A 54,605-nucleotide genomic window follows, 5' to 3' on the forward strand; every position below is an offset into this window, starting at 1 on the left:
GTGGCCCGCCGCGCGGGCGCGGGCAAGGCGGCCGTCTACCGCCGCTGGCCCTCCAAACAAGCCATGGCCACCGACCTCATCACCAAGATCGCCGTCGACGCCGCCGACACCGGAACACTCCGAGGCGATCTCCACGCCTTCCTCACCGCGGCCGCCGCCGGCCTCCGCCACCCCCTCGCCTCGAAGATCATCCCCGACCTCCTGGCCGAAGCGGCCCGCGAACCAGCCCTGGCCGCCACCCTCACCACCGGCATCGCCACCACCCGCCGCGACCGCGCCACCGCCCTCCTCCACCGCGCCATCACCCGCGGCGAACTCCCCGACGACCTCGACATCCCCCTCGCCCTGGACTTCCTCGCGGGCCCCCTCTATTGGCGACTCACCATCACCGGCATCCCCCCCGAACCCACCTACCTCGACAACCTCACCACCATGCTCCTGACCGCCTTCCGCGCCAACACCCTTCCGACCTAGCGGCACGGGTGGCGGATCGGGGCCTTGGACTATTGAAATGGGAGTTCGGCGCGGACTCGCCAGCCGTCGGCGCAGGGCCCTGTGTCGAGCCGCCCGTCGCCGAGCGCCTCGACGCGTTGACGCATCCCGCGCAGGCCATTGCCGGAGGCGTCAGGCGTGGGGGTGAAGCTGCCGGTGTTGTGGATCGACAGGGTCGCTCGGGATTCGGAGATGCGCAGGGATGCGGTGACCGTGGAAGCTGGTGCGTGTTTTGCGACGTTGGTGAGGGATTCCTGGGTCAGGCGAAACAGGGTGAGGGCGACGGCTTCCGAGACGGAGTCGAGTGGGCCGGAGGTCTCGTATTTCACCCGTAGGCCCGCAGCTACGAAATCGCTGATCATGTCGTCGATGTCGGCCGGGCCCGGTTTCGGGGCCGGGGTGGGGGCGTCGGAGCCGAGGAGACCGATGGTCCGTCGAATGTCCGCCATCGCTTGGCGGCCGATCCGTTCGGCGTCGTCGAGGGCTTCCATGGCTTCATCGATATCCCGGTCCTGGGCCAGCGTGTGACGGGCACCGGTCAGATGGAGCAGGGTGACGCTGAGGGAATGGCCCGCGATGTCGTGAACCTCGCGGGTGATGCGGCGGCGTTCCTCCGGCACGGCCCGATCCGCGAGCAACTGCTGAGCCTCACGTTCGCTGCGCAGCAACCGTTTCTGGGTTTGCAGCAGCCGCATGTGGGTTTGCAGCATGTGCCCCAGCACCCACCCGCCACCGAGCAACACGAGGTAGATCGGCGCGGCATCCAGCCTGCCCAGCGCCGCGGGGATCCCCAATGCCAGCGCTGATGCCGCGAGCGTGAGCAGACTCTTCCGCAGTGAGGCGGCCATCGCCATCATGGTGGTGAGAATCGCCAGGCAGCCGGGCGCCGCGTCGGGAAAGACCGGGCGCAGCAACAACAATGGCTCGACGGCGGCGATCACCAGGACCACACCGATCAACCGCGCGTTCGGCGTGACCACGGCGATCAGGACCATCGGTGTCACCGTGAACAGGGCCGCCAGCAGCGGCCATTGCGGCGGGATCAGCGCACCCCGCTGTGCGGCCGCGGCTATCGCCGCGCCGAAGACGATCACGTCGGCGAGGGGGACATACCAGGCGGGGTAGTCGTATCCGGCCGCTTCGACGTGTGTCGCCTGCCGATCGGTGATCGCGCCGGCTGCGCGAATGATCCCGCCCCACACCATCATCCGAGGATAGGTGCGCCTCCGAGGCCTGCGCATCCGCGTTCGGGCGGAGTTCATTTACCTACCGTGGTAGGAGATCCCGGGCCGCCGAAGGCGGTGCGGAGGAAGGCAACGAGTTGGGTGCGGACCCGGGGTTGGGTGAGGCCGTCGGCGCCGGCGCGGAGGGCCGAGAGCAGGGCGGAGACGAGGAGGGAGAGGAGGACTTCGCCTGCTATGGCGGGGTCGAGGGTGGGGTCGAGGTAGCCGTGGGCGATGCCCTCGTGGATCCGGGCCACGGATTCGGCGGCGTAGGCGCGGGCGTTGTGGAGGCAGCGGTCGAGGACGGCGTCGTCGATCGAGGAGGCTTCCAGGAGAAAGAAGTTCACCAGGCCGGGTTCGGTGGCGACCAGGTCGTAGCAGCGGTCGATGACCCGGGCGTAGCGGTCGCAGAAGGCGTCCATGGTGGTGGGGGTGACGTCGCCCTCAGGGCCCAGGAGGAGGTCGCGGATGTGGAGGAAGCTGTGGTCGATGACGGCGTCGAGGATGGCGCGTTTGTTGGGGAAGTAGTTGTAGAAGGTGCCGTGGCTGACACCCGTCGCGGCGGTGATGTCGTCGACGGAGATGGTGCGAAAGCCTCGGGTGACGACCAGTTCGTAAGCGGCGGTGACCAGTTCGGCGCGGCGGCGGTCGGCTCGGGACAGGCGGGGTCGGTCGCGGTGGGGGTCCGGGGCCGGGGCGGCGGTCACGGGGGCGGGTTCGGGGGTGATGGCGGGCTCAGGGGGCGCAGGGTTCGGTCGAGGTAGGCGAAGACCGCGGTCATGCTGCGGTCGCGGATGGTCGGATTGCCCGCGCCCAGCAGTTCCCGCATGAGCCACGGGCCGACCAGGGTGGGGATGGTGTGGCCCAGCACTTCCGGATCGATGTCGGGACGGATCCATCCTGCCTCCAGGCCGCGGGTGAGTTCGGCGGCGATCAGGGAGGCGGTGAGGGCCTCCAGGCCGAGCAGGCGGTGCGCCAGTTCGGGATCGATGGCCCCGGCCTCCACCACCAGCAGCCGCAATACGTGCGGCTCGCGTTCGAGCAGGTCGTAGAGGCGGGCCACGGCGGCGCGGACCGCGGCCACCAGGTCGTCCACGGTGTCGGCCGCGCCGAACACGGTGCGCGGTCGCATGGCGTCGGTCACCTTCTCGATGCCGAGATCGATGACGTGGTCCAGGATTTCGCGCTTGCTGCCGAAGTAGCGGTAGACGGTGCCCTGGCCGATGCCGGCGCGGGCGGCCACCTCGGAGATGGCGGTGGCCTCGTAGCCGTGCGCGGTGAACACCTCGTAGGCGGCTTCGATGATCTCCAGGCGGCGGCGCGCGGGGAGTTCGCGCTGCGGCGGGCGGCCGATGCGTGCCGAGGCTATTTCGCGGCCCCACCCTTCACACCGGCGTCTTTGGGGCCGTAATCGGTGACCAGCCACTCGCCGCCGTGCCCGGCCACCGTCACCACCAGCAGGTTCGGGACCGTCGCCGGGTCGGGCTGCTGCACGTTCTGGGTGCGTTGGGTGGCATACACCGTGACCGTGTACTGGTCATTGCCCTTGGCCTCCACCGAGGTGCCCACCACATCACCCGACGCCACCACCTGGGCATCGGTCATGATCTTGGCGAGGGTGTCGTGGAACTGGGTGTACTTGTCGCGCAACGGATCCGAGGCTCCCCACTGGACACCGTCGAAGAAGGCGGGCAGGTTGCGGTAGTCGTAGGTGAGCGAGCGCAGCGTGTAGTCCTTGGCCACCTGCGCGGCGCGATCACGATCGGCGTCGCCGGCCTTCAGCGCGTCGTAGTCACCCGAGGCGTTGTGCCACAGCACCCCCAGCACGACGGCCGCGATCGCGAAGACCGCCGCGGCCGCCGCCACGAACGGATTGAGTCGTTCACCGATCCCCTTCGGGGAATCCGCCTTCGGAGAGTCCTCGACGGTCTCCTCCGCGTCGGGCTTGTCGGTCTCGGTCTGCTCGGTCTCGGTCACGGTCTGCCTTCTCTCTAGCGGGGAATCTCGATGCCCACGTGCGCCGCGCCGTCGCCGGGGAACACCGTGGACAGCAGGTCCACGATCGATCCGGCGTCCACGCGCAGCGGTTTGATCACGCTGGTGGCGGGTTTCAGGACGGTGGCGATCTGCCCGAGGTCGGGCCCGATCAGACGCAGGTATTCGTCGATCTTGGTGACCAGGGGCCCGATCGGATCGTCGAAGATGTGCTCGCCGATGTAGGAGTAGTTCTGGAACGCGGCAATGATGTGCAGCAGTTCGGGCAGCGCGGTGGTGAGATCCCCGGCGGCCGCGCTCAGCGTGGGCGCGCGCCCGTCGAACTTATCGCCGAGGGTCTGCACGTTCGAGTACAGCCGTCCGATGGCTTCCCGCTTGTCCCGCAACAGATTCGCGGTCCCGACCAGCGCCTTGGTGAGGTTGGCGACCTCGGCGTCGCGGCCCTCGAACCCGGCGGCCACCGTGGTGGCCAGATTCCGCAGTTTGGCCGGATCCAGTTGCGCGGTCAGGGCATCCAGTTCGGCGAGCGCGTCCCCGACTGTGGTCGCGACCCGCACCTGGCGGTTGGGCACCACGCTGCCGTCGCGCAGGAACGGCCCGGCCGTCCCGGTCGGCCGGAAGTCGAGGAACTGCTCCCCCGCAGCCGACAGGTTGGCGATCTGCACGACGCTGTCCACCGGAATCCGGTACTTGGCGTCGTATTCGAGGGTGACAGCCAGTCCGTGCGCGGTCGCCCCGATATCGCGCACCTTGCCGATGGGCAGCCCGCGCAGCGTCACCTGGGAGGTCTTCATCAGCCCGCCCGACCCGTCGAGCAGCACGGTGACGGTGTTGTTCTGACGGCGTGGATCCAGATTCAGCACGCCGACAGCCATGTAGCCGCCGCACACGAAGGTCAGCACCAGCAGCATGACCAGCGACACCGGCCCGGACAGTGAGAGCTTCATCAGGGCACCATTCCGATCCCACGCAGCGTGCCGATCAACTGATCGGCCTGCGCGTCGGCGGCGGATACGTTGCGCACCGTCACATCCGGTGCGTTCAGGAAGGGAATGATCTTCTCCTTCAGCAGCGTGTGGAAGGTGTCGAGATTCGCCGCCAGTGTCAGGTCGGCGTATCCGGCCGTCACCGCGGTCGGCGCGAGCACGGACACGATCGACCGGAAATCGCCGATGTGCGGCAGCAGCAGATCCCCGGCGTTCTTGGCGAGCGGACCGCCACTGATGATCAGATTCACCACGGCCAGCAGCACATCCGACAATCCAGCCGCCCGATCCGGCCCGAGCGTGAGGATCCGGTCCACCGCCCCGCGACCGGATTCCAGCTTCGCGGTGATCTGCTGCGCCGAGGTGAGGATGCGATTCAATTCGTCGGTGTGGGTGGCCATATCGTGCAGCGCCGCCCGCCCGGCCCGGTTGACCCGGTCCAATTCGGCCGGGTCCGAAGGGAACGCGGCATTGACCTCGGTCACCAGTTTCTGGATGTCCGACCACCGCCCGCCGGTGATGATGTTCGACAGCGCCCGCAGAATATCCTCGACATTGGTGGCCGGAATCGTCTGCGACACCGGAATCACGTCACCATTGCCGAGCAGTGCGCCGCTGGCGTTCTTGGGCGCTTCCAGCGCGATATGGATATCGCCGAGAATGGTCGACTGCCGCAATTCCGCCGTCGTGGATTTCGACAGTTCGGCGTCGGTGTGCAGTTTCACCGTCGCCACCGCGGTGGTCCCGATCAGCTCGATGTGGTCGAGCATGCCGACCTCGACACCGTCGGAGATCACCTTGGCGCGGTCGGGCAGATTCAGCACCGACCCGAATTCGATACGCACCGAATAGGTGTCGCCGGAGGGATAGGTGCCGGGAATCGGGATATCGGTCGCCTTCACCCCGCAGCCGGTCAGGACCAGCGCGGCCGCGGTGACCACCGGCAGCAGCCGGACGACCGCCCGCCTCATCGCGCACCCGCCTGCGGGAGCTGTGCGGCCAGCGGCGGCAACGCGGTGAGCAGCGAGGTGATGTCGCCCTGATGCTGCTGGACGAAGGTGTGCGCCCGCGGCAGCACCACATCCAGCAGGCTGTAGATCTGCTGATCGTATTTCCCGGCATTGCGCGCGATCACCGGCAGGAATTCGACCGCGATATCGACCGCCCCGGAGAATTCCGCCGAGAACTGCCCGATCAGTTGCAGGCCGTTGCGCAGATTGTTCAGCACCTGCGCCATATCCGGCCAGTTGGTCACGAACATGGTGGTGAGCTGGTCCAGATTGTCGACCAGCCGCCGGAACGCGGCATCCTTCTGCGCGGGGTCACCGACGACCGCGGACAGTCTCTGCAGCAATTGATTCCACTGCTGCCCGGTCCCGTCGATCGCCTTGTCGGCCGCGGTCAGGGAGTCGGCGAGCAGCGAATCCGGTGTGCCGGTGCCGCCGCCGGTCAGGTCACCGGCCAGCGTGCCCATGGCGTCGAGCGCTTCGCTGATCCCGATGGGCGTCTTGGTCCGTTCCAGCGGAATGCATCTCGCGGTGTCGAATCTCGTGCCGCCGGTGTACGGCTTGGTCAGCTCCACGTGCCGGTCGGTCACGATGGAACTCGACATGGTGACGGCCGCGATATCGGCGGGCAGTTTCACCGAGTCCTTGACGCTCATGGTGACCCGCATGCGGTCGCCCAGCGCCTCGATCTTCGACACCGTGCCGACCTCGACCCCGAGCATGGTCACGCTGTTGCCCTCGTACAGTCCGACGGTGTCGGTGAACTCGGCGCACACGTTCTGCTTCGGATCGCGGACGGTCGTCGCCCACGACACCCCCACCGCCCCGGCGGCCACCACCACGACGGCGATACCCGCGGCGAGTGCTGTTCTGCCCCAGTTCATTCAGCACGCCCTGCCTTCGAAGGGGATGCACAGCCGGACGCCGGCGGCCGGGTCCGCGACCTGCACCTGAGTGCCCAGCAGCCCGCTGAGCCGGTTGATCACCTCGCGCATCCCGTTGATCACGGTGTCGAGCCGGTTCGGGTCCTCCATGAGCTTGGAGAACAGCTGCTCGAACTGGGTGACCGACGGCTCGATGCTGTCGTAGGCCATGAGCGGCCGGTGCAGCACCATCAGCAGCCGTTTGAGCAGGGCGAACATGCTCACGATGTCGTTCTTGCGGTTGCCCAGCCGGTCGGCGACCGTGCCGAGCTGTTTCACGAAGTCCGCCAGCAGCGCCTTGTCGTCGGCGATGGCGGCGATGTACTCGTCGGACACGGTGAGCGCGCTGTTGAGCTGATCGGTGCGCTCGGCCAGCAGCCCGGTGAGCTCGTCGGCATTGCCGATCACCCCGCGCAGCGCGTCGGGCTGTTGCGCGAGCGCCGAATTCAGCTGCCCGATGGTGTCGCGCATGGTGGTGGCGTCGACCTTGCCGAACACCGGGGTGCCCTTGTCGAGAATGTCGCTCAGCTCGAACGGGGTGGTGGTGCGCTCGGGCGGGATGTGTTTCGACGCCAGGTCCTTGTCCCCGGCGGGGGCCAGCGCCAGGTAGTGGCCTCCGATCGGGGTCAGCATCTTGACCTCCACCGCCGACCGGTCCCCCACCCGCACATCGCGGTTCACGGTGAAGGCGACCTCCACGTGATCCCCGACCAGGTCCACGGCGCGGATCTTGCCGACATCGATGCCCGCCACCCGCACCTCGTCGCCGGGCCGCGCCCCGCCGGAGATCCGGAAGTCGGCCACGTAGGTGTGCTGCCCGAACGGGATCACGTACACCGCGCCCGCGACGGCCAGCGCGATGACGCACACCACGACCCCGGCGATACCCCAGCGCAATTGCGTGTGCTGGTCCCCGCGACCGGTGAGCACATCCCGGATCAGCTCGCCCATCCGGGCGATCAACGCTCTCATCAGTTGCACACCACCAGGTTCTGGTTGGACAGGATGACCCCGGCCACCGCTGGCAGCGCGGCCTCACCGTGGGAGCAGGTGATGCGCGGCTCGAGCCCCTGCCCGGGAACCGTCTGATTCAGTCCGGTCACCAATTGCGGTGCCAGAGCCAGGATCTGGGTCAGCTCGTCGGTCTGCGGCACCAGTCGCCGGAGCAGGCCGTCGACCGGACCGTAGGCGGTGTCGTAGGCGTCGCGGGTCTCCTCCAGCAGCGGAACCACGGGCGCCAGCAGGGTTTTCGCGGTGTCGACCGCGCTCAGCATGGCCTGGGTCTTGGCGGTGAACTGGTGCAGGATGCCCGAGAGCTGCTGCACCAGGTCGCCGACCGCCTTCGACTTGCCGCCGATGGCGTCCGCGACCACGCCCAGATTGCGGATGAGCAGCACGATCACGGCCTCGCTGTTGCGGGCGTGCTTGGTGAGTGTGTCCACGTCCGCCAGCACCGGCCCGATTCCGGAGCCGTCACCCTGGATGACGCGTAGCAGGTTGGTGCCGAGCTGGTTGAGCTGGGCGGGATCGAGCGTGTCGAACATCGGCTTGAAGCCGTTGAACAGCTTGGACACGTCGAAGCTCGGGATGGTGCTCTCGACCGGGATCGTCGTCCCGGCAGTGATTTTCGTGCGCCCCGGCCCGTCGGTGAGCAGTTCGACGTACCGCTGGCCGATGAGGTTCTGGTATCGCACCGCGGCCTTGGTGTTGTCGTACACCGGCCGCTCCCGATCGACGGTGAAGTGCACCCGCGCCCGGCTGCCGTCCAGCGACACCGTCTCCACCTTCCCGACCGCGACACCGGACATGCGCACCGAGTCCCCGGCGAACAGGCCCGACACATCGGTGAACACGGCGTCGTAGGTGACCTTGTCGCCGGGAATCGGCGTCCGCAGCGCGGTCACGATGAAGGTGGTGCACCCGGCCACGACCAGCAGGAATACGACCAGTTTGAGAGCAGACCTGGTGACTTCGCTCATTTGGCCCCTCCTCCCAGCGAATCCGCCAGGTACGGCATGGTTTTCGCGATCAGCTCCACCTGCAGCCGCACCCGGCCGTCGACCACCGGGAACGCCCCGTCCATGGCCCGCAGCAGGTTCGGCACCCGATTGTCGGCCGCGGCCACCGAGCCCACGGACACACTGATCGGCACCGCCACGTCGAGAATGCCGTCGAGGACCTTCTCCAGCTCCGGATTGTTCTGCTGCAGCAGATTCGAGATCCCCACCAGCACGGCGTCGTTCACGCCATTGGTGGCCCGGTTGGTGCGCGCCCGGTTCTCCGGATCCCCGAAGTAGGCGCTCTGCTCGAGCACCGCCAGGATGGCGTGCCCGGCCGCGGGCGTCACGTCCCGGAACGCGCCGGTCATATCGCCGCCGATGCGCAGGTAGTGGGCGAGGCTGTTCTGCTGTCCGTCGGCCAGGGTGCGCGCGGTCTCGAAGAACGACCGCAGCGCCGGGCCCATGCTGGCGGCATTGTCGAGCATCAGATCGAACAACCGGTGCACGGCCGCCGAATCCAGCACCTGGGTCAACCGCGCCGCCCGCCGGAACACTCCGGCGACGGTGGCGTTGGTGGCGCCCTCCCCGACCTGGAGCACGGCGTGCTCGCGCAGCTTCTTGCCGTCGGCGCCGGGCACCAATTCGATTGCGCTGGAACCGAACACGTTCGACGAGGTGAACCGCGCGGTGACATCGTCGGTCAGCGCGTCGGCCTGTCGCCGGTCGATCCGCAATCCGATGCGCTGATGCCCGTAGCCCACGGTCTCGACCGTCGCGACCGTCCCGATCGCGTACCCACGGAACTTCACCTCCGCGCCCGGCGCCAGCCCCTCGCCGAGGGTCGCCGCGTCCACGGTGACCTCGAACCGATTCGCGAAAGAGCCTCGGGAATAAGAACTCACGACAATCGTCACAGTGACGAGGACGACGGCGACCACCAGACCGCGCAATCGCAACAGCCACGGTCCGGCGCTACGGCCGGAATGATCCTTGAAGACGGCCATGTTTCACCCCGAGATCCGGATGCCGACATCCAGGCCCCAGATCACGATCGTCAGGATCATGTCCAGGATGACCACCAGCACCAGGCTGGCGCGAATGGCGCGACCCGAGGCCCGGCCCACGCCCTCCGGTCCGCCCGAGGCGTAGAAGCCCTGGTAGCCGTGGATGAGAATGATGGTGACCACGAAGATCGTCGCCTTGATCAGCGAGGCGATCACGTCGCCGGGCTGCAGGAAGGCGTCGAAATAGTGGTAGTAGGTGCCCGAGGACTGCCCGTGCAGGACGTTCACCACGGTCGCGCACGACAGGTACGACAGGATCAGGGTCAGCAGGTGCAGCGGCACGATGGTGATCGCGCCCGCGATCACGCGGGTGGTCACCACGAACGGCATCGGCCGGATGCCGATGGCCTCCAACGCGTCGATCTCCTCGGAGATGCGCATGGCCCCGATCTCGGCCGTCATCCGGCAGCCCGCCTGCGCCGCGAAACCGATGGCCGCCACCATGGGCGCCATCTCGCGGGTATTGGCGTAGGCGGAGACGAACCCGGTCAGCGGGCCCATCCCGACCATGTTCAGCGCGGTGAAACCCTCCACGCCGATGGACCCGCCGACCGCGATGCCCAGGAACGCCAGCACCGCCACGGTGCCGCCGCCGACGATGAGCGAGCCGGAGCCCCAGGTGATGTCGGACAGGATGAGCATGGTCTGCCGCCGGTACACCCGCAGCGTGTGCGGGACGGCAGCCAGCACCTCGTAGACGAAAGTCGCTTGGTGGCCCAGCGATTCGATCAGGGACATCGGCGCCTGCGCCGAAGCGCCGATCGCGCGCCCCGCGGTTCCGAGTGGCGTGTACTTCGCCGGTACCTGGGTCATCAGCCCACCTGCGTCGGGATGAACATCGACACCAGCTGCGTGATCACCAGATTCACGCCGAAGGCGGCGATCACGCCGATCACCACCGCCGCGTTCACGGCATTGGCCACGCCTTTGGGGCCGGCGGTGGCCTCCAGCCCGCGCTGGCAGGACACGATGAGCACGATGACGCCGAAGATGATCGATTTCACGATCGCCACCCACAGGTCGGTCATCTTGGCGAAGGCCGCGAACGCCGACAGGTACGAGCCGGGCGTCACGCCCTGGAAGCCGACGGCGATCACGTAGCCGGTGAACACGCCCATGAAGATGATCAGCATGCACAGCGGCGGCGTCAGCGCGATCATGGCCGCCAGCCGCGGGGCGACCAGCCGCCGGACGGGGTCGATTCCCATGACACGCAAGGCGTCCACCTCGTCGCGAATGGTGCGCGCGCCCAGATCCGAGGAGATGGCCGACCCCGCCGCACCGCCCAGCAGCAGCGCGGTCACCATCGGCGCGCCCTGCCGGATGACCCCGAGGCCGCCGGCCGCGCCGGACACCGAGCTCGCGCCGACCTGCTGGGTCAGGCTCCCCACCTGCACCGCCACGATCACGCCGAACGGAACCGACACCAGCACAGCGGGAATCGCCGTCACGCTGACGATGAACCAGCCCTGCTGGAGAGTGTCACGCCAGGGATGGCGAAGTTTGACGATATCGAGGATCAGGAACCGGAACGCCGCGATCGCCAGCTGAATGGTGCGGCCGAACGTGCGCAGCCCCGAGAGTACGAATTCGACTGCCTGCCCTAGTGATTCCGGCCCCCGAACAAATTTCTCGACCAATGTTCACCACCCCACAGCCCCTACTGTTTGGTCGATGCCGACCGGTCCCTCTGCTGACCCGGTTCCGACTGACCGAGACAGTAATACAGATTTCGGACTGACGTGTCAGTCTTCACCGAAATAACCAGGGCCTTGACAGGGGTCGCGAGCGCGGAGAAAGATACGCGCGCCGCGCGAATAGCACGCATTACCAGCACTTTTCAGCAATGGATCGGCAAATGCGAAATGCCACCGGACCATTCGGTTGGTCCAGTGGCATTTCAGATATTGCGAGGTGTTAGCTCAACTGCGGGCGTCTGCCCTCACGACTGTCCGGACAGCGCGAGCGCCTCGGCCAATGGCAAGGATTCGTCGGCGCACGCCCCCGCGTCCAGCGCCACTCCCCGGCCGATCAGGTCCCGCGCGACCCGGAACTCCGCCGGGCGGGCGATCGCCACCACACCGACTGGACGGCCGTCGCGCAGCGCCAGCACCGTAGCGTCACCGGACTCCGCGCTCCCCCGCACGATCAGCTCGTCCTCGGCCTGAATCATGCCCGCGAACTGCACGTTCCGGCCGTACTGCATCGACCAGCCCCACGACACCTCCGCGGTCAGCGCCGGCAGTCCGAGCATCGATCGCGCCGCGGCCGCACCCTGCGCCTGCGCGCTGTTCCAATGCTCTTCGCGGCGGTAGCCACCCGATTTCGGATCCAGTCGACTCACCGCGTCACCCGCGGAGAACACCCCCGGAGCCGACGTGCGATACCGCTCGTCCACCCGGATGCCGTCGTCCACCGCCAGCCCGCCGGTGACAGCGAGCCGAGTGTCCGGGACAGACCCGATCGCGACCAGCACCGCCGCGGCGGTCCAGGTGCGGTCGTCCTCCGCCACGGCGACCACTTCGTTGCCGGTGTAGGCCAGGTGCGAGAGCCGCACCTCGGTCGAGATGGCTACCCCGTTGTCCGCGTGCAGCTTCCGGATGTAGTCACCGACGACGGCGGGCGCGACCCGCTCCAGCGGCGCGGTCCCGGCATCGAGCACCGAGACCTCCGCGCCCAGACCCCGCGCGGTGGCGGCGACCTCGCAGCCGATGAGCCCGGCCCCGATGATCAGCAGCGACGGATCCCGCTCCAGCGTCGCCCGCAGGGCGTCGGCCTCGGCCCGGCCCCGCAGGGTGTGCACCGGCAACGCGGCGTCGGGCGCCACGGACCGGTCCGCGGTCACCGCCAGCTGCCGCGACCGGGCTCCGGTGGTCAGCAGTAGCGAGTCGTAGCCGATGGCGGTCCCGTCGGCCAGCCACACCAGACCCGGTCCGGGATCGATGGATTCGACCGGCACGCCCACCCGCAGGTCGATGTCGTTGCCCGCCCAGAAGTCGGCGGGATGCAAGAGCGACCGCCGGTCCTCGACCGTGCCGGCCAGCAGTTCCTTGGAGACCATCGGCCGCCGGTAGGGCGCCACGGGTTCCGCGCCCAGCAGCACGATCTCCCCGGTGTAGCCCTCGGTGCGCAGGGTGCGCGCGGCGGTGGCTCCGGCCACGCCCGCGCCCACGATGACGATGCGCCCGCTCACGCGCGACTGACCTCGACCATCTCGAAATCGCTCTTGGCCGCACCGCAATCCGGGCAGGACCAGTCGTCGGGGATGTCGTCCCAGCGGGTGCCGGGCTCGATGCCGTCCTCGGGCCAGCCCAGCGCCTCGTCGTATTCGAAGCCGCACTGCAGGCAGCGGAAGAGTTTGAAGTCGGTGCTCATGTCAGTGTCCCTTCTGAGCGGAAGCTGGTTCGAAGTCGATCTTTTCGCGCACCCCGCAGTCGGGGCAGCACCAGTCGTCCGGGACGGCGGACCAGGCGGTACCCGCCGGGAAGCCCTCGCGCGGCGCGCCTTTCGCCTCGTCGTAGACGTAATCGCAGATCGGGCAGCGGTAGGCGGCCATCACGCCACCACCCCGTACTTGGCGAGCACGCGGGCGCGCTTGCGGGGCTGGACATTGGCGCGGGTGATGTCACCCGAATAGTGCTCGAGCACACGGTGATCCATCACCTTGCGCCACAGTGGCGGGAAGTAAGCCAGCGAGATCATGCTCGCGTAACCGCTGGGCAGGTTCGGGGCGCCGTCCATACTACGCAGGATCTGATAGCGGCGGGTGGGGTTCGCGTGATGGTCGCTGTGCCGCTGCAGGTGGTACAGGAAGATATTGGTGACGATGTGGTCGGAGTTCCAGCTGTGCTCCGGGGTGCAGCGCTCGTAGCGCCCGCTGGCGGTCTTCTGCCGCATCAGGCCGTAGTGCTCGAGGTAGTTCACAGTCTCCAGCAGGGCGAAGCCGTAGATCGCCTGGATCACCAGCCACGGCAGCACTCCCGGTCCGAACGCCGCGGTCAGCGCGCCGAACAGCACCACCGACATCAGCCACGCGTTGAGCACGTCGTTGCGCAGCGTCCACGGACGCTTGCCGAGGCGCTCCAGGCGCTTGGCCTCCAGCTCCCACGACGACCGCAGGCTGCCCCACACACTGCGCGGCAGGAAGCCCCAGAAGGTCTCCGCGAAGCGGGCGCTGGCCGGGTCCTCCGGAGTGGCGACGCGGACGTGGTGGCCGCGGTTGTGCTCGATGTAGAAGTGGCCGTAGAACGTCTGGGCCAGCGTGATCTTCGACAGCCAGCGCTCGAGCTCGTCCTTCTTGTGGCCCAGTTCGTGCGCGGTGTTGATGCCGACGCCACCCATCACGCCCATGCTCAACGCCAGGCCCAGCTTGGAGATCAGGCCCAGGCCGCCGTCGACGCCCAGCCAGGACAGGTCGCTCGCGGTCCACAGGTAGCAGGCCACGGTCAGGCTCAGCAGCTGGAACGGAATGTAGGCGTAGGTGCAGTACCGGTAGTACTTGTCGTTCTCGAGGTACTCCATCACCTCGTCGGGCGGGTTCTGACCGTCCGGGCCGAAGAAGCGGTCCAGGATCGGCAGCAGCACGTACACGATCAGCGGGCCGATCCACCACCACACCGGCGAGACCGCGGTCCAGCCGAACTCGTTGAACGCCCAGACCAGCGCCATCGCCAGGAACAGGGCGGTCGGGGGAACAAGGCCGAGCAGCCACAGATAGCGCTTGCGGTCCCGCCACTGCGGGCGCGCCGTGGCCTCTTCCGCGCTGAAATGAGACGTCGTCATTGCCGTACTCCTAGCGTTTACACTTTCTCAAGAACTGTATTCATTAGATACACTGTGATCCAGTCTGTCAACGACGAGACGAAAGTTGAGCCCATGTACGATCGGGACGTGGTTGAAGCACCGAACTTCCAGAGCGAGATGCGGCTACTGCTGCGCGAGCGGATCATCGAAGCCGGCCGGCGCATCGTCATCACCGAGGGCTGGGGCGCGGTGAACATGTCGCGGCTGGCCAAGGAAGTGGGCGTGAGCCGCCCGGTGCTCTACAAGGAGTTCGCCAACAAACACCAGCTGGCCGAAGTGGTGGTGGAGCAGGAAGTCGACACCTTCCTGGTCGGCATCGCCGAATGCCTGGCCGCGCATCCGGCCGACGTCGCGGCCGGCATGACCGAGGCGGTCGAGTTCACGCTGCGCACCGGTGCGGACAACACCTTGATCAAGGCGGTCCTGGCCGGCCGGTCGGAGACCGACACCTCCCTGCTGCCGGTGCTGATGACCGAGACCGAACCGGTCCTGGGCCGCGCGGTCACCGCACTGTCGGCGGCCATCCGCGCGCAGTACGGGCTGCCGGAAATGGACGACGCCGAACTGACCTCGATGACGGAGGTGCTGGTCCGGCTGGCCCTGAGTCATCTGTTCCAGCCGACCGGGCCGATCGACCGGGCCGTGGGGCAGATCGACAAGGTGATCGTCGGCGCTTACGGCTCGGTGCTGTAGCGACGCGCGGCACGCGAAACCGCCTGCCGCGCCGCCGAATCGGGCTACGCGAGCCGCGCCGCCAGGCGGGTCGCGTTCATGTAGGCGATAGCCTCGATGCTGACCATCGGGTTCACCCCCGACGAGGTCGGGAAGCAGGAGGCGTCGGCCACCACGATATTCGGCACGTCCCAGGTGACACCGTCGGGATTCGTCGCCGAATCCGCGGCGGAACCGCCCATTCGGGCCGAGCCCATGATGTGCAGCGCGCCCATCGAGCAGCGGCCCGGCGCGTACCCGGCGGCTGCCGCCCGTGCGGCGAAGTCCTCGTGGCTGCCCTCGACGCCCGGCGCGTAGCCGACGCCCGCCTGGTGTCCGGAGAAGATCCGCTGCGCGCCCGCCGCCTCCAGAATGCTTGCGGCATTGACGATTCCGGTGTGCATGTGGGCGGCATCGCGGGCCGAGAGCCGGTAGCGCACCACGGCCTCGCCCTGCTTGTCGGTCTCGACCGAGCCGTGGTCGCGGTCGCGGGTGATGACGCCGACGGCCACCGTATTGGCCAGCTTCAGCATGCGGTCGCGATGCGCGGCGGCGCCCGTCCACGCCTGAAAGCCCACCGACATGCCCGGGGTCATGGGCCCGGTCTCGTAGATGACGCCGTAGCCCTTGCCGTCCAGGTCGCGGTCCTGTTTGGAATAACGGGTCTGTAGGCCGCCCTCCCACGGGCGGATCTCCTCGTCGAAGACGCCGAACACCGCGGTGGCCGGATGCAGTCGGAGATAGTCGCCGATGGCACGATTCGTCAGGCCGGAGCGGCGCAACAGGGCGGGGGTCTGGATCGCCCCGGCCGCGACCACCACCGCACGGGCGCGCACCCACACCGAATGCCCGTCCGCCGTCACGGCTTCCACGCCGGTGGCGGTGCCGTTGCTGATCTCGATGCGCCGCACGTCGGTGCCGACGAACAGGCGTGCGCCCGCCGCGGCCGCGTCCGCCAGCCAGGTCTTGACCGCCGACTGCTTGGCTCCGATGCGGCAGCCGAAACCGCAACGCCCGCATTCGATCCCGGCATCGCAGTCACGGACGTTGCGGGGCAGCGGCTCGACGTGCCAGTCCAGTTTGCGCAGGCCGCGTTCGAGGATCTCGTCGCGGCGAGAGGCAGGCGAATGGTCGAGGTTCACCCCGAGCCGCGACACCACCGCGTCGAGGGCGTCGGTGTACTCCTGCTCGGTGAACTGGCTCGCACCCAGCCGCGCCCATTCCGCGCGCACATCGTCGGGCGTGCGGAAGGAGGTGGTCCAATTGACCACCGTGCCGCCGCCCAGCGCGCTGCCCGCCACCAGACTCAGCTGGCCTTCGGCGGTGGCGGCCGGGCCCGGCGCGTACAGCTTCAGGAACCCTTCCTTCTCACCGATGCCGAAGTCCGGGTCGTCGAGGTAGTCGCCGCGTTCCAGCACAACGACATCCAGGCCCGCCTGGGCCAGGACCGCCGCGGCCGTCCCGCCGCCCGCGCCCGACCCGATCACGACCACATCGCACACGACGGTGGTGTCGGAGTCCGGCCGCTCCGGGCTGAGCCCGCGTTTCGCGCCCTCGACGGGACCGAACGCGGGCGGGAAGCCCATCTTCTCCCACACCGGATTCACCCCGGTCGGCCCGGGCGTCAGGTAGTAGGAGGTGACCGCCGCGCCCTTCAACGCCTGGAACAGCGCCCGCTTCTGCTCGATGCGGGAATTGGCCATCCCGAGCAGCATTCGCTCCCGCTCCTCGGCGCTGAGCCGGGAGAACTTGCGCCACCCCGCGCCATTGAGCGCTCCGAAGATCCGCGAATCCCACACGCGCATGAGCAGTTCGAACTGCCGCCGCTCCGCCTCCCGGGGATTGCGTCCGAGCAACTCGGTGACCGTGTCGACGACCCCCAACGCGGAAGCCGCCGCCACCTCACCCCCGTCCCCCGGCGCGAAAGTGTCACACACCATCTCGAGTACGGCCCGCCGCGCCGCATCTGAACCCATGCCGCCATCATGCGCTACCCGCCCGCCCCTGTCCCGGCAATTGCGGCACACCGCCCTCACATGCCGCCCGCCCGCATCCACCTACCCTCGAATCGTTCAGTCAGCCCCTATCGAACAGGACCGGTCGTGACCCTCGAACAGAACTGGGATCGCATCCGCGAGACCGTATCTCGCGCCGCCCACTGCGCCCTCGCCTCCACCGATCCGGACGGCACGCCGACCATCGCACCGATCGGCACGGTGTTCCTGCGCGACGACACGACCGGCTTCTACTTCGACCAGTACGCCGAGGCGCTGGGCCGCAACCTGGACCGCGATCCGCGGGTCTGCCTGCTGGCAGTGGACGGCCGTGGACTGTTCTGGTTCCGTTCGCTGCTGACCGCCCGCTTCCCGTCGCCGCCCGGAGTCCGGCTCTACGGCACCGCCGGGCCCCGCCGCGCCGCGACCGAGGACGAACTGCGGCAGGTACGGGCGCGAGTGCGACTTCCAGCGCGGCTCCCGGGCGGGAAATTGCTGTGGTCGGACTTCTCCCACGTCCGCGACATCAACTTCACCGACTACCGACCGGTTCGGTACCCGCACATGATGTCCCACCTCTGGCAATAACGCGCCGTCCGCTGCGCAGAGTTGGCACGAATCGACACTTCTCCGGCGCACGCCGGCGTGCGACAGTTGCTCGGCCAATGCTGTCGGTGCCGACCGAATGTGGGTTGAAGGCATGCTTATCGCGATCTGGGTGGTACTGCCGTATGCCGCTGTCGTGTCGTGCGCGGTCGGGCACCTATGGCGGTACCGGCGCGACGGGTTCCGCGGTTATCTGTACGGGCCGCACATCGACAAGGCACAGCGGATCGGGATCGCGGCCGTACGTATCGGATTCCCGGTGGTGTTCGCGGTACGGGTGGCGGAGATGCTGGCGTCGGGACCGCATACGCGGCCCGAGCACGACATTCACGTACTGCTGTCGGCGGTCCAGATCGTGGCCGCGCCCGTCACCGTCGCCGGAGTTGCACTGATCCTCATCCCGCCACTGATCTCCGCCGACGTCCGACACCGAGTCACCCCCCTCGACCGACTCACACTGCCCCTGCTCAGCGCCGCACTCCTCTCGGCCGTCCTGGTCACCTTCGACGGCAGCGCCACCGACGGCCGCTACCGCGCCGCCGAAACCCTGTTCCCCTGGGCACGTTCCCTACTGGCCCTGCACCCCGACCCCTCCGGCATGGACCACGCACCGCTCCTGTACCAGGCGCGCGCCCTGATCGTGGTGGCGATCATCGCGATCTGGCCGTACACACGCCTGGCCGGGATCCTGTCGGTGCCCGCGCTGCGGGTGCTGCGGCAGGCGGTTCCCGCGTCGTATCGGTCCGCGCCGACGGTCTGAGCATTCCCGGGCGGGCGGCCCGCGGCCGCTAGAGTCGGGCGGGAGACGGTTCGCCGGTCACGCCCGATGGGAGCCACCGTTATGCACGATGACCGCCGGTTGATCGAGTGCAGGCTCGGGCGGGTGCTCGATCGCATCAAGCCCGCCGTGTATCCGGAGTCCACGCCGATGCGGGTGTCGATCTGGGAAGCGCCGGGCGAACCGGTGCCGGTGGCCGAGGGTTTGGCCGCAGCGCGAACACCGACGTCACCGGGTACTCCGTGGGGTGCGCCCTGGGGCACCAGCTGGCTGACCGTCGAGGGCACGGTTCCGCCGGAGTGGGCGGGACGCACCGTCGAGGCCATCATCGATCTCGGTTTCGACGCGAACCAGACCGGATTCCAGTGCGAGGGTCTGGTGTATCGCCCGGACGGGACACCGGTGAAGGGGTTGCACCCGCGCAATCAGTGGGTGCGCATCGCCGCTCCGGCGCGCGGCGGCGAGCAGGTGCTGTTCCATGTGGAGGCGGCGTCGAACCCGATCATCCCGTTCTTCGGGCCGACCGGGCTCGGCGACCTCGCCACCGCGGGCACCGGTCCCCAATACCGTTTGGGGCGAATGGATCTCGTCGTCTTCGATGACGACGTGTGGCAGCTGGTCCAGGATCTCGAGGTGCTCGGCGAGCTCATGCACGAGATGCCCGAGGACCCCGCCCGCCGGTACGACATCGTGCGGGCCATCGAACGCGCCCTCGACGCCATCGACCTGCAGAACGTGAACGCCGGGGCCGCGGCCGCCCGCGCCTGCCTCACCGAGGTGCTCGCGCGCCCGGCCGTGCCGTCCGCGCACTTGATCTCCGCGGTCGGGCACGCCCACATCGACACCGCCTGGCTCTGGCCACTGCGCGAGACCGTGCGCAAGGTCGCGCGGACCACCGCCAATATGACCGCGCTGCTCGACGCCGAACCCGACTTCATCTACACCATGTCCCAAGCGGCGCAATACGATTTCCTCAAACAGCACCGGCCCGAGGTGTACGCCCGGGTCAAGGCAGCGGTCGCCGACGGACGCTTCGTGCCCGCCGGCGGCATGTGGGTCGAATCGGATACCAACATGCCCGGCTCGGAGGCCATGGCCCGCCAGTTCGTGCACGGCAAACGGTTCTTCCTCGAGGAATTCGGCATCGAGAACGACGAGGCGTGGCTGCCCGACACCTTCGGCTTCGCCGCCGGACTGCCGCAGATCATCAAGGCCGCCGGATCCAAATGGCTGCTCACCCAGAAGATCTCGTGGAGCCAGACCAACACCTTCCCGCACCACACCTTCCTGTGGGAAGGCATCGACGGCACCCGGATCTTCACGCACTTCCCGCCCGTCGACACCTACAACTGCTCCATGCAGGGCCACGAGATCGTCCACGCCGCCAAGAACTTCAAGGAGAAGGGCCGCGCCAACCGGTCCCTCGCCCCGACCGGCTGGGGCGACGGCGGCGGCGGGACCACCCGGGAGATGATCGCGCGCGCCGCCCGCCTGCGCGACCTGGAGGGCTCGCCGAAGGTGACCTGGGAGCGGCCCGCCGACTTCTTCGCCGCCGCCGAGGCCGAATACGCGAACCCCGCCGTCTGGGTGGGCGAGCTGTATCTGGAGCTGCACCGCGCCACCCTGACCAGCCAGGCCAAGACCAAACAGGGCAACCGGCGCAGCGAGCACCTGCTGCGGGAAGCCGAACTGTGGGCGGCCACCGCGGCCGTCCGCACCGACTTCGAGTACCCCGCCGCCGACCTGGACCGGCTCTGGAAGACGGTGCTGCTGCACCAGTTCCACGACATCCTGCCCGGCTCGTCCATCGCGTGGGTGCATCGGGAAGCCGAGGCGACGTACGCGCGGGTGGCCGCCGAACTCTCCGCCATCATCGAACGGGCGCAATGGGCGCTCGGCGGGGAACGGTCCGGCTCCCACGTCTTCAACCCCGCCCCGCACGCCTGGCGAGGCGTCCCGGCCGGCGGCGCGGGACCGGTGGTGCCCGGCCGCGGCGCCACGGTGACCGAGCGGCCCGACGGCGGATTCGTGCTCGCCAACGATCGGACCCGCGTCGAGGTCGACGCGCGCGGACTGGTCGTGTCGCTCTACGACCTCGGGCAGCGGCGCGAGACCCTGCCGCCGGGCGCGGCCGCCAATCTGCTCCAGCTGCACCAGGATTACCCGAACTCCTGGGACGCCTGGGATGTCGACCAGTTCTATCGCAACACCGTCACCGACCTCACCGAGGTGGACTTCCTGGTCGCGGAGTCCGGCGCCACCACCGACGTCTCCCTCCGCATCGGCCGCTCCTTCGGCTCCTCCACCGTCGAGCAGGTCCTCACCCTGCGCCCGGACACCGGGGCGCTGGAGATCGCCACGACGGTCGACTGGCACGAGACGGAGAAGTTCCTCAAACTCGCCTTCCCCCTGGACATCCACGCCGACCGCTACGCCTCCGAAACCCAGTTCGGGCACCTGTACCGGCCCACGCACAGCAATACCAGCTGGGAGTACGCCAAATTCGAGGCCTGCAACCACCGCTTCATCCACCTGGCCGAACCCGGCTGGGGCATGGCCTTGGTCAACGACGCCACCTACGGCCACGATCTGACCCGGGCGGTGCGGCCCGACGGCGGCACCACCATCACCGTCCGCGCGTCCCTGCTGCGCGCGCCGCGGTTCCCCGATCCGCAGACCGACCACGGCGCACATCATTTCCGGCACGCGCTGCTGCCGGGCGCCTCGATCACCGACGCCGTGCGCTCCGGGTACCGGATCAATCTGCCGCCGGTCACCCCGGGCGTCGCCGAACCCGTGGCGCCGCTGTTCACCGTCGACAATGACGACGTGGTGACCAGTGCCGTCAAATTGGCCGAGGACGGTTCCGGTGATGTCGTGATCCGGCTCTACGAAGCGGGCGGCGGTCGTGCGACCGCTTTGCTCACACCGGATTTCGAGTACACAGGCTATCGCCGCTGCGACTTGCTGGAGCGGCCTTTACCCGAGGAAAACGTCACGGAAACCGACGAGAAGGGAATTCGACTGCACCTGCGGCCTTTCCAGCTCGTTACGCTCCGATTCACCCGGTAAACCATTGCTGTCACCGGCTTTCAGGCCGACCTCACATAGTCGAACCGGCGGCTGCTCTGATCCAGTGAGCGGAAATTCCCGACCTGCGTTCCCTGGGTCGGGCAGAGGAGGGTCGTGCTCTTGACCATCGAGGTCGTATTCTCGGGCCGCGCCGCGTCTTCACCGCTGTCGGCCATGCGCAGGGTGGCGGTGAATCCGCCCGACGGAATGACCGCGTACAGGCCCTCGCCGTTCCCGAACCGGGCGCTGCGAAAAGTGAGACCGCCCGCTCCGTCGAAACTCAGCACGGTCCCGGGTTCACCCTCGACGGCGAATTCCCCGCGGTAGTCCCCCAGGCTCGATCCGCACGTGCCCACGGCCGCGCCCATCGGAGCGTTCGCGGTCACCGCGGCGGAAACCGCCAGTGTGAGCGCCGCCGCGACGGCGATCCTCGAACCAGGTCCAACAGCCATCGTGCATCCCTCCCGGTCGGGTCCTCCCGGCAGTCCACAATAGAAACAGACGAAACACCCTCAGACACGCCGGTTCGTAACCGAAACGTGGTCTGACACAGTCCATAACACAAAAGCCTGAGAACACGCCGTTCCGACCGATTAGTTTGTCTGTGCCACAGTGGAATTCACCGAACTGCGCACACGATCAGCAGGTCGCGACATTCCGGTGATTCGGCAATACCAGCAATTGCTTCGAGCTGGTTGTAGCGTCGTACGACATGACGCAAAAGAAAGCGATCGGCCTGCTCGTCAGTGCGTTCGTTTGTGCGGCCGTATTCACCATGAACCCGTCCGCGGCATGGGGATCCGGCGATGTCGGGACCCCCGCGGCTCCCGGAGCAGTAGCGCCCAACGGCCCGGCCGGACCCGCCGGAGTCGCTCCGGAGCGGATCGTCCCGGTCCCGCCGCCCGCCGGCGCCTTCCTCTGCCCGACCCCCTGATATCTCCGTCCACCACTACCCCCGAAAAGTCCACCCAGACCGGCTCGTGCCGCGCCCGCCAGAAATCGGGTCCGCGGCACGAGCCTATTCGGGTGCTACGGGGAATTCAGGCCGCCAGGGCCGACGACAACCGCCGCAACTCCGCGGCCGGTTCGGCGACATCCACCACCAGGCGCGTGAAATCCGCGCCCGCCAGTTCGATCAGCACGCCCTGACCGTCGAAACGGGTGTCCCAGAACTCCTTGCGGCCCTTCCCGCGGAAGATGCCCGCGGCGATCACGCCCGGGAAGAACGTGCCCGGCGTCCGCAGCCACGGCGGGCGCAGATCCACCGGGGCGGGCGCGACGGCGGTGACCTGGGCCAGGTCGAAGCTCACGTGGTCGCGCAGCGCGAGCAGTTTGTGCGCGCCGGTGACCCGCGCCGTCACAGTGGTTCCGGTGACCTCGAATTCGACCATTCCGCACCTCGCACGCTCGCCCGACACTGTCTGCCATCCACAGTGCCGGGCGAATCTGGTCGTAGCCTGAGGGTTTCCTGACGCTTCTCTCAGGCTTGCGCGCGACCGTCGTCAGTCGGTCGGCAGCGTGATGTTCTCCGCGGCGGCCTTGGCGGCCACCTCGGCGGGGAAGATATTGCGGAACAGGTACAGGTCGCGGCCGAGCTTCCAGCCCGGTGCGAGCGCCACCGCGTACCGCTCGAAGTAGCCGAGCTGCTTGCCCATCAGCACCAGCTGCTGCGGGCCGGACGCGCCGCGGCGCTTGCCGAACTCCAGCAGTCGCGCCGAGACCAGGCCCAGATCCAGCTTGTCCAGGCTGCCCGAGAGCACCGGGCCCAGCGCGGTCGCGAGCTGACGGCCGATGGTGGCGTCGTCGCCGCTGTCGTCGGCGACCAGGTCCAGGGCGCGCAGCGCGCGAGCCACCGGACGGAAGTCGTTGTCGATGGAGCTGGCGTAGAACAGCGCGCGCACGAACTCGCGCCATTCGGCCTCCATCCGGCCCACGATGCCGAAGTCGAGCATGGCCACCCGGCCGTCGTCGAGCAGCCACAGGTTGCCGGCGTGCACGTCGCCGTGGAAGACCCCGTGCACCGCAACCGATTCCATCCACGCCTTCACCAGGCGGCGGATCAGCAGTTCCGGTTCCGGGTGGGCCTCGCGGATGTCGTCGAAGCGGTCCAGCGGCATGCCGCGCATGCGCTCCATGCACAGCACCCGGGGCGCGCAGAAATCCCAATACACCTCGGGCACGGCCACCTTGGTGTTGTCGCCGAAGGCCGACAGGTGCTCGCGGGCGCGGGCCTGGTTCTCGGCCTCGATCAGGAAGTTCAGTTCCGCGACCGTGGCCTCGTACAGATCCCGCACCACCGCTTGGGTATTGGCGACCCGGGCGTTCTCCGACCGCTTCTCCAGGGCGCGCGCCAGCTTCATGGCGGCGCGCAGGTCCACGATCATGCGCCGGGCGATCTCGGGCCGCTGCACCTTCACCACCGCGGGGCGGCCGTCGGGCAGCACACACGCGTGCACCTGGGCGATAGAGGCGGCCGAGAGCGGTTCGTCGTCGAACTCGAGGAACAGCTCCGAGATCGGCTTGCCCAGATCGGCCTCGATGATGGCGCGCGCGTCCGCGGCCGCGAAGGGCGGGACGTCGTCGAGGCAGCGCAGGCAGGCGTCGGCCAGCTCGCGCGGGAAGGCGCCGGGCGAGGACGCGATGAGCTGGCCCAGCTTCACGAACATCGGGCCGAGCGTCTCGAAACCGTTCACCACGCCCTCGGCCGCGGCCCGCTTGCGCTTGGCCGGGCGCAGGCCCCCACGCAGCACACCGGCCACCACCGAGCCGCCCAGCACCGCGCCGACGACCGCGGTCCGCCGCCACTCCGAGAATCCGAAGGTGTCCAGGTCGGGCCGGATCACCTCGGGCGTTCCCGATCGCACAGTCATAGGTGAGCTCACGGGCGGCAGTGTATCGCTGACGGCGGCGGAGTTCGCGCCACGGGCGGGGCCTGGCGCGGCATGAGACCGAAGCTCGACCGGCGCGAGACCGGGCACATTACCCAGGCGTTCGCTGGTTCGGATGGGGATACGCACGGTACCGTGGGCGGTCGAGTCGCGATCCGGCTCGACGCGGGCACCGATCGAGCCCGGCCATTGAAGGTGAAAGGCAAGACCTACGTAATGACGGGTACAGCGGAAAAGCTGGCGGAACTGCGCAAGCTCCTGGAGATCGCCGAGGAACCGACCGGCGAGAAGGGTATCCGGAAACGACTTGCCAAAGGCGTCGCCAGCGCCCGAGAACGGGTGAACATACTGCTGGACCCGGACAGCTTCGTCGAAATGGGCGCGCTCATGCGCTCGCCGGGCCAGCCGCACGCGCTCTACGGCGACGGCGTGGTCACCGGTCGCGGCCTGATCGACGGCCGCCCGGTCGTGGTCATCTCCCACGACTCGATGGTGCAGGGCGGTTCGGTCGGCGAGACCTTCGGCCGCCGCGTCCGCCTGGTCATGGAGTTCGCGTACAAGAACGCCTGCCCGGTCGTGGTGATCAACGACTCCGGCGGCGCCCGCATCCAGGAGGGCGTGACCGCCCTGGCCTGGTACGCCACCATGTGCCGGCTGCAGGAGGACCTGTCGGGCTTCGTGCCGATGGTCGCGGTCATGTTCGGCAAGTGCGCGGCCGGCTCGGTGTACGGTCCGGTCAATATGGACGTGCTGGTCGCCACCGACGACTCGTACATGTTCGTCACCGGCCCCGAGGTCATCAAGGGCATCACCGGTGAGGACATCAGCGCCGAGGAGCTGGGCGGCGCGGCCGTGCAAGCCCGCAACGGCCTGCTGCACCACGTGGCCCGTACCGAGGTCGACGCGCTCAACTGGGCCCGCGAGTACCTCAGCTACCTGCCCAGCAGCTGCATCGAGGAGCCGCCGGTCATCAACCCGGGCCTGGAGCCCGAGATCACCGACTCCGATCGGGAACTGGACCGGATCATCCCGGACTCCGATCGCCAGGGCTACGACATGCACGAGGTGCTGCTGCGCATCTTCGACGACGGCGCCTTCCTCGAGGTCGGCGAAGCGGCCGCGCAGAACCTGATCACCGGCTTCGCCCGCGTGGACGGCCGCCCGGTCGGCGTCATCGCCAACCAGCCCATGGTGCTGGGCGGCGCGCTCGACGCGGCCTGCTCGGACAAGGGCGCGTACTTCATCCGCCTGTGCGACGCGTTCAACATCCCGCTCGTCTACGTCGTCGACACCCCGGGCGTGCTGCCCGGTGTCGAGGAGGAGCGCAACGGCGTCATCAAGCGCGGTGGCCGCATGTTCCGCGCGCTGATCGAGGCGACGGTCCCGATCGTCACCATCGTGACCCGTAAGGCGTACGGCGGCGGCTACGCGGTCATGGGCTGCAAGCAGCTCGGCGTCGACATCAACCTGGCGTGGCCGACCGCCCGCATCGCGGTCATCGGCGCCGACGGCATGGTGACCGTCACCGGCAAGAAGACTCTCGCGGCCACCCCGCCCGAGCAGCGCGAGACCGTCCGCAAGCAGATGGTCGACTTCTACAACGCGCTCATCGACAACCCGTGGGTGGCGGCCGAACGCGGCTACATCGACGCGGTCATCGAGCCCTCGGCCACCCGCCTCGAGATCCGCAAGGCCCTGCGCCTGCTGCGCGACAAGAACGCGGTCCGCAAGCCCAACCCGCGCAAGCACAACCTCTTCCCGATGTGAGAAGGGCTGCCCGCGTTCAACATTCGTTGGGCGCGGGTACGCCTTGCAATCTCTGGTCGAGCCAGGTCAGGGATTCGGGGTAGCCGGTGAAGGCGGCGATGAAGTGTTCGCCGAGGACGCTGCGGTAGACGGCGGGCACACCCAGGTCGCACTGCTCGCGGTAGAGGTTCTTCGCGCCTTCGGCGGGGACCCAGAATTCCTGTTCGCCATTGAAGATGAACAGCGGCACGGGCGACTTCTTGCCGTCCATGCGGGTGATGGCGTAGATCTCGTGCGCCAGATCGCTGTCGAGCGGATCGGGGATATCGGCGGCGATGTCGATGGGCAGCTGCAGCACGCCCGGGATCGCGAACACCTCGCTGCACTGACTGTTGATCAGCTGCGAGGTCGTCACCCATTGCGCCAGGTGGTTCATCCGGGCCAGGATCTCGGGCCGCTCGCGGCCGATGCCGAACACCGCGCCCAGGAACACCCCCGAGGCGAGATTGGCGTTCATCGAGCGCGCCAGGATGCTGAAGTCCGCGGGCACCCCGCCCAGCGCCGCGCCGACCACCACGTCCGACAGTTCGGGGGCGTACTCGGACATCAGCTTCACCGCGCCGTTGGTGGCGATGGCCCCGCCGGAGTACCCGATCATCCCGAACCTGCTCTCGCCCAGCTCATCCGGCAGGTAACCGCGGGTCGCGCGGATGGCGTCGAGGATGGCGTGCCCGGCCACCGTCGGCTCGGCGTAGGCCATGCGCGGGCCCTCGTGGTCGGTGATGAGCACGCCGTAGCCGCGCAGCAGCGCCAGCTGGGTGGTGGGCAGGACGTAGCCGGTCAGGTTGGCGGCCCGGGTAAACCCGTGCGCGAGCGTGTATCCCGGGTTGCAATCGCGGCCCAGCGCGTCGATGGGCAGATTGTTGACCACCACCGGCCGCTGTCCCGGCCCGGTCCACTCCCCGACCGGCAGCACCAGGCTGGCGATCGCGTAGGACGGCTCGTCGTGAGAGTCGTTGGTGCGGTACTTGAACTGGAGCACCTGGCGCACCGGCACGATCAGAGTCGGTGCGGCCGTAGCGGTTACGTCGCGCACCGCGACCATGCCGCCCGGGTCCAGGTCGTCGAGCCCGGCGGGCCAGTCGTCGATGAAGGGATCACCGATCGGCGCGGGCATGGTGGCGGCCCGCAGCGCCGCCAGATCCGGTGCCAGCTCCGGAGTGTCGACCAGCGGCGACTCCGCGGGGGCCGGGGGGAGAGCGGGCGCCGGGAGCAGCTGATCGATCCAGCGCTGGATATCGGGCAGGGAGATGCCGGGCGGGTTCGGCGCGGTTCCGGGCTCGGGTGGTTGCGCGAAACCCGGTGCGGCGCAGTACGTGACGATCACACAGCAGCCGATCGTCAAGGCGGCGGCCAGTCTTCGCAAGCGACGCAGCACAACACCCCCCACGGATCTGTCGGTCGGTGGTCCGCGAAGCCTACGGGGAAGCACCACTGCGACACTCGGGAGTGGTCGGTTCGACGCCACTTCGAGACCGGTCCGTGCCCTAACCGGACCGCGTGTCACGCCCATCCCGTCATCGATCCGCGATCTCGCGGACCGATTGCCGAGGGCGCGAGCGGGTTACAGCCGCTTGCGCATCACCATGTCGAGCTGGGCGTTGCTGATCTGACGGCCCGCGTTGGACACCGAGGTCACCATGCAACTGCCGAACGACCCGAGCCGGTCGAACAGCGTGGCCACACCCACCGCCAGACCGTGCTCGCTGAAGTGGCTGTCGGCCTCCACGCCGATCTCGGTGCCCTCGGGCTGCCGCGAAAGGCCCAGCGTCATATCGGTATTGATGAACCCGATGCCCTTGTCGCCCCAGTTGGTCATCATGCTGGTCGCCTCGGCCACCACCGCGACCCGCACGAACGGACTCAGCTCCTCCCCGGTCACCACCCGGATCGGGTTCTGCCAGGTGCGCTTGCGGTCGGCGTTCTCGTGGTCGGTGGGCACCGAGTTCCACACCGGCGAACCCTCGCCGCTGTTGAACAGCGGCGTCTGCGGCAGCGCCGAAGGCGGGGCGACCTCGAGCGAGGGCGGCTGCGGTTCCCGCTCCCGCCGCCACAGCTCCCCCGGCGGCTGTTCGGACGGCTGCAGCAGCACGGCGGTGGCGCGCGCGGCGACAGTGCCGCCCTGCACCACGCTCACGTCGGCGACGCGGATCCGCTTGCCGTCGCGCACCCGCACGACCGGCGTCGTGGTGTGCTCGAAGCGCGCGGCGCTGAACAGGTCCACGGTCAGCCGTACGGGTACGAAACCCTCGGTGGCCTGGGTCCGTTCGAGCTCGCGCGCCAGCAGGCCGGTCAGGGCCGGCCCGACCACCTGCGCCGAGGACCACTGGCTGGCCGCGAACGACGTCGGGAAGAACCCGCCGTCCACCTCGTCGAAATACGCGGGCACATCCACCACGGCACCGGCTCCCGTCCACTCGAATCGATCAATCCACTGTTCCCAGAGCTAACACAGGCGTGAAACCCGTTTCAATCCGGGGCCCGCTGGGTGGGTGATCGAGTCGCGGATTCAGCGGGCCTCGCCGATCCGCAGCGGCTGGATTTCACGCGGCTGCTGCACATCGCACGGGAATTGCGCGCACAGGTCGACTGGGAGCTCGTCAGGACCGGGACCGCGGTCTCACCCTACGCACGCGCGTTTCTCAGCCTGCTGGACGATCTGGGCATCACTGACGGCCACGACGGTGTGCGGGCGGGCCTGTTGTGATGGCAGCGCGGCCGGGTGGTTGTGCACAGGGGGCGATACCGCGTGATTCGGCCGCGCCTGGCCGGGTATCCGCTTGTTATCGGTTCTGGATTACCTCCGGAGAAAGGACAGTGATGCTGCCTGTCACTCCGTACGCCTACTCCGTCGCCCACATTCCGCCGGGTGGCGCCCACATTCCTCGCGGCGGCACCCGCAGCGGCACCCGCAATCGGCCGGGCGACACCGGCCGGCCGCCGGACCGGACCCCCTATCGACCACCGGCCATCCAGAATCTGCCGGGCCCGATTCTGACCGCCGCCGGAATCGTGTCGATCGCATTGACTTTGACTACCGCCGGGTACGGTGAGCTCGCCTGGAGCGTGCTGTGCGGGCTCACCGGGGCGCTCTGCCTGCGTTTCGGAATCGGCCTGATGGTCCTCGAACAGGACCGGATCAAAGCTGCGAAGGTCCAGAACAGGGCTGATCACGGCGATATTTGATCTTCAGCGAATTCCTGGATAAAGCGGAACAGTCGTTTCCCTCCAGAACTTTCGATCGGAAGTACTGGGAAAGCCCTGTTCGGGGCGCATTACAACCTTTCGCCAACCATGGTTTCGCAAACTCATAGCATCCCGAAAAGCACTCTGACACTGCGAATTCGATGTTGCAGATGTACTTGCATCTGCGCAACGCACGGTCATAGACTCGTCGTTGCAAGGCACCAATAAGGGGACAACCAGAGAGCCGAGCGGTGAATCACCGGCGATTCTTCGCCCACGGTCAGCCGTCGGCCTGGCGTCAGGGGCGTTCGAATGAATCAGCCAATCAACCTCAGCCGACTCGGGTTTGCCGACAGAAGTCAGCCGGAGCAAACCTATTCACGTGAGACGGCAACCGCTTTCGTCATCCGCCAGGTCGAATCCACCGGAGCGGCCACTCGGTATGATTTCGACATCGAGCGGATCGTCACCACGGCTCACGCCATGGTGAACGACTGGGATCTGCACCATATGCAGCCGGAGGCATTCTGGCGGATCGCTTCCAGCTTCATCAGGCAGTAACCGAATCCGGCCGTGCCGCAGACCCACCCGGTCCGTGACACGCTGATAGGGGCCCCGAGAGGGGCCCCTTATCCGTCTGCGGGGTATCCGCAGGGCAGCCGGCGCCGGTCCTAGAGACCAGCGCGGCGCTCAGTCGAGCTTCTCGGCAATCTTCGCCAGCTCTTTGCGAGAGCGCTCCGGCGGCTCCGCCTGCACGCTCAGCTGATCCATCACCTGCCGGTACAGCTCGAGGTCCTCGCGGCGATCCAGGTACAGCGCGCTCGTGAGCTGCTCCAGATACACGATGTCGGGCAGTTCGGACTCGGCGAAGCGGAGCATGGTGAACGAGCTTCCCGCAGCCGCGTGGCCACCCGCCCCGTACGGCAGGAACTGGATGGTGACGTTCGGGCGCTTCGAGATCTCGATGAGGTACTCGATCTGACCGCGCAGCACGCCCGGCCCGCCCACGGGACGGTGCAGGACCGCCTCGTCGAGCACGGCCCAGAAGCTGGGCGCACCATCGCGGGTCAGCAGCTCCTGCCGACGCCGGCGCAGCGAGACGCGGCGCTCCCCATCCACATCGTGCCCGAGGGCAACGACCGAGCGAGCGTAGTCGGGGGTCTGCAGCAGACCTGGAACCAGCTGTCCCTCGTAGGTGCGAATGGATTTCGCCGCGTGCTCGAGCCCCAGATAGGTTTCGAACCAGGAAGGCAGCAGATCGCTGTAGCGGTGCCACCAGCCCGGCTGATTCGCCTTGCGTACCAGGTCCAGGAACTGCTCGCGCTCGCCGGGATCGTCAACGCCGTACAGCGTCAACAGATCCCGGATATCGCGCTCCTTGAATCCGGTTCGCCCGAGTTCCAGGCGACTGATCTTGGCGTGGGATCCGCGGATGTGTTCACCCGCGGCCTCCCGCGTGATTTTGTTGAACTCCCGCAGCTTTCGTAGCTGACTGCCCACCGCGATCCGCAGTGCGGTCGGGCCGCGTTCGGCGACAGCGGAATCCGCCTGCAGGTGGGCAAGGGGTTCTGCGATCATGAGGTCCACTCCGATGCTCGGGTTTGCCGGCAGTGGACTCACAACGGCTAGTCGCGAACCACCGCGCCGATTGCCAATGCTACCGCTCAGCGCGCGAGGTCGTCGAACTCTCCACCCTTCGCGCCTTGCAGGAACGCATCGATCTCCGGGCGCGTGTACACGATCAGCGAGCCTTCGGGGTCGCGCGAGTTGCGCACGGCGACCTGCCCATCGGCCAGCGGGGCGAGTTCCACGCAGTTTCCACTGGGATTGCTGAAGGTGCTCTTGCGCCACAAGAGATTCGAGCGATCGATCGAGGTTGCCGAGATGTCCGTCATTTCAGACTCCTTGCCAGTACCGCCCGCAGACGGTGGTCCCAGTACTTGCAATTGTTCGATCAGATGTACTTACAGTTGCAACCGCAAGCACGACGATAGCACGCAGGTAGCCCATGATCGATAGCCTCGAGGCGGCACATCCTTTGCAACACAACAGATTTGATCTTGGAAACCCATATCCAAGAGCGAAGTTGCGAAGGGGGAGCGGAGAATTCGGGTCAGTTCGTCCCGTTCGCCCGATTGTTCCGGAACCCTATGTCCGAAAGGTCACGTGACGCCGGAATCTCTCCTCAACACCCCTGACGAGCGTGCAGATGTGCTTGCATCTGCGCGATCCGAGCTCCTAAACTCGGTGCACCAATCCCCCACTCGGCCAGAGGCATCCCATGACACAGATGCTCGTCCGTCGCACCGATGCCGCGGCTCGCGGCGACCAAGCCGGTGACTGCGAGGCGGAACCACGCACCCTCACCTACCGCGAGGCCCGCGCCGTCCTCCGCGCGCACGACCAGCACTTCGCCTGCGGGCAGTATCTGGCGGCCATAGCGTACCTGTCCGCCGACAACGACGTGGACTGACCGCACCGGGCGCGCGCACTATTGCGTTCGCATCGATGCCCAATGATGAACAAGAGCGCGACTTCCCTTGCGTGACAGTGGGTCCGGCGAGTACCCCGGAGGGTGAATTGCCCCCCGTGTGGAAGAGCGCCGAGATGTTTCTTATTGCCGCCCACGAGCTGCTGACCCAGATTCAGCACGCGCAGATCGTCGATCCCACGCCCGAAACCCCGCCCGCGGCCGACAAGCTGATGCGGCTGGTCCGGTATTTCACCTGGTTCGTGCTGCTTTCCGGAGTCCTCGCCATCACCTACGCGGGCGGTCGCTTCGCGTGGGAAAAGTGGAGCGGCAGCGGTTTACAGTCGCCCAAACAGGTGGCCGGCGCGCTCGTCGGCGGCATCGTGGCGACGAGCGCGGGCACCATCATGAACGCAGTAATCGGTCAATAGCTCCCAATTCGGGCGCTGAAAATTACCGATAATTCTGCCAAGAGGGGTTGTCTGAGACGAGACCGACCCGTCGGCCCGAACTCACGCGGTCGCGGCCACCACACCGGCGGCGCCGGATCCGGCCGCACCGACCAGTTCCTCGAAGCGCGCCACCACTTTCCGGTGGTACATGCCGAACAGATCCTCGAACAGCGCCAGCTGCGCCTCACTCGGACCGGCGTCGGATTCCCACACCGCCACCAGCGCCCGCCACACCAGCACGTGCAGATCCGGGGAGACCGCGAAGTACGCCTCGACCGCCGCCGGCACCTCGAGCACCATCTCACCGATCGAGTTGAGCACCGCGCGCTGCACCGAGAGCCCGAGCGCGGTGAGCATCCGGCGCAGCAGCCCGAGTTCGATGCTCAGCATCCGATACGGGTCCGGGTCCGTGCCGCGCGCAAGGGTTTCCAGTTCGTCGATCTCGGCCTTGAGTTCGGCCGGATCGAGCGGGCGCTCGCTGCCGGTGTAGGCGAGCAGCGCCTCGAGCGCGATCCCGCGTTCCTCATCGACGATATTGCCGAACATCTCCGCGGCGATCTCCGGTTCCGGCATGGACAGCCGGAACAGCCGCCCATACACGTCCACACCGCCCTCGGAGCGCACATCGCGGATCACGAATCCCTTACCGCGGTGGGCGTCCACGAAGCCGTAGGACTCCAGCCGGCCCAGAATCAATTGCGCTGTCGCACGATTGAGGTCGAACTCCTCGGCGACCTGGCGGACGGACGGCATCAGACCACCGGGCTCGTACTCCCCGGATGCCACGCGGCGCGCCAATTCGTCGGCAACGTCGGCGACGACCGTCCGGTCTCCCATCGTGTCACCTCTCCAAAAACCCTCGATTACGTCCCAGACAGTCTAGGTGGTTGTTCGATCAACCGCACAAGTCTTCGAATCCGCAGGCAGCGGGGCCGGACAGTTCGGTATCTTTACGAATTCTCTACGGCATGGGGCTCCGATTCTTCCGATTTCCAGACCTAGGCTGCGAGCGTGGTTTCACCGATCGACGTAGCCAAACGACTCGTGCTCGGACGGCCGTTTCGCAGCGATCGGCTCGGCGAGACCCTGCTGCCCAAGCGGCTCGCACTGCCGATCTTCGCCAGCGACCCGCTGTCCTCGGTCGCCTACGCCACCCAGGAGATCCTGCTCATCCTGACCCTGGGCGGGCTGGCCTACCTGCACCTGACCCCGGTGGTCGCGGCGGGCGTGGTGGTCCTGCTGGCCGTGGTGGCGCTGTCGTATCGGCAGGTGGTGCAGGCGTATCCGTCCGGCGGCGGCTCCTACGAGGTGGTGGCCGAGAACCTCGGCGCGCTGCCCGGCCTGGTGGTGGCGGCGGCGCTGCTGGTCGACTACGTGATGACCGTGGCGGTGTCGGTATCGGCCGGCGTGGACAACATCATCTCGGCGGTGCCCGACCTGAACGCCTACCGGGTGGTCATCGATCTGGGGTTCATCATCTTCCTGACCGCCATGAACCTGCGCGGCGTGCGAGAGTCCGGCCGCGCCTTCGCGATTCCCACCTACGGGTTCGTCCTCGGGGTGTTCGCGCTCATCGTGGTCGGGCTCGGGCAGACGCTGCTCGGGCACACCCCGATCGCGGAGAGCGCGCACTACGAGATCCACGCCGAGCAGGTGGGGCTGTCCACCGCCGGGGTCGCCTTCCTGCTGCTGCGGGCCTTCTCCTCCGGCTGTACCGCGCTCACCGGCGCGGAGGCCATCTCCAACGGGGTGCCGGCCTTCCGCAAACCCAAGGCGCTCAATGCCGCGCGCACCATGACCGCCATGGGCGTCATCGCCATCGCCATGTTCTCCGGGGTGACGGCGCTGGCCATGATCACCAAGACCCGGGTCACCGAGAACACCTGCGACATCATCGGATTCGCCGGGGACTGCCACAACGACGCGCAGAAGACCGTCATCGCCCAGATCTCGGCGGCCGTGTTCGGCGGCAACTCGCTCGCCTTCTACTACCTGATGGTCACCACGGCGCTCATCCTCATCCTGGCCGCCAACACCGCCTACAACGGCTTCCCGCTGCTGAACTCGATTCTCGCGCAACACCGCTATATGCCGCGCCAGCTGCACACCCGCGGCGACCGGCTGGCCTTCTCCAACGGCATCATCCTGCTGGCGGTGGCGGCGGGGACGCTCATCTACGCCTTCGACGGGTCCACCACCCGGCTCATCCAGCTCTACATCATGGGTGTGTTCACCTCGTTCACGCTGTGCCAGACCGGCATGGTGCGACACTGGAACCGGGAGCTGCGGACCGCGCAGAGCTCCGGCGAGCGGTTGCGAATCCACCGGGCGCGCTTCATCAATGCCTTCGGCGCGTGCTTCACCGGCGTGGTGCTGGTGGTCGTGATGGTCACCAAGTTCACCCACGGCGCGTATCTGGTGGTCATCGCCATGCCGATCCTGGTCGCCATCATGTGGCTGATCCACCGGCATTACACGTCGGTGCGCGGCGAGCTGGCCATCGACCCGCACGACCAGGAGATGCTGCCGGGGCGGGTGCACGCGCTGGTGCTGGTGTCGGGCTGGCACAAGGCGACCCAGCGGGCGGTGCAGTTCGCGCGCGCGACCCGGCCGGACACGCTGATGGCGGTGACGGTCAATGTGGACGACGCCGGTACCCGCGACCTGGCCCGCGACTGGGAGCGCTTCGAGGTCGGCATCCCGCTCAAGGTCATCGAATCGCCGTACCGGGAGATCACCCGGCCGGTGCTGGACGAGATCAAGCGGCAGCGCAAGTCGCGGCCTCGGGATGTGGTGAGCGTGTTCATTCCCGAGTACGTGGTGGGTCGCTGGTGGGAGAACCTGCTGCACAACCAGAGTTCGCTGCGATTGAAGGCGCGGCTGCTGTTCGAGCCGGGGGTGATGGTGACCAGCGTGCCCTGGCAGCTGCATTCGTCGCGCGTCCGCGCCGTACCGCGCGAGGAGCACACGCCGGGTGAGATCCGGCGGGGCATCACAGGATCCGGCGGCCGGGTCTGATCTTCCGGCGCCGCCGAGCCCCGCGGCGCCCTTACCCGCCTTCGGTGTCGCGTGTGCGCTCGAGATCGTCGGCCCACCGCTCCGACCACTCCCACACGCCGTCCAGGACGCGGCCCAACTCCGTACCGGCGGTGGTCAACTCGTAGGACTTATCGGGCCGCTTGAGCACGACGCCGGCGTCGGCGAGCCGCTGCAGGCGCACCGACAGCATGCTCGACGAGCAATTGCCCATACGCCGGCGCAGTTCCAGGAAGCCCAGTGCGCCCGGCTCCAATTCCCAGATCACGCGCAGGATCCAGCGCTGGCCGAGCAGGTCCATGGCGGCCAGGAGCGGGGCGGCCGAGTCGTCGGCGCGGCTGTTGGCGGGCGGTGGCTGACTTGCGCTTCTCATTTCGAAGTACCAATGTAGTGCTTCTGAATTAGAAGCACTCTGGTGGATGGAGGTCGCGCATGACTACGACGACAGGGACCGGGCGGCGCATCGTGCTGGTCACCGGGTCTTCCCGTGGGATCGGCGCGGAGACCGCGCGGGTGCTGGCGGGCCGGGGCGACCACGTGGTCGTGAACTACCGGGAGAAGCGCAAGCGGGCCGAGACCCTGGCCGCCGAGATCGCGGCCGCGGGCGGCAGTGCCTCGGTGGCGGGCGCGGACATCGCGGATCCCGAGAGCGCGCGGGCGCTCGTCGAGGGCGTGGTGGCCGAGTTCGGCCGCCTGGATGTGCTGGTGCTCAACGCCTCCGGTGGTCTGGAGCGCGATGCCGCGCCCGACTACGCCATGCTGCTCAATCGCGACGCCCAGACCGGGCTGGCCGCGCTCGCGCTGCCGCATCTGCCCGCGGGCGGCCGGATTGTGTTCGTCACCAGCCACCAGGCCCACTTCTCCCCCACCCGTCAGGCCCCGCCCGGCTACGAGCAGATCGCCGCGAGCAAGCGGGCCGGTGAGGACGCGCTGCGTGCCATGGTCGGCGAATTCGCCGACCGCGGAATCGGTTTCACCGTGGTGTCCGGCGACATGATCGACGGCACCATCATCGTGCGGCTGCTCGAGCGCCGCGACCCCGATGCGGTCAATGAGCGCCGCGACCAGGGCGATCTGCCCACGGTCGAGGAATTCGCCACCGCCGTCGCCGACGCCACCACCCTGGACGCGCCACTGGGCCACACGGTCTATGTCGGCGGCCGGGACTTCCTGTCGACGCCTGCCGCACCCCGCTGACCTGGGCTCGGCGGCCCGGTGCGGGGTCAGGTCAGCGGGCGTCGGCCGCGAGGCCCAGGCCCAGCGCGACCAGGATCGCGGCCAGGGTGCGTTCGATGCGATGGCGAATGCCGTTGCGGCGCAGCCAGGTTCCGGCGCGGTCGGCGGCCAGGACGACGCCGACGCACCACGAGGTGTCGATGACCAGCTGGATGGCGGCCAGGATGAACACCGTCGGCAGCACCGGGCCGCTGCCGGGTAGGAACTGCGGCAGGATCGTCAGACCGAAGACCGCGGCCTTGGGGTTGGCCGCGATGGAGATCAGCGAGGCGCGGAGGGCGGCCGCGGGCGTGCGGCCGCCGGGCAGCGCGGCGGTCAGCGCCGCACCGAAGGCGTCGTCGGCGCGGGCCCCGCGATCGCCGCGGGTGCCACGCCAGGCCTGGATTCCCAGCCAGATCAGGACCAGCGCGCCGATCAGGTGGATGCCCACGTTCAGGACCTGGTTGGCCACCAGCAGCGCCGACAGTCCCGCGCCTCCGGCGACCGTCCACCCGAAGATGCCGATCTCATTGCCCACCACGGCCGCCAGCCCCGCGGCCCGCCCGTCGCGCACCGACCGCTGCAGGAACAGGACGGTGGCCGGACCGGGCAGCGCGGCCAGGACGAGCGAGGCGAGGGCGAAGGCGGGCAGCACCTGAATCCAGTGGGGCATGCCTCGATGCTGACATCGACCTCATGCCCCCGGCCAGCGGTTTTCGCCGGAATGCCGTACTTCGCACCCCTGAGCGGCTGGTCGGGGCGTGCCACGCCGCCGTCGCGGGGACGATCATGGTGGTATCCAGCGCGGAACGGGTAACGCCAGGGTGAGGAGGTGCGGCGATGGTCAACGACGTGGAGAAGCGGTGGAACGATCCGGAGATGCTGCGGCAGGCCACCCGCTATGTCCTGAGCGTGCTCGGGATCGCCCTGGCAGCCGGCGTGATCGTGCTGGTGTGGGCCTCGGCCCGAGACAGCTGTTTGAACGCGGGATCGGTGCTGTGCGACGGGACCTCGAAGGTGGTGGTGGGCCTGGTGCCGGGCGGGGTCCTGCTCACCGGTGGCATCCTCGCGCTGGTGCTGGCGTTCCGCGCGTGGCGGGCCGGGCGGGCGTGGCCGATCTGGCAGGGCGTGGGCTGGTTCCTGTTCACGGTGATGGTCGTGTATCTGGGCATCGTGGGGTCGCAGGGCTGACCGATCACACCGGGCAGCGCGCGGTGTCCGCGGTGCTGTCGTGGTGGTCGAACGGAGTGCCGCCGATGCCAGCGTCCGGCAGAGCCACCGGAAGTGTCGGTGCCGGAGACGATCTCGTATCTGATGGATGCCCTGGGTAATGACCGTGAGCTGTTGCGGGCCGTGGTCGAGCAGACGCCGCGGCTGTCGGCAGCGGGCCCGGTGGTGGCGTTCGAGCAGCAGATCGGCGAGCTGGCCCGCGTCGCGCTGTCCATGCGGCAGTATCCGATTCCGGCCGAGGTGGATGCCGATGCGGCGGCGTGGATGCTGGTGCGGACGGTCGAGCATCTGACCATCCGCTATCTGCTGGACGGCCCGCCCATTCCACGTGAGCGCTTTCTCGCCGACATCACGCGGCTGATCCTCAACTACTTCCGCGAGCCCGTGTCGCGAGCCGAACGCGAGTGAAGGTTCGCCGCCTCACCGCCGCATGACCTTGCGCCGGTTCCGGGTCCGGACGGCGGGGAGGGCGAGCAGCAGGTCGACGGCCCGGGCCGCGCTCTGGGCCGCGCTCTCCATGGTGGCCGACCAGTCGGTTCGGGTCCAATCCCCCGCCAGCACCAACGTGGGCACCGAGGTGGCCTGATCCGGCCGCAACCCGTCGGTCCCGACGACCTGTGAGAATGTCGCCCGCGGCATCGGAACCACCTGCGCGTGCAGCACTTCGGCTTCCTCGGCGGCCGGGTAGTAGCGCCGCAGCAGCGCCATCTGCTCGTCGACCACCTCGTGGTGCGGTTTGTGGATCTGCTCGTACGCGCCGCTGGTGGTCAGGCAGTACAGCCAGCCGTTGAGCGTCCCACGCCCGTGCATGCGCTGCCGGTCGAAGACCTCGTCGATGACCCCGGTCCCGCCGATCAGGGCCTCCATGGCGGCCTTGGTGCCGAGCGGTCGGTCCAGGTACAGGTTGGTGCTGACGATCGGCGTGTATCCGAGTTTGTCGGCGGCCGAATAGATGCGGTCGTGCTCGGGCAGCTCGTCGAGCAGTCCGCCGATGTAGGAGTTGGGGACCGCGCACACCACCGCGTCGGCGGGTTGCACCTCGCCCCCGGCCAATTCGACGCCGGTGACCGCGCCGTCGGCGATGTGGATACGGCGCGCCACGGCCCGGTACTTCACGTCCACCCCGTGCCGGTCGAAGACCCGCTGCGCGCCGGAGACGAACAGGATGTCCAGATCGGTGGTCGGGTAGCCGATGGTGACCGGCCGCATCCGCTTGACGCCCAAGCGGATTCCGGTCGCCAGTACGTCGGCGAACACCTTGGCCGATTCCTGCCGCACCGGTTCGGCGGCGATGCCGAGGGCCAGCCAATCCCACAGCGCCTCGCGGGCGGTGTCGGGCATGCCGAGGCGGCGGAACCATTGGTCGGTGGTGAGGTCGGCCAGATCGCCGGGCTGGCGCAGACACTGCCAGCCCATCTTGACGGTGGCGGCGGCCGCCCGCGCCCGGTCGGCGGCGCTCGCGTCGGGGTGGGCGCCGAGCAGGGCGCGCACGGCGGGAAATCCGGTGGTGCCCATGATCGCCGTGCGCCCGCCGGGCCAGCGCAGCACGCCCTGCTGCGGGAAGCTCACGTATTGCCGGGTGCCGACGCTGGTGAGGTACCGGAACAGATGCTCGTAGCCGCTGGCGATCACGTGCTGGCCATTGTCGGGAATGTCGCGCAGCGGCGCGACTTCCAGCGAGTGTGTGCGCCCGCCGAGCCGTCCGCGGCGTTCCAGGAGCGTGACCTGTTTCCCGGCTTCGGCGAGCCAGACCGCGGAGGCCAATCCGGCCAGTCCCCCGCCGATGACAACGTAGCGTCGCGGATCGTTCATGTTCACCCCTGGAACTAGCCTGCACCAAGCAAGCTACGCCCGCCGTGCGCTCCGCATGCCCGGATTTCATTACCTCGCACAGGGAATGAGACCCGGGCGAACGACGACGCCCGCCCGGCCACCGGTGGGTGGCGGGCGGGCGTCGTCTCGAACCCGTCCGGAGTTACTGCTGGACAGCGTTTTCCGCGGATTTGCGGGCCATCAACGGGTAGGCGGCACACACCAGCAGACCCCACACCGCGCCCACCACGAGCGCGCTGCGGCCGTCCTCGGTGAGGAACAGCAGCACCACGACCAGCGCCAGGAACGCCAGTGCCAGCGCCGTGGTGATCGGGGCGCCCGGCAGCCGGTAGTCACTGCCCGGCAGCGCGCCCTGCTTGACGCGGACCCGGTAGATCAGGTGGCAGACCAGGATCATGCCCCACACGAAGATGATGCCCATGGTGGACACCGAGGTGATGTAGCCGAATGCCTTGTCCGGCGAGAAATAGTTCACCGCGACGCCGATCACCATGACCGCCGCCGAGACCGCGATGCCGGCCGCCGGCACCGACCGGCCGCTCAGGTTCGCCAGCGCGGGCGGCGCGTCCTGACGCTGCGACAGGCTGCGCAGCATGCGCCCGGTCGAGTAGATGCCCGAGTTGCACGACGACAGCGCCGCGGTGAGCAGTACGAAGTTGATGATCCCGGCCGCGCCCGGAATGCCGATCTGCTCGAAGACCTCCACGAACGGACTGCGGCCCGCGTGGAAGGTGCGCCAGCTCGACACCGACATGATGACCACGAGCGCGCCGACATAGAACAGGCCGATCCGCAACGGCAGCGAGTTGATGGCCTTGCGCAGCGTGCGCTTGGGGTCGCGGGCCTCACCGGCGGTCACGCCCACCAGCTCCACGCCGACGTAGGCGAAGACCACGATCTGCAGGGCCAGCAGCGCCTGCCCGAAGCCGTTGGGGAACACGCCGCCGTCGTTCCACAGATTGGTGACGGTCGGGTTGGCGGCGTGACCGAAGTGGAAGATCAGCACACCCAGACCGAGCACGATCATGGTGACGATGGCGGTCACCTTGATGGTGGAGAACCAGAACTCGCCCTCGCCGAACAGTCGCACCGACACCAGGTTGGCGACGAACATGATGCCCAGCACCACCAACGCGGTCACCCACTGCGGAATGTCGAACCAGTACTGCACGTACTTCCCGGCCACCGTGATCTCGGCCATGCAGGTAGCCACCCAGACCGCCCAGTAGGTCCAGCCGGTGGCGAATCCCGCGAAGCGACCCAGGAATTCGTGCGCGTAGTCGGCGAAACTGCCCGCGACCGGGCGGTAGGTGAGCAGTTCGCCCAGCGCTCGCATGATCACGAAGATGGCCAGACCGGCGGCCAGATAGCACAGGATGAGCGCGGGACCGGCCTTCTGGATCGCGCCGCCCGCTCCGTAGAACAGGCCGGTGCCGATCGCGCCGCCGATGGCGATCATCTGGATGGTGCGCGGGGAGAGGCCGCGCGAATATCCCTCGTCCGTGGGTGCGGCGCCGGTGTCCGGTAGCTGCCGTTCCGAGGCTGTCAAATGGTGTTCCTTCCGCGTGCCGGCGGCCGGAACCCCCTGTTCGCACCTGCGAGACACCGGCCGCGTCGAGCTTGCCGACGAATTTGCGACGCTCGATCCAACGGCGTGTCACGCTACCGGAGTGGTCCGCGGCTCACCGTGACCCCGGCGCGTGGCGTCGGGTCGGCGCGATGCGGTGTGCCGGATCAGCGTGGCGAGGGTCGCTGGGGCTCGGTCCAGTCGCCCTCGTCGATCAGCTCCAGACCGGTGACGATCTCGGCCTCGATGCGGATGACATGGTCCATCGGCATATTGATCCACGGGTCGAGCAGCGTCTCGTAGCGCTGCACCTGCTCGGGATCCATGACCACCCGCGCCACCCCGGTGACGATCACGCTCCAGCCTTGCCGGGTGTGCTCGTCGAACGAGTCGGCCTCGTACACCACCACCTGACCGTCACCGCGGAGCAGGCTGGCGCCCAGGTGCGCGCGCACCACGACGACATCCTCCTCGACGAGGTGATTGACCGGCCGGATGATCGGAAGTCCCCGGCGCGAGTAGACGATTCGCCCGTATTGCGCGCCCGCCAGTCGTTTCAGTGAATCGGCAGCCGAAAGCTCGCGTAGCTTCCGTGCCCCTACGCCGCCCATCCCTCCGATTGTGGTCGATCGCCACCGATAACGCCAATTGCCTTGCCCCATCGCGAGGTTCGCACGGGGTGTCAGCGCCGTGGCGGGACCGAGACCAGGGCGGGCGGTTTGTCGGTGCGCAACCCCTTCCAGCTGGGCATGCGCAGGCGTTCGCCGGAATATTCGCGATATTCGACATCGGCGACGAGGATCGGATCCACCCAGTGCCAGCCCGCCCCTGCCGCTTCCGGTGGCGGCGGGTCGAAAGGGGCTGCGGAGATGGTGATCCCCTCGAGTGCGCCGCGCAGGACGCGGCGGGCGGCCTGGGTGAAGCCGGTGCCGACATTGCCGATGTAGACGAGCCGACCGTTCTCGTCGTGGGCGCCCATGATCAGCGAGCCGAACGTGGTCCCGAACGCGCCCGCGCCCGGCGTCCACCCGGCGACCACGACCTCGGTGTTCTGCCGTAGCGGCGTCTTGATCCAGGCCGGTGACCGGCGGCCGGGCAGATACACCGAATCGGTCCGTTTGGACACGATGCCCTCGATCCGATGCGCCCGCGCCACCTCCAGCAACTGCGTCGCATCCACGTCGAGCCAGTGCGGGGGCGCCGAGAGCGGCTCGTGCAGCGGCAGATCGGCCAACCGCTCCCGGCGCTGAAGGTAGGTCTCGCCGGTGACATCGAGGTCGTCCACGCGGAGCACGTCGAAGACGAAGAAACGCACCGGAACCTCGGCGATCAGCTGCTCTCCCGGCCGCACCACGTGCATGCGCCGCTGCAGCCGCCCGAACGAGGGCGCTCCCTCGCGGTCCGGCGCCACGATCTCGCCGTCCACGATCAGAGATCCCTTGCCGGACAGGTCTTTCAGCGCCGTCACGATCTCCGGATAGGCCGCGCTGACGTCATTGCCGTTGCGGCTGAGCAGCGTGCATTCCCCGCCCTCGCGGATCGCGATGACGCGGACCCCGTCCCACTTCATCTCCACCGCCCACCCGGGCCCGCCCGGCGGCGGTCCCCCGGTCGCCAGCATGGGCGACGGGCCGCGGCGGACCGAGGCGGCCACGCGGGCCGCTATCCGCGCCGATATCCGGGCGAACGGGACATGCCCGCGAGTTTGCTATCGAGTTGCCTTCCCGCCGCCGCGGCACGCCGGGGACGCTCGGTTCGTTATGGTCCGCGAGCCCGGCGGGTCACCGGGCCGGGCGCTACTTGGCCGACAGGCCCTGGCCCCGGATGGCGTCGAGCACCTCGCCGTAGGTGAGCGAGGAGGTGACCGTAATGGTCTCGGCCGCCCGATCGACGGTGACCGCGCTGGTGGAATCCATACCGCGCAGGGCACGTTCGGCGACGGTCGCCTCGGAGGCGAAGTGCGGCATTTCGTATGTGTAGGTCGACATCGGGTCGCTCCCGTTCCTAGTGCGTGAGTTCGTATTCCGGGCATAGCCACGGATTCGGCGGACAAACGGCAGACTCGCCGGACAACCTGCCGAATCGGGGTTTGGCCTGGGCGACAGCGGGCATTGCCCCGATATGTTCACAATCATCGGGCTCATCGCTCTGCTGGGTGCTGTGACCGTGGGTGTGGCCGGGGTCGCGGCCAACAGCGGTGACTCGCACGCACTTCCCAACGGCTTCACCGTATTCGATCACACCTATCACGGCTCGAGCGGACTGTTGTTCGCGTACGGGATGATGATCGGCGCGGTCGGCGCGGCCGGAACGATCCTGCTGCTGGCCGGAATCTGGACCATCTCACGACGCGGGCAGGTGGCGCGGCGCGAGCTGCGTCAGTCGCGGCGGGAAATAGCCGCCGCGCGAAAGGAACTCACGAAACCGGTGCCCGCGCCCACGCCCGCGGGTACCGTGGAGCCACCTCGGAAGCCGGTGGTTCCCCTGGCCAAGATGGCGCCGAAACGTGCCCTCTCGAAGCCGAACTGGTCGGTCAACCGTTTCCTCGGTCGTCCGAGCGGGTCCCCCGCACCGAAAGAATCCGCCGCCAAATAGGAACCCTCCGAATGTTCGTCGTGCTCGGCCTGGCGCTGCTCGACGCCGGCTGGCTGCTCGCCACCCCGGCCCTGTCCTCGCTCGGAATCATCGCCATGGCCGTCGCCCTGTTCCAGTGGCTGATGGGTGCGCCCGCCCGCTGGCTCTCGCACCCGCGCTATTGACTCGCGCACCCGCGTCATAGACCGGACACCGAGGTCCGGTGCCACCACGCCGACCGGGATCCCGCCCGGTCGGCTAGCGTCGTTTTCATGACGGTGACGGTGCTGGTGCCCGACGAACACGGCTTCGCGGCGGTCTCCCGGCTGCCCGGTGCGCGCCCGCTGCGCTACACGCTCGGCGAACCGCTCCCCGCCGGGGCGGACGCGGCCGAGGTGTTCGTGCCCGCCTTCCTGGCCAGCCGCCCCGAGAATCTGGAACTGGCCCGCGCGCTGCCCGAACTGCGCCTGGTGCAGCTGCTCACGGCGGGCGCGGAAACCTGGGTGGGGCGGCTGCCCGAGCACGTCATGATCTCCACGGGTCGCGGGGCGCACGGGGCCAGCACGGCGGAGTGGGCGATCACCGGATTGCTCACGGTCTACCGGGAATTCACCGAATTCGCGCTCGCCCAGCGTGAACACCGCTGGACCCAGCACCGCACGGACACCCTGCACGCGAAGCGCATTCTGATCATCGGCGCGGGCGACCTCGGCACCGAAATGCAGCGCATGCTACTGCCTTTCGGCACCACGGTCGAACTGGTCGGTACGCGAGCCCGCCCGGGTGTCCGCGGCATCGACGAACTTCCCGCCCTGCTCCCGCATTTCGACGCGGTCATCCTCATGGTTCCGGTCACCACCGACACCATCGGCATGGTCGACGCCGCCTTCCTGTCCCGAATGGCCGACCGCGCCATCCTGGTCAATGCCGCCCGCGGCCCCGTGGTCCGCACCGACGACCTGCTCGCCGAACTGCAATCCGGCCGCCTGCGCGCCATTCTCGACGTCACCGACCCCGAACCACTGCCCGCCGACCACCCGCTGTGGGACGCACCGGGCCTGGTGCTCACCCCGCACGTCGGCGGCAGCAGCACCGGAAACCTGGAGCGCGGCTGGACCATCGCCACCGCCGAGATCGCGCGCTACCTCGCGGGTGAGCCGCCGCAGAATCTCGTCAGCGGCGAATACTGAACTCGCGCTGGGGGTTTCTCGGAGTCGCGAGCGCTACAGCGTGTCCTTGCCGATCGGCCGATTGATCCCGCGCCACTCCCGCTCCCAGCGCGCATACCGCCGGGCGTCGAGCACGGTCCCGGTGAACCACACGGTCGCCGCCGCCGCACACCAGGTTTCGACGAGTATCGCCAGCCCGGTCCCGATCCCCTCCGCGGCCGCGGACCCGGGCCGCGACGGCGCGATGGTCGGCTGCCCGTTCTTGGTCCACAACGTCACCGTGGCCCCCGCGACCTGCGGCCCCGGCACATCCACCGTCGCGGTCGCGATCTTCCCGCCGTTGTCCCACTGCACCGGCGCCTGATACCGCACCTGATGCGTCGCGTACCGATCCGAATCCGGCACCCGCACCGCATCCGCGGTCTCCGTGGCCACCACCCGCACCTTCCCCGAGTCCTGCGCCACGATCCGGGCCTGCGCCCCCGTATAACTGACGGTCCCCACCGCCCCCGCCACCGGCACCGCCGCGGCCACCACCACCACGGCCAGCGCCCGCAACACCACCTCCGCCCGATCCGAGACACGCATCAACGGACTGGAGTTCCACGGGCGCACTCGCCACAGCCGCGCCGGCCACGAAGGACGCATCGACACCTGGACCACCTCTCCCCACGCGCCGTCGTACCGCTTACATCGGTAGCTGTACCCAGAGGGATACGCCATGAACCAATGAACGTCAAGGTCAACGCATGGTCACGTCCGATGCGGTAGCGCAGCAGGACGACCTGCGGTTCTCGCACCGTGGCATCGCCCGGAGTCGCGGGAACTATAGGGTCCGATTTCCGCCGGACGCGTGATCACGGTGTTTCTAGCGTCGGAATCATGGAACTCGACGTCATTCCGTCCTCGCGGGAACGGGTGCTGCGGACACCCACGGTGTGGTTCATGGCCTTCGCGGCCGCGCTCGGGACCGCGAGCATGTATCCGCTGCATCCCGCGATCGCCGAGTTGGCCGGGTCGCTGCACGTTTCGACAGCGGCCGTGGGCACGGCCCTGGCGTGCGGGCCGATCGGATACCTGGTGGGGCTGGCGTTGCTGGTGCCTCTGGTCGATCGGTACCCGGCGCGCGGGGTGGTCTCGGTTCAATTCGCTGTGCTGGCAGTGGTTTTGGCCGTCACGGCCGTGGTCGGCTCGCCGTGGCCGCTCGGTTTCGCGGTGGGCCTCGTCGGGGCGGGATCCTCGATCGGCGCGCAATTGAGTTCGGTCGCGGGAAGATTCGCGGCCTCGCACGAGCGGGCCACCGTGCTCGGGATCGTGACGGCAGGCATTTCGGCGGGCATCCTCGCCGGCCGAATCATCGGTGGCTGGCTGACCGATCTCCTGGGGTGGCGGGGAATGCTGCTCGTATTCGCCGCGGCGTGCGTCGGCTGCGCGGTCGCCGCCCGCGTCGCCCTGCCCGCGGCGGCTGGCACGGCCACCTCGAGCTATCTCGCGACCCTGCGCGGAATGCCCGCCCTGTTCACTCGGCATCCGGCGCTGCGCCTGGCGGCGATCCGAGGCTCCCTCTGGTTCTTCGCCTTCTGCGCGATCTGGGCCGGACTCGCGGTCGCCCTGTCCCAGCCGCCGTTCTCGTACTCCCCCGAACGGATCGGTCTGTACGCCTTCGCCGGACTCCTCGGCATTATCGCCACCCGAATCGCGGGAAGCTGGACCGATCGCATCGGCGCACGCCGGGTGATTCTGCTCGGCCTGCCGCTGGCGATCGCCGGCACCGCGATCCTCGCCGTCACCTTGTCGAACACGGCGCTGACCCTGCTGTGCCTCGGCCTCTTCGACGCCGGACTGTTCGCGGCGCAAGTCGCCAATCAGAGCACCGTCCTGGCCATCGACCCCACCAGCCCTGCCCGTTTCAACAGCGCCTACATGGTCGTCTACTTCATCGGCGGCAGCCTCGGCACCGCGTTCGGCGCGGCGGCGGTCGGCTGGTTCGGCTGGACCGCCACCACGTTGGCCGCCGCCACGGCGACCATCATGGCCGCGACCATCACCGCCCTCAGCGGACGCGACAGCACCCGGTCGTCATCCCCGAATGGCCTTCGCTAGTGGATGAGGTGGGCGGCGGGCGGGATCAACTTGTCCACGGTGACGTGCAGGTACCGGCTCGGCTTGACGCGCCACGCGGCCTCGCTGATCGCCCCGCCCAGCGTCTCCAGGCCCCCGGCACCTGGGAATCGGTCCGGAAGGCGGCATCCCGTGCGGCAGGGTGCTGTCACCATCGGAACCAGCTTTTGCGCGCCCCCACCTCATCGGCGCGGGGGAAGCCCAACGCGAAGATCCACACCACCAGGAGCCCCGCCGCTACCCACCACAAGAAATGCAATGCAAAACCCGCCGCAAAGAGAATCGCGGCGAGCAGGAGCACCACCAGCGGAATTATCATTTCTGCGCACCTCCTACCGACGGCGTACCCGGATATACCCCTCGATAACAACCGGCCGCGCGCAGGCGGCAGGAAGGTTCGTCATGTCGAGCATTCGTGCGACAGCTCTCGCTTTCGACCGGGTGATGGCTCGGGCCGACCAATCGATGTGGGTCGTCACCACCATCGCGGACGGTCATCGGGCGGGCTGCCTGGTGGGGTTCGGAACACAGGTCGGAATCGAGCCGCGGCGGTTTCTCGCCTGCTTGTCCAAGACCAACCACACCTACGGCGTGGCGTCTCGCGCACGCTACCTCGCCGTTCATCTCCTCGACGCGGGTACCGGCGCCCTCGCTCAGCTCTTCGGGGCCGAAACCGGTTCGGAAGTCGACAAATTCGAGCACTGCGACTGGCACGAGGGCCCGCACTCCCTGCCTATCCTCGATGCCGCTGCCGGGTGTTTCGCCGGTGAGATCCTGCGGCACGACGATTTCGGCGACCATGTCGGCTTCCTGATGGCTCCGACCTGGGCTCAAGTGGGAGCGGCCGACGCGTCGCCCATGCGCTACGACGCGGTCGAGGACCTCCCGCCGGGGCATCCGGCGGGATCGGACGCCAAGGACATTGAAGCCAGCGACAGTGACTAGTCGGGGTTTCGTCGATGCTTTCGGTGGCTGGTGTCGCACAGCGGGTAGATTCGCGACCGACGGCACAGGCACAGGGCCACCACGCAACGGTCGCATCGGATAGTGCGGCCGTCGGCGGTCACGAGTTCCACCGGGCCCTCCACGAGCGCGGGACCTTCGGCGGTGTAAGTGATTGTCCGCCGGTCATCGTCGGGGTCGGTCGGCACGGATGACCACCAGCTCCTCGTCTCGTTGGCCCGGCCGGATCTGCCCGGTGCGGGCGAGCCAGGCGGCGCGGCTGCGCAGGACCGGGCCGAACGGAATCGTCGCCCGGGCGACCGCGGCCGCTTTCAACCCCGCCTCACGCAGCAGGGCCAGGGTGCTGTCGATACCGGACAGCGCGGATTGCACCATGAGCAAGGTGCCGGTATCGGAGAGCAATTCGGGTGCGATTCGGCACAGCGAGTCGATGACCGAACGCCCGTCGGGCCCCGCGTCCCAGGACCGCGCCGCACCACTGGGTGGATCGCCGTCCTGGCACGGGACATAGGGCGGGTTGCACACCAGCACATCGAAGGTCCTGCCCCGCAGCACTTTCCGGAAGTCGCCGTGCAGCAGTTCGACATCGATGCCGCGGACGCGGCAGTTGAGCCAGGCCGAGGCGAGCGCGGCGCGGGAAATGTCCACCGCGGTCACCGACTTGGCGAACCGGGCGGCCGCGATGGCCAGGGCGCCGGTCCCCGTGCACACATCGACGACACGTCCACGTGGCTGGATGTGCGCATCGGCGTACGCGCGCGCCAGCAGCCGGGTGTCGGCTTGGGGGCGATAGACGCCGGGTCCGCGAATCAACATCATGAACCAGGGATAACCCTGAATTCACTGTTCATTCGCGAGCGGACGATCGAACTCGCTTCCTGCTCCGGACAACTCTTCCGTGAGCAGGGAGGTCCGCCCGTCACCCCAGCAATCGAGAACGTATTCGGCGAAGCGATTCTCCAATAGGCCGGTAGCGCCGATTCCGAAGGCGATCGAAGCGCGAAGTTCTGGTTCGTTCGCCACCAGATCACCGATCACCTCCCGGCGCATCAGTTGTTCGTGCACGGCGTCGGCCTCCACATGTTCGCGGTAGAACCGGAGGCAGGCGGGGTCGGCGTGCAATCTCTCCAATGCGCCGACCAAGCGTTTCGATGCCGGGGAGGACGTGATCTCGACGGCGGCGAAATGGCCGACACCCGCGCCGCGCAGACCGCGGTGCAGTCCGAACAAGGACATCATGTTCACGATCGCGAGCATCTGAGCCGGAACGGCATCCAGATAGAACAGATACGTGGAGTCCATGCCCGCGCCGTCCAGCAGATCCGCGTAGAGCCGCTGATGGATCCGGTCCGCGTGCCCGCCCCCGAACTCGTCGAATTCGACAGCGACGAGTCCGGCCTTGGAGCGGCCACGCAGGCGCGGAATCAGCCACGCGTACGGGTCGGCCTCCTGGTGGTGCAGGATCGAACGGTGCGCGAAATACTCTCGCACCTGCCAGGGTTCACCGTGCTCGTCGAGGAACGCCGCGATCCCGGTGTCTTCGTCGGGAACGGTCAGCAGAGCGTCCAGCTCGGTGTCGAGATCGAGATCGTCGCTGACGTTCGTCCGCAACATCTCCACGAACCGGCGTTCCAGTTCGCTACGCAGACACAGCAGTTCGGGGTCCCACTCCCAGTCCTCGTCCACGCCGTCGAAACCCGCGTAGTGCAGCGCGTAGCAGGTGTGCAGCGCCAATTGCAGATCCCGACTGTCCGCGGCCGTGTGCTGCGGCACCGTCAGCACCGCCGATCCCGCACTGCCCGCCAGAGCCTCGAGCACGCTCGCGGACAGTTCGCCGCACGGCTGCGGCAACGCCCTCCGCACGATGAAACACCTCCGACTAGCCTTGTGTTCTCCAGTCGCGCACCGCGTCTCGGACACGGTCGAACACGGCCAGCGGTGGTCCGGCGATCAGGTTGGCCGCGGCCGATGAACCCGTGTGCGGGTGCGGCCGGGTGGGCGCCACCGCCTCGGCGGCACGGACGGCTCCGGCCATGTGCTGGAGCTGGCTCGCCGAGTACTGGCGGCGCAGTAGCACGAATTCCTCCGCCTCCTCGTGCGCCGCGTGATCGGCCACCGCGTCCGCGAAATCGGCGAGTTCGGACTGGAAGTTCGGATGATGAACGCCGAGGTCGTAGAGCTTCGTGAGCGCGCGTTTGGCGTGACTTTCCTCCTCGAGCCGAGCGTCGACCATCTCCTCGGCGCCGAACTTGGCGCGTTTGGCGATCGGATGCACCACTTCTTCCTCGGCGCTCTCGTGCACCGCGAGCAGACGGACCAATTCGGTGAGCAGTTCCTCCTGGTCCTCCCGCTCGGACTTCAGCTGTTCGAGCAAGGTGGCGATCTGTTCGTGTTGTGCGGTCAAGAGATCGACCACGTCCTGTTCGGCCATGACTGTGTCCTTCTTTCGCTCGATTTCGACATCACGTGGGCGATACCCCGGCCGCGGCTGGCTATTACTGCGATAACGAGTTTTCTCACGGGATCGAGCACCGATGAACGACAAAACCGCCCACCATGATCAGGTCGGACAACCGCATTCCGGCGACGAACCGGCCCCGATCCAGGCTGCCGAGCAGCGGGCGGCCGAAATCGCCAGCGATCGGCATCCACTCGGCCGGCCCGGGCGCAGATTCGACCGGAACTCGGCGTTCATGGTGGGACTGACCGGTGCGGCCGGAGTGCTGGTCACGGTCGGGACAGTGCGCATCGTCCTCGCGGCACACGAGGCATTACTGCTGGTGGCGGCCGGATTGTTCCTCGCCATCGGGATGGAACCAGCGGTGTCCTGGCTGATTCGGCACCATGTCCGCCGTGGTTTCGCCGTCGCTCTGGTGTTCCTGATCGTCGTGGGCGGTCTGGCCGCGTTCCTGTGGGCCGCCGTCTCACCGTTGATCGATCAGGGACAGGGCCTGATCCATCACGCACCCGACGCCCTGCGTGACCTGGAGAACCGATATCCCCTGGTCCGGGAGGCCGCCGAGCGATTCCACCTCGATCAACGGCTGAGAGAGGGCACCGACACCGATTTCGGCAAGGTCTCCCACGGACTCGTCGGCGCGGGAAAGGTGATCTTCGGCGGCATCACCGCCACGGTGCTGGTCGCCGTGCTGACCGCCTACTTCTCGGCGAACTTCCCGGCCTTGCGCGCCAACCTCTATCGGCTCGTCCCGCGCGACCGTCGGCCCCGCGCGATCCTGCTCGGCGATGCGATCTTCGCCAAGGTCGGCGGATATGTGCTGGGAAACCTGTTGATCTCCCTGATCACCGGGGTGGTCACCTTCATCTGGCTGGCGGCGTTCGGTGTCCCGTTCCCCCTCGTACTGGCCGTGCTCGCCGCGGTACTGGACCTCATCCCGCTCATCGGCTCCACCCTCGCGGGCATCGCCATCACGCTTGTCGCACTGACGGTTTCGCTACCGGTCTGCATAGCGACCGTGATCTTCTTCATCGCCATGCGCTGGGTCGAGGACTATCTGCTGGTCCCCCGCATCATCGGGCGCACAGTGCAGGTTCCGGCGATGGTGACGGTGGTCGCGGTTCTGATCGGCGGTTCGATCCTCGGGGTCCTGGGCGCGCTGCTCGCCATCCCCGTCGCGGCGAGTCTGCTCCTGCTGGTCCGCGAACTGCTTTACCCGAGGCTGGACCATCCCGCGAAATCCGCTCCGGTTACCCCGCAATCGCGCGGGTAATCGCCGGCCTCGCTGAACGTCAGGATGTGCGCACACAGAATTCCGCGGTGATCGCGTCGACGAAGTCGGGCAGATCATCCGGTTTGCGGGAAGTGATCAGTGTCCAGCCTTCGGCGTCGCTGCGGACGACCGGCTGGTCGACCCATATCGCACCCGCGTTGATCAGATCCGTGCGGAGCGAGTGATACGAGGTCAGGGTCTTGCCCGCCACCACCGCGGCTTCGACCAACAGCCAGGGGCCGTGGCAGATGGCCGCTATCGGGCGGTCGGCCGCGATCAACGAGCGAACGAGTTCCCTTGCGGTGGCGTTGGTTCGGAGTTTGTCGGCATTGACGGTGCCGCCGGGGATCACCACGCCGTCGAACGCGCCGGGATCCACCTCGCTCAGCGCCATGTCGGGCCGCACGGGTTCGGACGGGATGAGGTCGTGTCGGAAGGTGTGCACGTCGATCTCCTCCGTGGCCGCGTGGGTCACGTGGGCGCCACGAGCGCGCAGTTGGTCTCGGGGAACCAGCAGTTCATCCCGTTCCACCCCGGTGTTGGAGGTGACGATCAGGACGCGAACACCATCGAGTTCTACTGACACCGATCTCTCCTCTCTCCATCCGCAGCGCGATTCGCGCGCAGACCTCACCGTTGAGACACCGTCGCCGTTGACGGTGCTACTCGTACGGACCACGACTGCTGTCCGGAAGTAATGCGTGCCAGACCATCTGGTCTGGACATCCTTCGCCATACCCGCCGACGACGACCTCAACCGCTCGCCACGAACCTGTTTCGCGAGCGGTGTGCACGGCCCGTGAGTGGGTAGCCGACCGGTATCCACCCCTGCCGAACGGAAGGACACCGCCGTGACCCGGTTCGGATACACCCTGATGACCGAGCAGAGCGGCCCGCGCGAGCTCGTCCGCTACGCGGTCGCGGCCGAACAGGCCGGATTCGACTTCTTGGTCAGCTCGGATCATTTCTCGCCCTGGCTCGAGTCCCAGGGCCACGCACCGCACGCCTGGACCATGCTCGGCGCGGTCGCGCAGGCCACCGAGCGCATCCCCCTGATGACCTACGTGTGCTGCCCGACCATGCGCTACCACCCCGCGGTCGTCGCACAACAAGCCGCGACCCTGCAGATCCTCGCCGAAGGCCGGTTCACCCTCGGACTGGGCAGCGGCGAGAGCCTCAACGAGCACGTGATCGGCGCGGGCTGGCCCGGCCTCGACGAACGGCAGGACCGGCTCGCCGATGCAATCGGCCTCATCCGGGAGCTGCTCACCGGCGACACGGTCAGCCGCCGCGGGCAGTGGTATCGAGTCGACGCGGCCAAGATCTGGGATCTGCCCGCCGAACCCGTTCCGATCGCGGTCGCGGTCTCCGGGCCCCGGTCGGTGCGACGGTTCGCCCCGCTCGCCGACGAGATGATCGCCACCGATCCCGACCCCGAGCTCGTCGACGCCTGGCAGCGTATTCACATCGTCGAGCACGACGAAGGGCCGTCGCGGGTCACCGGACAGGTTCCCGTCAGCTGGGACACCGACCGGGACAAGGCAATCGAGCGGGCATACGACGAATTCCGTTGGTCCACCGGCGGCTGGGACGTCAATGCCAATCTGCCCACGCCGGCGGGGTTCGCGGCCGCCACGCAATGCGTCCGCCCCGGCGACATCGCCGAGCAGATCGCCTGCGGCCCCGACCTCGACGCCATGGCCGAGTCCGTAAATCCGTACCTGGCGGCGGGTTTCACCGATGTCGCGCTGGTCCAGATCGGTGACGAACGACAGGATCGCTTCCTCGCCGAGGCGGCCCCGCCGCTCCTGGACAAACTCCGCGGCACCTGAAACTGCCCGCACCGCACATTCGAACAGGAGGCGCCGTGAACCATTCCGCCGCACCGATACTCGATGCCCTGGCCGACTATCACCGGCAGGGCCGCTACGGCTTCACCCCGCCCGGCCACCGACAGTCGCGGGGAGCCGATCCGCGCGTGAACGAGGTCCTCGGTCCGGCCCTGCGCGCGGACATCCTCGCCGGACCGGGCATGGACGATCGGTTGTCCCGCGGCCACCATCTCACCGACGCCGAGGAACTGATGGCCGACGCGGTGGGCGCCGACTACGCCTTCTTCTCCACCTGCGGCAGTTCGCTGTCGGTGAAGGCGGCCATGATGGCCGTCGCCGGCGGGGACGGCGGGCTCATCCTCGGCCGCGACAGCCACAAGTCGATCGTCGCCGGACTGATCTTCGCCGGTGTGCGGCCCTACTGGGTGCCACCCAGATGGGATGCGGCCCGGCACTTCTCGCACGCGCCGTCGCCGGAACAGGTGCACCGGGCCTGGGAACGCCACCCGGAAGCGGCCGGCGCGCTGATCGTCAGCCCCACCCCGTACGGCACCTGCGCCGACATCGCCGCGATCGCCGACGTCTGTCACAGCCACGGCAAGCCGCTGATCATCGATGAGGCGTGGGGCGCGCATCTGCCGTTCCACGAGGACCTGCCGACCTGGGCCATGGACGCGGGCGCGGACATCTGCCTGGTCAGCGTGCACAAGATGGGCGCGGGATTCGAGCAGGGCTCGGTATTCCACCTCCAGGGCGATCTCGTCGACCGGAACCGGCTGCGCGAGTGCGCGGATCTGCTCATGACGACCAGCCCGAACGTGCTGCTGTACGCCGCCATGGACGGCTGGCGACGGCAGATGGTCGAGCACGGCCACGAC

Annotated in this window: 64 protein-coding genes (1 of these 64 running past the window's edge); 24 read left to right on the plus strand and 40 right to left on the minus strand. The window is 68.1% G+C overall.

The window, feature by feature from the left end; translation table 11 throughout:
• On the plus strand, positions 1–474 hold a 474-nt coding region (locus ACFV4K_RS08195), incomplete at its 5' end, for a TetR-like C-terminal domain-containing protein (protein ID WP_379273072.1).
• A 29-nt stretch (positions 475–503) separates the two neighbouring features.
• On the opposite strand, the gene ACFV4K_RS08200 is transcribed toward ACFV4K_RS08195, so the two are convergent.
• The 16 genes from ACFV4K_RS08200 to ACFV4K_RS08275 all read right to left on the minus strand — a co-directional run bounded on the left by ACFV4K_RS08200 (position 504) and on the right by ACFV4K_RS08275 (position 14,472).
• A complete protein-coding gene (locus ACFV4K_RS08200) occupies positions 504–1,697 on the minus strand; it encodes a sensor histidine kinase (RefSeq protein ID WP_379273074.1) in 1,194 nt (397 codons plus the stop codon).
• A 53-nt stretch (positions 1,698–1,750) separates the two neighbouring features.
• Positions 1,751–2,422 (minus strand): TetR/AcrR family transcriptional regulator, encoded by a 672-nt coding sequence (locus ACFV4K_RS08205; RefSeq protein ID WP_379273076.1) that lies wholly within the window; start codon positions 2,420–2,422, stop codon positions 1,751–1,753.
• On the minus strand, positions 2,419–3,141 hold the full coding sequence (locus tag ACFV4K_RS08210) for a TetR/AcrR family transcriptional regulator (RefSeq protein WP_379273078.1): 723 nt from the start codon (positions 3,139–3,141) through the stop codon (positions 2,419–2,421). The genes ACFV4K_RS08205 and ACFV4K_RS08210 overlap by 4 nt, the downstream gene beginning before the upstream one ends.
• The gene (locus ACFV4K_RS08215; RefSeq protein WP_379273080.1) at positions 3,081–3,692 is read right to left on the minus strand and encodes a hypothetical protein; all 612 of its coding nucleotides are present in this window, start codon (positions 3,690–3,692) and stop codon (positions 3,081–3,083) included. Before ACFV4K_RS08215 ends, ACFV4K_RS08210 begins: the two co-directional genes overlap by 61 nt.
• 14 nt (positions 3,693–3,706) lie before the next feature.
• The gene (locus ACFV4K_RS08220; protein ID WP_379273082.1) at positions 3,707–4,657 is read right to left on the minus strand and encodes an MlaD family protein; all 951 of its coding nucleotides are present in this window, start codon (positions 4,655–4,657) and stop codon (positions 3,707–3,709) included.
• Complete coding sequence (locus tag ACFV4K_RS08225; RefSeq protein ID WP_379273084.1) at positions 4,657–5,667, minus strand: MlaD family protein; 1,011 nt, start codon at positions 5,665–5,667, stop codon at positions 4,657–4,659. Before ACFV4K_RS08225 ends, ACFV4K_RS08220 begins: the two co-directional genes overlap by 1 nt.
• Positions 5,664–6,587, minus strand: a complete 924-nt coding sequence (locus ACFV4K_RS08230; protein WP_379273086.1) for an MCE family protein — start codon at positions 6,585–6,587, stop codon at positions 5,664–5,666. The genes ACFV4K_RS08225 and ACFV4K_RS08230 overlap by 4 nt, the downstream gene beginning before the upstream one ends.
• Positions 6,588–7,598: an MCE family protein gene (locus tag ACFV4K_RS08235; protein WP_379273180.1), complete on the minus strand. Its 1,011-nt coding sequence runs from the start codon at positions 7,596–7,598 to the stop codon at positions 6,588–6,590. It lies immediately after the preceding gene.
• Positions 7,598–8,605, minus strand: coding sequence for an MCE family protein (locus ACFV4K_RS08240; RefSeq protein ID WP_379273087.1), 1,008 nt, complete (start codon positions 8,603–8,605; stop codon positions 7,598–7,600). Before ACFV4K_RS08240 ends, ACFV4K_RS08235 begins: the two co-directional genes overlap by 1 nt.
• On the minus strand, positions 8,602–9,630 hold the full coding sequence (locus tag ACFV4K_RS08245) for an MlaD family protein (protein ID WP_379273089.1): 1,029 nt from the start codon (positions 9,628–9,630) through the stop codon (positions 8,602–8,604). Before ACFV4K_RS08245 ends, ACFV4K_RS08240 begins: the two co-directional genes overlap by 4 nt.
• A 3-nt stretch (positions 9,631–9,633) precedes the next feature.
• The gene (locus tag ACFV4K_RS08250; protein WP_379273091.1) at positions 9,634–10,503 is read right to left on the minus strand and encodes an MlaE family ABC transporter permease; all 870 of its coding nucleotides are present in this window, start codon (positions 10,501–10,503) and stop codon (positions 9,634–9,636) included.
• Positions 10,503–11,330 carry an MlaE family ABC transporter permease gene (locus ACFV4K_RS08255; protein WP_379273093.1) on the minus strand — a complete coding sequence of 276 codons (828 nt, stop codon included), beginning with the start codon at positions 11,328–11,330 and terminating at the stop codon, positions 10,503–10,505. Before ACFV4K_RS08255 ends, ACFV4K_RS08250 begins: the two co-directional genes overlap by 1 nt.
• 302 nt (positions 11,331–11,632) lie before the next feature.
• Positions 11,633–12,883 (minus strand): NAD(P)/FAD-dependent oxidoreductase, encoded by a 1,251-nt coding sequence (locus ACFV4K_RS08260; RefSeq protein ID WP_379273095.1) that lies wholly within the window; start codon positions 12,881–12,883, stop codon positions 11,633–11,635.
• Entirely contained in the window at positions 12,880–13,065 is a 186-nt protein-coding gene (locus ACFV4K_RS08265; RefSeq protein WP_357084824.1) for a rubredoxin, read from the minus strand. Before ACFV4K_RS08265 ends, ACFV4K_RS08260 begins: the two co-directional genes overlap by 4 nt.
• A 1-nt stretch (position 13,066) precedes the next feature.
• Positions 13,067–13,246: a rubredoxin gene (locus ACFV4K_RS08270; RefSeq protein WP_357084821.1), complete on the minus strand. Its 180-nt coding sequence runs from the start codon at positions 13,244–13,246 to the stop codon at positions 13,067–13,069.
• Positions 13,246–14,472, minus strand: coding sequence for an alkane 1-monooxygenase (locus ACFV4K_RS08275; protein ID WP_379273097.1), 1,227 nt, complete (start codon positions 14,470–14,472; stop codon positions 13,246–13,248). Before ACFV4K_RS08275 ends, ACFV4K_RS08270 begins: the two co-directional genes overlap by 1 nt.
• Before the next feature lie 108 nt (positions 14,473–14,580).
• Here ACFV4K_RS08275 and ACFV4K_RS08280 point away from each other — a divergent pair, with 108 nt between their 5' ends.
• On the plus strand, positions 14,581–15,186 hold the full coding sequence (locus tag ACFV4K_RS08280) for a TetR family transcriptional regulator (RefSeq protein WP_379273099.1): 606 nt from the start codon (positions 14,581–14,583) through the stop codon (positions 15,184–15,186).
• A 44-nt stretch (positions 15,187–15,230) separates the two neighbouring features.
• Here ACFV4K_RS08280 and ACFV4K_RS08285 read toward each other — a convergent pair whose 3' ends face one another.
• On the minus strand, positions 15,231–17,180 hold the full coding sequence (locus ACFV4K_RS08285) for an FAD-dependent oxidoreductase (RefSeq protein ID WP_379273101.1): 1,950 nt from the start codon (positions 17,178–17,180) through the stop codon (positions 15,231–15,233).
• Between the two features lie 126 nt (positions 17,181–17,306).
• On the opposite strand from ACFV4K_RS08285, the gene ACFV4K_RS08290 reads away from it, so the two are divergent.
• From ACFV4K_RS08290 to ACFV4K_RS08300, 3 genes are all read left to right on the plus strand, one after another.
• On the plus strand, positions 17,307–17,786 hold the full coding sequence (locus ACFV4K_RS08290; protein WP_379273103.1) for a pyridoxamine 5'-phosphate oxidase family protein: 480 nt from the start codon (positions 17,307–17,309) through the stop codon (positions 17,784–17,786).
• Positions 17,787–17,898: 112 nt separating this feature from the next.
• Positions 17,899–18,564, plus strand: coding sequence for a respiratory nitrate reductase subunit gamma (locus ACFV4K_RS08295; RefSeq protein ID WP_379273104.1), 666 nt, complete (start codon positions 17,899–17,901; stop codon positions 18,562–18,564).
• Positions 18,565–18,645: 81 nt separating this feature from the next.
• Positions 18,646–21,654, plus strand: coding sequence for an alpha-mannosidase (locus ACFV4K_RS08300; protein WP_379273106.1), 3,009 nt, complete (start codon positions 18,646–18,648; stop codon positions 21,652–21,654).
• Between the two features lie 20 nt (positions 21,655–21,674).
• On the opposite strand, the gene ACFV4K_RS08305 is transcribed toward ACFV4K_RS08300, so the two are convergent.
• Positions 21,675–22,106: a hypothetical protein gene (locus ACFV4K_RS08305; protein WP_379273108.1), complete on the minus strand. Its 432-nt coding sequence runs from the start codon at positions 22,104–22,106 to the stop codon at positions 21,675–21,677.
• Positions 22,107–22,366: 260 nt separating this feature from the next.
• Between ACFV4K_RS08305 and ACFV4K_RS08310 the strand changes: the two genes are divergently transcribed.
• The gene (locus tag ACFV4K_RS08310; protein WP_379273110.1) at positions 22,367–22,588 is read left to right on the plus strand and encodes a hypothetical protein; all 222 of its coding nucleotides are present in this window, start codon (positions 22,367–22,369) and stop codon (positions 22,586–22,588) included.
• Between the two features lie 106 nt (positions 22,589–22,694).
• On the opposite strand, the gene ACFV4K_RS08315 is transcribed toward ACFV4K_RS08310, so the two are convergent.
• Together ACFV4K_RS08315 and ACFV4K_RS08320 are read right to left on the minus strand one after the other, a co-directional pair.
• Complete coding sequence (locus tag ACFV4K_RS08315) at positions 22,695–23,045, minus strand: hypothetical protein (protein WP_379273112.1); 351 nt, start codon at positions 23,043–23,045, stop codon at positions 22,695–22,697.
• A gap of 111 nt (positions 23,046–23,156) precedes the next feature.
• Positions 23,157–24,524: an ABC1 kinase family protein gene (locus ACFV4K_RS08320; RefSeq protein WP_379273113.1), complete on the minus strand. Its 1,368-nt coding sequence runs from the start codon at positions 24,522–24,524 to the stop codon at positions 23,157–23,159.
• Positions 24,525–24,758: 234 nt separating this feature from the next.
• On the opposite strand from ACFV4K_RS08320, the gene ACFV4K_RS08325 reads away from it, so the two are divergent.
• Positions 24,759–26,309, plus strand: a complete 1,551-nt coding sequence (locus tag ACFV4K_RS08325; protein ID WP_379273182.1) for an acyl-CoA carboxylase subunit beta — start codon at positions 24,759–24,761, stop codon at positions 26,307–26,309.
• 16 nt (positions 26,310–26,325) lie between these two features.
• Here ACFV4K_RS08325 and ACFV4K_RS08330 read toward each other — a convergent pair whose 3' ends face one another.
• Together ACFV4K_RS08330 and ACFV4K_RS08335 are read right to left on the minus strand one after the other, a co-directional pair.
• Positions 26,326–27,714 carry a lipase family protein gene (locus ACFV4K_RS08330; RefSeq protein WP_379273114.1) on the minus strand — a complete coding sequence of 463 codons (1,389 nt, stop codon included), beginning with the start codon at positions 27,712–27,714 and terminating at the stop codon, positions 26,326–26,328.
• Between the two features lie 198 nt (positions 27,715–27,912).
• Positions 27,913–28,746, minus strand: coding sequence for an acyl-CoA thioesterase domain-containing protein (locus ACFV4K_RS08335; protein ID WP_379273116.1), 834 nt, complete (start codon positions 28,744–28,746; stop codon positions 27,913–27,915).
• A gap of 90 nt (positions 28,747–28,836) precedes the next feature.
• Here ACFV4K_RS08335 and ACFV4K_RS08340 point away from each other — a divergent pair, with 90 nt between their 5' ends.
• From ACFV4K_RS08340 to ACFV4K_RS08350, 3 genes are all read left to right on the plus strand, one after another.
• Complete coding sequence (locus tag ACFV4K_RS08340; RefSeq protein WP_379273118.1) at positions 28,837–29,055, plus strand: hypothetical protein; 219 nt, start codon at positions 28,837–28,839, stop codon at positions 29,053–29,055.
• 113 nt (positions 29,056–29,168) lie between these two features.
• The gene (locus tag ACFV4K_RS08345; RefSeq protein WP_379273120.1) at positions 29,169–29,534 is read left to right on the plus strand and encodes a hypothetical protein; all 366 of its coding nucleotides are present in this window, start codon (positions 29,169–29,171) and stop codon (positions 29,532–29,534) included.
• Between the two features lie 312 nt (positions 29,535–29,846).
• Positions 29,847–30,095, plus strand: a complete 249-nt coding sequence (locus tag ACFV4K_RS08350) for a hypothetical protein (protein WP_213554958.1) — start codon at positions 29,847–29,849, stop codon at positions 30,093–30,095.
• Positions 30,096–30,224: 129 nt separating this feature from the next.
• Here ACFV4K_RS08350 and ACFV4K_RS08355 read toward each other — a convergent pair whose 3' ends face one another.
• Together ACFV4K_RS08355 and ACFV4K_RS08360 are read right to left on the minus strand one after the other, a co-directional pair.
• Complete coding sequence (locus tag ACFV4K_RS08355) at positions 30,225–31,112, minus strand: helix-turn-helix domain-containing protein (protein ID WP_379273122.1); 888 nt, start codon at positions 31,110–31,112, stop codon at positions 30,225–30,227.
• An 86-nt stretch (positions 31,113–31,198) separates the two neighbouring features.
• The gene (locus ACFV4K_RS08360; RefSeq protein WP_379273124.1) at positions 31,199–31,429 is read right to left on the minus strand and encodes a DUF397 domain-containing protein; all 231 of its coding nucleotides are present in this window, start codon (positions 31,427–31,429) and stop codon (positions 31,199–31,201) included.
• A gap of 395 nt (positions 31,430–31,824) precedes the next feature.
• Between ACFV4K_RS08360 and ACFV4K_RS08365 the strand changes: the two genes are divergently transcribed.
• Positions 31,825–32,007, plus strand: coding sequence for a hypothetical protein (locus tag ACFV4K_RS08365; RefSeq protein ID WP_379273126.1), 183 nt, complete (start codon positions 31,825–31,827; stop codon positions 32,005–32,007).
• Positions 32,008–32,141: 134 nt separating this feature from the next.
• Positions 32,142–32,435, plus strand: coding sequence for a hypothetical protein (locus tag ACFV4K_RS08370; protein ID WP_357278156.1), 294 nt, complete (start codon positions 32,142–32,144; stop codon positions 32,433–32,435).
• 81 nt (positions 32,436–32,516) lie between these two features.
• On the opposite strand, the gene ACFV4K_RS08375 is transcribed toward ACFV4K_RS08370, so the two are convergent.
• Positions 32,517–33,293 (minus strand): GntR family transcriptional regulator, encoded by a 777-nt coding sequence (locus tag ACFV4K_RS08375; RefSeq protein WP_379273128.1) that lies wholly within the window; start codon positions 33,291–33,293, stop codon positions 32,517–32,519.
• A gap of 174 nt (positions 33,294–33,467) precedes the next feature.
• Between ACFV4K_RS08375 and ACFV4K_RS08380 the strand changes: the two genes are divergently transcribed.
• Positions 33,468–35,474 (plus strand): APC family permease, encoded by a 2,007-nt coding sequence (locus ACFV4K_RS08380; RefSeq protein ID WP_379273130.1) that lies wholly within the window; start codon positions 33,468–33,470, stop codon positions 35,472–35,474.
• 31 nt (positions 35,475–35,505) lie between these two features.
• On the opposite strand, the gene ACFV4K_RS08385 is transcribed toward ACFV4K_RS08380, so the two are convergent.
• The gene (locus ACFV4K_RS08385) at positions 35,506–35,865 is read right to left on the minus strand and encodes a winged helix-turn-helix transcriptional regulator (protein WP_379273131.1); all 360 of its coding nucleotides are present in this window, start codon (positions 35,863–35,865) and stop codon (positions 35,506–35,508) included.
• 59 nt (positions 35,866–35,924) lie between these two features.
• On the opposite strand from ACFV4K_RS08385, the gene ACFV4K_RS08390 reads away from it, so the two are divergent.
• The gene (locus ACFV4K_RS08390; protein WP_379273133.1) at positions 35,925–36,689 is read left to right on the plus strand and encodes an SDR family oxidoreductase; all 765 of its coding nucleotides are present in this window, start codon (positions 35,925–35,927) and stop codon (positions 36,687–36,689) included.
• Between the two features lie 31 nt (positions 36,690–36,720).
• On the opposite strand, the gene ACFV4K_RS08395 is transcribed toward ACFV4K_RS08390, so the two are convergent.
• Positions 36,721–37,380, minus strand: coding sequence for a LysE family translocator (locus ACFV4K_RS08395; RefSeq protein WP_379273135.1), 660 nt, complete (start codon positions 37,378–37,380; stop codon positions 36,721–36,723).
• A gap of 167 nt (positions 37,381–37,547) precedes the next feature.
• On the opposite strand from ACFV4K_RS08395, the gene ACFV4K_RS08400 reads away from it, so the two are divergent.
• Positions 37,548–37,898, plus strand: a complete 351-nt coding sequence (locus tag ACFV4K_RS08400) for a hypothetical protein (protein WP_379273137.1) — start codon at positions 37,548–37,550, stop codon at positions 37,896–37,898.
• 99 nt (positions 37,899–37,997) lie between these two features.
• On the plus strand, positions 37,998–38,345 hold the full coding sequence (locus ACFV4K_RS08405) for a hypothetical protein (RefSeq protein ID WP_379273139.1): 348 nt from the start codon (positions 37,998–38,000) through the stop codon (positions 38,343–38,345).
• A 12-nt stretch (positions 38,346–38,357) separates the two neighbouring features.
• On the opposite strand, the gene ACFV4K_RS08410 is transcribed toward ACFV4K_RS08405, so the two are convergent.
• The 5 genes from ACFV4K_RS08410 to ACFV4K_RS08430 form a co-directional block, all read right to left on the minus strand.
• A complete protein-coding gene (locus ACFV4K_RS08410) occupies positions 38,358–39,749 on the minus strand; it encodes an FAD-dependent oxidoreductase (protein ID WP_379273140.1) in 1,392 nt (463 codons plus the stop codon).
• A 163-nt stretch (positions 39,750–39,912) separates the two neighbouring features.
• A complete protein-coding gene (locus tag ACFV4K_RS08415; protein WP_379273142.1) occupies positions 39,913–41,319 on the minus strand; it encodes an amino acid permease in 1,407 nt (468 codons plus the stop codon).
• Positions 41,320–41,504: 185 nt separating this feature from the next.
• Complete coding sequence (locus ACFV4K_RS08420) at positions 41,505–41,948, minus strand: pyridoxamine 5'-phosphate oxidase family protein (RefSeq protein WP_379273143.1); 444 nt, start codon at positions 41,946–41,948, stop codon at positions 41,505–41,507.
• Between the two features lie 71 nt (positions 41,949–42,019).
• Positions 42,020–42,991 (minus strand): non-homologous end-joining DNA ligase, encoded by a 972-nt coding sequence (gene ligD / locus ACFV4K_RS08425; protein WP_379273145.1) that lies wholly within the window; start codon positions 42,989–42,991, stop codon positions 42,020–42,022.
• A 142-nt stretch (positions 42,992–43,133) separates the two neighbouring features.
• Positions 43,134–43,325 carry a hypothetical protein gene (locus tag ACFV4K_RS08430; RefSeq protein ID WP_379273147.1) on the minus strand — a complete coding sequence of 64 codons (192 nt, stop codon included), beginning with the start codon at positions 43,323–43,325 and terminating at the stop codon, positions 43,134–43,136.
• A gap of 133 nt (positions 43,326–43,458) precedes the next feature.
• Between ACFV4K_RS08430 and ACFV4K_RS08435 the strand changes: the two genes are divergently transcribed.
• The 3 genes from ACFV4K_RS08435 (at position 43,459) to ACFV4K_RS08445 (ending at position 45,101) form a co-directional block, all read left to right on the plus strand.
• Positions 43,459–43,932 (plus strand): hypothetical protein, encoded by a 474-nt coding sequence (locus ACFV4K_RS08435; protein WP_379273148.1) that lies wholly within the window; start codon positions 43,459–43,461, stop codon positions 43,930–43,932.
• Between the two features lie 11 nt (positions 43,933–43,943).
• Entirely contained in the window at positions 43,944–44,096 is a 153-nt protein-coding gene (locus tag ACFV4K_RS08440) for a hypothetical protein (RefSeq protein WP_379273150.1), read from the plus strand.
• Positions 44,097–44,183: 87 nt separating this feature from the next.
• A complete protein-coding gene (locus ACFV4K_RS08445; protein WP_379273152.1) occupies positions 44,184–45,101 on the plus strand; it encodes a 2-hydroxyacid dehydrogenase in 918 nt (305 codons plus the stop codon).
• A gap of 33 nt (positions 45,102–45,134) precedes the next feature.
• Here ACFV4K_RS08445 and ACFV4K_RS08450 read toward each other — a convergent pair whose 3' ends face one another.
• A complete protein-coding gene (locus tag ACFV4K_RS08450) occupies positions 45,135–45,668 on the minus strand; it encodes a hypothetical protein (protein ID WP_379273154.1) in 534 nt (177 codons plus the stop codon).
• A 294-nt stretch (positions 45,669–45,962) separates the two neighbouring features.
• On the opposite strand from ACFV4K_RS08450, the gene ACFV4K_RS08455 reads away from it, so the two are divergent.
• Positions 45,963–47,183: an MFS transporter gene (locus tag ACFV4K_RS08455; protein WP_379273156.1), complete on the plus strand. Its 1,221-nt coding sequence runs from the start codon at positions 45,963–45,965 to the stop codon at positions 47,181–47,183.
• On the opposite strand, the gene ACFV4K_RS08460 is transcribed toward ACFV4K_RS08455, so the two are convergent.
• Both ACFV4K_RS08460 and ACFV4K_RS08465 read right to left on the minus strand, forming a co-directional pair.
• Positions 47,180–47,356 (minus strand): hypothetical protein, encoded by a 177-nt coding sequence (locus ACFV4K_RS08460; protein WP_379273158.1) that lies wholly within the window; start codon positions 47,354–47,356, stop codon positions 47,180–47,182. The genes ACFV4K_RS08455 and ACFV4K_RS08460 overlap by 4 nt on opposite strands.
• Positions 47,350–47,520, minus strand: a complete 171-nt coding sequence (locus ACFV4K_RS08465; protein ID WP_379273159.1) for a hypothetical protein — start codon at positions 47,518–47,520, stop codon at positions 47,350–47,352. The genes ACFV4K_RS08460 and ACFV4K_RS08465 overlap by 7 nt, the downstream gene beginning before the upstream one ends.
• A gap of 83 nt (positions 47,521–47,603) precedes the next feature.
• Between ACFV4K_RS08465 and ACFV4K_RS08470 the strand changes: the two genes are divergently transcribed.
• Positions 47,604–48,146, plus strand: a complete 543-nt coding sequence (locus ACFV4K_RS08470; protein WP_379273161.1) for a flavin reductase family protein — start codon at positions 47,604–47,606, stop codon at positions 48,144–48,146.
• Here the strand turns inward: ACFV4K_RS08470 and ACFV4K_RS08475 are convergent.
• Genes ACFV4K_RS08475 through ACFV4K_RS08490 form a run of 4 tightly spaced genes read right to left on the minus strand, consistent with a single transcriptional unit; the run spans position 48,143 to position 50,595 of the window.
• Positions 48,143–48,352, minus strand: coding sequence for a CDGSH iron-sulfur domain-containing protein (locus ACFV4K_RS08475; protein WP_379273163.1), 210 nt, complete (start codon positions 48,350–48,352; stop codon positions 48,143–48,145). The two genes, ACFV4K_RS08470 and ACFV4K_RS08475, sit on opposite strands and share 4 nt — an antisense overlap.
• Positions 48,330–48,983, minus strand: coding sequence for a HemK2/MTQ2 family protein methyltransferase (locus ACFV4K_RS08480; protein WP_379273165.1), 654 nt, complete (start codon positions 48,981–48,983; stop codon positions 48,330–48,332). Before ACFV4K_RS08480 ends, ACFV4K_RS08475 begins: the two co-directional genes overlap by 23 nt.
• A gap of 21 nt (positions 48,984–49,004) precedes the next feature.
• On the minus strand, positions 49,005–50,027 hold the full coding sequence (locus tag ACFV4K_RS08485; RefSeq protein ID WP_379273167.1) for an iron-containing redox enzyme family protein: 1,023 nt from the start codon (positions 50,025–50,027) through the stop codon (positions 49,005–49,007).
• Positions 50,028–50,043: 16 nt separating this feature from the next.
• Complete coding sequence (locus ACFV4K_RS08490; protein ID WP_379273169.1) at positions 50,044–50,595, minus strand: hemerythrin domain-containing protein; 552 nt, start codon at positions 50,593–50,595, stop codon at positions 50,044–50,046.
• 103 nt (positions 50,596–50,698) lie between these two features.
• On the opposite strand from ACFV4K_RS08490, the gene ACFV4K_RS08495 reads away from it, so the two are divergent.
• Positions 50,699–51,895 (plus strand): AI-2E family transporter, encoded by a 1,197-nt coding sequence (locus ACFV4K_RS08495; RefSeq protein ID WP_379273171.1) that lies wholly within the window; start codon positions 50,699–50,701, stop codon positions 51,893–51,895.
• Between the two features lie 19 nt (positions 51,896–51,914).
• On the opposite strand, the gene ACFV4K_RS08500 is transcribed toward ACFV4K_RS08495, so the two are convergent.
• Positions 51,915–52,481, minus strand: coding sequence for a type 1 glutamine amidotransferase domain-containing protein (locus ACFV4K_RS08500; protein ID WP_379273173.1), 567 nt, complete (start codon positions 52,479–52,481; stop codon positions 51,915–51,917).
• A gap of 265 nt (positions 52,482–52,746) precedes the next feature.
• Here ACFV4K_RS08500 and ACFV4K_RS08505 point away from each other — a divergent pair, with 265 nt between their 5' ends.
• Both ACFV4K_RS08505 and ACFV4K_RS08510 read left to right on the plus strand, forming a co-directional pair.
• Positions 52,747–53,727 (plus strand): TIGR03557 family F420-dependent LLM class oxidoreductase, encoded by a 981-nt coding sequence (locus ACFV4K_RS08505; protein WP_379273175.1) that lies wholly within the window; start codon positions 52,747–52,749, stop codon positions 53,725–53,727.
• A 35-nt stretch (positions 53,728–53,762) separates the two neighbouring features.
• Positions 53,763–54,605 carry the 5' portion of an aminotransferase class I/II-fold pyridoxal phosphate-dependent enzyme gene (locus ACFV4K_RS08510; RefSeq protein ID WP_379273177.1) on the plus strand. 624 nt of this gene lie beyond the right edge of the window, so the window shows 843 of its 1,467 coding nt (coding positions 1–843); it begins with the start codon at positions 53,763–53,765; its stop codon lies off the right edge, out of view.

The organism is Nocardia sp. NPDC059764 (assembly GCF_042732555.1).
GTDB lineage: Bacteria > Actinomycetota > Actinomycetes > Mycobacteriales > Mycobacteriaceae > Nocardia.

Coding starts and splice junctions, on each gene's coding strand:
- ACFV4K_RS08360 (WP_379273124.1), bottom strand. CDS start 31,429: ATGACGGACATCTCGGCAACCTCGATCGATCGCTCGAATCTCTTGTGG.
- ACFV4K_RS08465 (WP_379273159.1), bottom strand. CDS start 47,520: ATGATAATTCCGCTGGTGGTGCTCCTGCTCGCCGCGATTCTCTTTGCG.
- ACFV4K_RS08480 (WP_379273165.1), bottom strand. CDS start 48,983: ATGATGTTGATTCGCGGACCCGGCGTCTATCGCCCCCAAGCCGACACC.
- ACFV4K_RS08245 (WP_379273089.1), bottom strand. CDS start 9,630: ATGGCCGTCTTCAAGGATCATTCCGGCCGTAGCGCCGGACCGTGGCTG.
- ACFV4K_RS08430 (WP_379273147.1), bottom strand. CDS start 43,325: ATGTCGACCTACACATACGAAATGCCGCACTTCGCCTCCGAGGCGACC.
- ACFV4K_RS08235 (WP_379273180.1), bottom strand. CDS start 7,598: ATGAGAGCGTTGATCGCCCGGATGGGCGAGCTGATCCGGGATGTGCTC.
- ACFV4K_RS08305 (WP_379273108.1), bottom strand. CDS start 22,106: ATGGCTGTTGGACCTGGTTCGAGGATCGCCGTCGCGGCGGCGCTCACA.
- ACFV4K_RS08370 (WP_357278156.1), top strand. CDS start 32,142: ATGTTTCTTATTGCCGCCCACGAGCTGCTGACCCAGATTCAGCACGCG.
- ACFV4K_RS08325 (WP_379273182.1), top strand. CDS start 24,759: ATGACGGGTACAGCGGAAAAGCTGGCGGAACTGCGCAAGCTCCTGGAG.
- ACFV4K_RS08275 (WP_379273097.1), bottom strand. CDS start 14,472: ATGACGACGTCTCATTTCAGCGCGGAAGAGGCCACGGCGCGCCCGCAG.
- ACFV4K_RS08225 (WP_379273084.1), bottom strand. CDS start 5,667: ATGAGGCGGGCGGTCGTCCGGCTGCTGCCGGTGGTCACCGCGGCCGCG.
- ACFV4K_RS08350 (WP_213554958.1), top strand. CDS start 29,847: ATGAATCAGCCAATCAACCTCAGCCGACTCGGGTTTGCCGACAGAAGT.
- ACFV4K_RS08310 (WP_379273110.1), top strand. CDS start 22,367: ATGACGCAAAAGAAAGCGATCGGCCTGCTCGTCAGTGCGTTCGTTTGT.
- ACFV4K_RS08460 (WP_379273158.1), bottom strand. CDS start 47,356: ATGGTGACAGCACCCTGCCGCACGGGATGCCGCCTTCCGGACCGATTC.
- ACFV4K_RS08355 (WP_379273122.1), bottom strand. CDS start 31,112: ATGATCGCAGAACCCCTTGCCCACCTGCAGGCGGATTCCGCTGTCGCC.
- ACFV4K_RS08435 (WP_379273148.1), top strand. CDS start 43,459: ATGTTCACAATCATCGGGCTCATCGCTCTGCTGGGTGCTGTGACCGTG.
- ACFV4K_RS08375 (WP_379273128.1), bottom strand. CDS start 33,293: ATGGGAGACCGGACGGTCGTCGCCGACGTTGCCGACGAATTGGCGCGC.
- ACFV4K_RS08385 (WP_379273131.1), bottom strand. CDS start 35,865: ATGAGAAGCGCAAGTCAGCCACCGCCCGCCAACAGCCGCGCCGACGAC.
- ACFV4K_RS08270 (WP_357084821.1), bottom strand. CDS start 13,246: ATGGCCGCCTACCGCTGCCCGATCTGCGATTACGTCTACGACGAGGCG.
- ACFV4K_RS08365 (WP_379273126.1), top strand. CDS start 31,825: ATGCTCGTCCGTCGCACCGATGCCGCGGCTCGCGGCGACCAAGCCGGT.
- ACFV4K_RS08230 (WP_379273086.1), bottom strand. CDS start 6,587: ATGAACTGGGGCAGAACAGCACTCGCCGCGGGTATCGCCGTCGTGGTG.
- ACFV4K_RS08455 (WP_379273156.1), top strand. CDS start 45,963: ATGGAACTCGACGTCATTCCGTCCTCGCGGGAACGGGTGCTGCGGACA.
- ACFV4K_RS08390 (WP_379273133.1), top strand. CDS start 35,925: ATGACTACGACGACAGGGACCGGGCGGCGCATCGTGCTGGTCACCGGG.
- ACFV4K_RS08200 (WP_379273074.1), bottom strand. CDS start 1,697: ATGGTGTGGGGCGGGATCATTCGCGCAGCCGGCGCGATCACCGATCGG.
- ACFV4K_RS08320 (WP_379273113.1), bottom strand. CDS start 24,524: ATGACTGTGCGATCGGGAACGCCCGAGGTGATCCGGCCCGACCTGGAC.
- ACFV4K_RS08450 (WP_379273154.1), bottom strand. CDS start 45,668: ATGCGTGTCTCGGATCGGGCGGAGGTGGTGTTGCGGGCGCTGGCCGTG.
- ACFV4K_RS08440 (WP_379273150.1), top strand. CDS start 43,944: ATGTTCGTCGTGCTCGGCCTGGCGCTGCTCGACGCCGGCTGGCTGCTC.
- ACFV4K_RS08250 (WP_379273091.1), bottom strand. CDS start 10,503: ATGACCCAGGTACCGGCGAAGTACACGCCACTCGGAACCGCGGGGCGC.
- ACFV4K_RS08315 (WP_379273112.1), bottom strand. CDS start 23,045: ATGGTCGAATTCGAGGTCACCGGAACCACTGTGACGGCGCGGGTCACC.
- ACFV4K_RS08345 (WP_379273120.1), top strand. CDS start 29,169: ATGCTGCCTGTCACTCCGTACGCCTACTCCGTCGCCCACATTCCGCCG.
- ACFV4K_RS08295 (WP_379273104.1), top strand. CDS start 17,899: ATGCTTATCGCGATCTGGGTGGTACTGCCGTATGCCGCTGTCGTGTCG.
- ACFV4K_RS08300 (WP_379273106.1), top strand. CDS start 18,646: ATGCACGATGACCGCCGGTTGATCGAGTGCAGGCTCGGGCGGGTGCTC.
- ACFV4K_RS08240 (WP_379273087.1), bottom strand. CDS start 8,605: ATGAGCGAAGTCACCAGGTCTGCTCTCAAACTGGTCGTATTCCTGCTG.
- ACFV4K_RS08495 (WP_379273171.1), top strand. CDS start 50,699: ATGAACGACAAAACCGCCCACCATGATCAGGTCGGACAACCGCATTCC.
- ACFV4K_RS08420 (WP_379273143.1), bottom strand. CDS start 41,948: ATGGGCGGCGTAGGGGCACGGAAGCTACGCGAGCTTTCGGCTGCCGAT.
- ACFV4K_RS08490 (WP_379273169.1), bottom strand. CDS start 50,595: ATGGCCGAACAGGACGTGGTCGATCTCTTGACCGCACAACACGAACAG.
- ACFV4K_RS08410 (WP_379273140.1), bottom strand. CDS start 39,749: ATGAACGATCCGCGACGCTACGTTGTCATCGGCGGGGGACTGGCCGGA.
- ACFV4K_RS08265 (WP_357084824.1), bottom strand. CDS start 13,065: ATGAGCACCGACTTCAAACTCTTCCGCTGCCTGCAGTGCGGCTTCGAA.
- ACFV4K_RS08395 (WP_379273135.1), bottom strand. CDS start 37,380: ATGCCCCACTGGATTCAGGTGCTGCCCGCCTTCGCCCTCGCCTCGCTC.
- ACFV4K_RS08285 (WP_379273101.1), bottom strand. CDS start 17,180: ATGGGTTCAGATGCGGCGCGGCGGGCCGTACTCGAGATGGTGTGTGAC.
- ACFV4K_RS08470 (WP_379273161.1), top strand. CDS start 47,604: ATGTCGAGCATTCGTGCGACAGCTCTCGCTTTCGACCGGGTGATGGCT.
- ACFV4K_RS08445 (WP_379273152.1), top strand. CDS start 44,184: ATGACGGTGACGGTGCTGGTGCCCGACGAACACGGCTTCGCGGCGGTC.
- ACFV4K_RS08220 (WP_379273082.1), bottom strand. CDS start 4,657: ATGAAGCTCTCACTGTCCGGGCCGGTGTCGCTGGTCATGCTGCTGGTG.
- ACFV4K_RS08400 (WP_379273137.1), top strand. CDS start 37,548: ATGGTCAACGACGTGGAGAAGCGGTGGAACGATCCGGAGATGCTGCGG.